Raw genomic sequence first — 56,546 nt, 5'->3', positions numbered from 1 at the left:
TCTCCTTGTAGGCGTCGAAGGAGTACGCGCCGAGCAGCGCGCCCTCGGCGATCGCACCGGTGTCCTCGGCGTCCTCGGCGGGCAGCGCGAACCCGGCCTTCTTCGAGCCGGACAGGGCGCGCGCGGCGGTACCGGCGGCGCGGCGCAGGGCGTCGGTGCCGTACGTCTCGTCCTTCTCCGGCACCGTGCCGAGGCCGACCGCGAGGACGACCGGCGCCTTGAAGCCGGACGGCGCGGGCAGCTTGGTCACCTCGCCCTCGGCGCCCGAGGCACCGAGGGTCTCCAGGACGGACGCGAGCTTGCCGTCGTACGCCTTGTCCACGGCTTCGGCGCCGGGGGCGACGACCGGGCCCTTGGCGCCCTTCGCCACGCCGATGACGATCGCGTCGGCACGGAGGCCGGACGCGGCGGCGGTGCTGAGAGTCAGAGCAGTCACGGTGGTGAATTCTCGCTTCCGTTGAGTTCCTTGGCCGATGGGGTGGGTCGGCCCGCCCGGCGCCAGCCTAGAACGGGCCGGAAAGGCACCGGACATGAGCCTACGCGCGTCGCGCCCATTCGATCGTGTCGGCGCAGATTCATCCGTTCGTGTCGGCACTTTTATGTTTCAGCCGAAGCGTCCGCGAATCAGCCGAAGGCGAGGACGACCAGGGCCGTCGTGGCCGCGGTCTCGGCCAGGGCGCCGAAGACGTCGCCGGTGATGCCGCCGAAGCGGCGGACGCAGTGCCGCAGGAGCAGCTCGGCGGCGCACAGAGCGAGGATGACGGAAGCCGCGTACTGCACGCTCTCGTACGCCCCGAAAGGCACGGCGGCGAGCGCGGCCAGCGCGGTGATCAGCCCCGCGGTGAGCAGGGCCGCGCCGTGCGGAACCGTTCCTGCCACCGCCGCTCCGAGCCCCTCCGGGCGGGCCGCGGGGACACCGCGGCGGGCGGCCAGGGTGAGGGCGAGGCGGGCCGCGGTCGCCGAGACGGCCGCGGCGAGTGCGCCCCGGGTCCACGAGGCCTCGTACAGTTGGAAGAGGACGGCCACTTGGGCGAGCAGGGCGAAGAGCAGCGTGATCACGCCGAAGGGGCCGACGTCGGACTGCTTCATGATGCGCAGCGCGTCCTCGGCGGGCCTGGCGCTGCCGAGGCCGTCGGCGGTGTCGGCGAGGCCATCGAGGTGGAGGCCGCGGGTCAGCGCCGCGGGGACGGCGGCGGTCGCCACGGCCGCCAGGAGGGGGCCCGCGCCCAGGGCCATGAGCGCACCGCCGAGCGCGGCCGAGCAGAGCCCGACGACGAGACCGGCCGCCGGGGCGCAGAGCATCCCGGCGCGGGCCGCCTCACGGTCCCACTTGGTGACGCGGACCGGGAGCGCGGTGAGGGTGCCGAAGGCGAAGCGCAGGCCGTCGGCGGGGGAGGTTCGGGGCACCGCGGAAGGTTACCCCGCTGCCTTTTCTCCACCTGCGGAACGCGGCACCGCCCCGCAGGATGGCCCCATGGCCGACTGGTGGTACCGGAACATCGTGGAGCCGGGAAAGCTCCCACTGCTCCTCGCCCTGCTCTCCTTCGTGGGCTCGTTCCTCATCACCCGCACCATCACGCGCCTCATCCGCGCGGGCAGGGGCCCCTTCCGGAACATCAGCTCGGGGGACGTCCACATCCACCACGTCGTACCGGGCATCTTCCTCATGCTCGTCGGCGGATTCTGGGCGGTCGCCGCGGGCCGGCACAGCCTCGCCTCGATGTTCGCGGCGGTCATCTTCGGCATCGGCGCCGGCCTCGTGCTCGACGAGTTCGCGCTGATCCTCTACCTCGACGACGTCTACTGGAGCGAACAGGGCCGCAAGAGCGTCGAGGTCGTGATGCTGACCGCGGCCCTGGTGGTGCTCGTGCTCACCGGCTTCACCCCGTTCGGCGTGAACGACCTGACCCCGGAGGAGCGCAGCAACCGCGCCGGCCTCGCCCTGAACGTCGCCGTCAACTGCTGCTTCGCCCTGGTCGCGCTGGCCAAGGGCAAGCTGCAGACGGCCGTGATCGGCATGGTGGTCCCGCTGGTCGCGATGGTGGGCGCCATCCGCCTCGCCCGCCCGGGATCGGCCTGGGCCAGGCGCTTCTACCGCAAACGGCACCGTGCCCGTGCCCGTTCGGCCCTGCGTGCCTTCCACCACGACCGCCGCTGGGCGGGGCCGCGCCGCAAGTTTCAGGACCTGATCGGCGGCAAACCCGACCCGGAACTGACCCGCCCGCCACGCCGCTGAAGCATCTCCGAGCAGGCGCACAGCACCAGCACCGCCGCGATCGCCGCCAGATGCTCCTTGCCCGCGAGGTTGTTCTTGATCAGCACCTCCACGACCATCACGGCGATCACGAGCCCCGCCGTGAACCAGGCCCGGTAGCGCCAGCACACATAGACCGCGAGGCCGACCACCGCCGCGGAGGGACCGGTGTCGACGACCTGCGCGTCGGACGCGGGGAGCCCCAGCGGGCTGCCGGGGCCCCACTCGATGCCCACGCGCGCGTAGAGCGTTCCCGCGAGGGTGGCCACGTAGCCGACGACGAGCGTGCGCCACCAGCCGACGCAGATCTCCGCGATGCCGAACACCAGGAGGATCTGCGCCAGCGCACCCCAGACCGGCAGGTCGAGCGCGGGCACGAAGAGCGAGAGCGGGGTGCGGAGCAGGGAGAGCCAGAGCGGCTCCTCGGCCCGTACGGAGCCGATGTTCTGCACGAACTGATAGCCCCAGGACTGGTTCTGCGTGAACTGGAAGAGGGCGGTCAGGCAGACGGCGGCCAGCGTCATGGGCGCCGCCCGCCACCGCCGCTCGGCGATGCCCTCGCGCACGGTGGCGTACAGCGGGCCCCACTCGCGGCGGGTCAGCCGGGCGATGCGGGTCTGGACGGCCGGGCGGGCCGGGGCCGGGGTGCTCATCGTCGGGACTCCAGATGCTTGCGGTGCGGCCGCCCCCAAGTTCTCGGCTTCGCTCGAACAGGGAGGGACCCCCTTGGCAGGCTCGGCGCTTCCAGGAAGCCCTCCGCGCGGGCCGACGCGATGCCGATGCGCGGCAGGTCCCCGCTCTTCTCGAAGAGAAGGAAGCGGGGCTCCCAGATCGGGCGGTACTTCGCGTTGGCGCGGTACAGCGACTCGATCTGCCACCACCGCGAGAAGAAGGTGAGCAGGGAGCGCCACAGCCGCAGGACCGGGCCCGCGCCGAGCCGCGAGCCACGTTCGAAGACCGACCTGAACATCGCGAAGTTGAGGGAGACCTGAGTGATGTTGATCTCGGCGGAGCGTTGCAGCAGCTCGATGACCATGAACTCCATCAGGCCGTTCTCGGAGTCGCGGTCGCGCCGCATCAGGTCGAGCGAGAGCCCGTTCGGACCCCACGGCACGAAGGAGAGCACCGCTCTCAACTCCCCTTCCCCATCGGTGCATTCGAGCATCACGCACCGCCCGTCCGTCGGGTCCCCGAGCCGTCCGAGCGCCATCGAGAAGCCGCGCTCGGTGGCCCCGTCCCGCCAGTCGTCGGCCCGCTTGATGAGGTACGCCATCTCGTCGGCCGGAATGTCCTCGTGGCGCCGGATCCGCACCTCGTAACCGGCCCTCTTGACCCGGTTGTACGCCTGACGGACCGTCCGCATGGCCCGCCCCTCCAGGGTGAACTCGTCCGTCTCGACGATGGCTTCGTCGCCCAGTTCGAGGGCGTCCAGGCCGTGCCGGGCGTAGATCGTGCCGGCCTCCTCGCTCGCGCCCATCACGGCGGGGATCCAGCCGTGTTCGCGGGCGTCGGCGAGCCAGGGTTCGATGGCGCCGGGCCAGGCCTCCGGATCGCCGATGGGGTCGCCGGAGGCCAGTGAGACGCCTCCGACCACCCGGTAGACGACCGCCGCCTTGCCGCTCTGCGACCACACGGCGCTCTTCTCGCGGCGCAGCGCGAAGTAGCCGAGCGAGTCGCGTTCGCCGTACCGGTCGAGCAGTTCGTGCAGCTTGCGCTCGTCGTCCTCGGTGAGCGGGTCGACCGCCCGGCGTGAGCGGAACGCGGCGTACAGGACGGCCAGGAGGAGCAGCGTGCTGAGCACGTTGATGCTGACGTTGACCCAGCCGGGCGTGGTGATGCCCTCGAACCGCCGGTCGTCGGCGGCCAGCGAGACCAGGCGCATCGTGCCGTAGCGCCAGCGGTCGAGGAAGGTCGAACGGTAGTCGTCGTGCGCGCGGTTGGTGACGGTGACCAGGAGCGCGGCGATCAGCGAGGTCACGAGCAACCCGCCGACGGCGACGGCCGCGGCCAGCTTCGGGTTGGAGCGGTCGCCCTTGGCGTAGAACTCCCGCCGCCCGACGACCAGCGAGGCGACGAAGGCGGCGGTCAGGGCGAGGGAGATCCAGTTCTGCGCGTACCCGCGGATCTCCGGGAAGATCATGGCGAACGCGAAGAGAAGCAGGAAGAGCCCGCTGAGTACGAGATTGAGAATCCAGGCGGCGCGTTTGCGGCGGCGCATCGTGATCGCCAGGAACATCGTGAACGCACCGGACGCGAAGCCCGCGGTGAGCAGGTAGGGCGTGAAGTAGTTCTCGGTGTTGTGCCGCCGCAGATCCTGCCCCAGGGAGACCCAGACCGCGCTCAGGAAGTTGATGAAGGTGACGGCGCGGAGGTACCAGACGCTGAAGGCCGCGGCGAGACGCCGACGGCGCCCGGCAGCAGATTGTTCATCTCCCATGAAAAGGGATCATATGGGCCATGCCGGGCCGTCCTCGGCTGCGCGCGGACGCGCCGCCTACTCCGCTTCGGGATCCCCGGCCCTGGCCGGGACCCCGGCCCTTGTCTTGGTCTCCTTGGGCTCGGTCCTGGGCTCGGGGTCCGTCTCCGCCTCGGGCTCGGGCTCCGGCTCCCGCTCGGGCAGCTCCGCCGAGAGCGCCGCGGCCGCCCGCACCAGCGGCAGCGCGAGCAGCGCCCCCACGCCCTCCCCGACCTGCACGCCCTGTTCGAGCACGGGGTCGAGCGCCATCCGGTCCAGGGCCTTGGCCTGCGCGGGCTCCCCGCTGCTGTGCCCCGCCAGCCACCAGTCCGGCGCCCGGAAGGCGACCCGCTGGGCCACCAGCGCCGCGGCCGACGCCACCACACCGTCCAGGACGACCGGCGTACGCCGCACCGCGCACTGCAGAAGGAACCCGGTCATGGCGGCGATGTCCGCACCGCCCACCGTCGCGAGCAGCTCCAGCTGATCGCCGAGGACGGGCCGCGCCCGCCGCAGCGAGTCCCGGACCGCCGCGCACTTGCGCATCCACGCGAGGTCGTCGATCGGCGCGCCGCCCCGCCCGGTCACCACGGACGCGTCGGTCCCGCACAGCGCGGCGACCAGCGTCGCCGCGGGAGTCGTGCCACCCACGCTCACATCGCCGAGCACGACCAGATCGGTCCCGGAGTCCGCCTCCTCGTCGGCGACGGCCATCCCCGCCCGCACCGCGGCCTCGGCCTCCTCGGCCGTCAGCGCGTCCTCGATGTCGACGCGTCCCGATCCGCGCCGCACCCGGTGCCCCGCCACCTCCGCGGGCAGCTCGGCCGGGTCGCAGTCCAGGGCCATGTCGACGACCCGGACGGGTACGTCGAGGCGGCGCGCGAGGACGGACACGGGGCTCGCGCCGGAGAGCACGGCACGGACGAGCTCGGCCGCACTGCCCGCGGGCCGCGCGGAGACGTCGAGGCGGGCCACACCGTGGTCACCGGCGAAGAGGATCACGCGCGGCCGCTCGATCGGCTTGACCGGCACCGACGACTGGGCCGCGGACAGCCACTCGCCCAGTTCGTCCAGGCGGCCGAGGGCCCCGGGCGGCACGCTCTGCCGCTCCCTGCGCTCCTCGGCGTCGCGGCGGATCCCGCCGTCGGGCCGCTCGATCAGGTCGGTGAAGTCGTCGAGATTCAGCGAGCTCATTCGCCGAACAGTACCGGCAGGGCGCGGGCGCGGCTCGAACGGCCCGGCAGCGGGCATCCCCGCGCGGTCGGGGCCACGGAACGCGGCGCCCGCACGGTGTCGTTGCGCCGATGCCGATGATCCCTTACGTACCGTTTGGTGTGGTTTGTCGTGCTACTCGCATGCGCACCGTTCGCACCGCTCGACAGAGGAGCCCGCCACGCCCATGGACGCCGCACAGGCCACCGCCGCACAGGCCGAGAAGATCTTCGCCGTCACCGGATCCGCCCGCCGCCACCAGGCACGGGCCCGCGCGATGGGCCGCTTCATCGAGCCCGAGAGCTGGCTGGACATCGACACCGGGCACGGGCACTTCCCCGCCGTCGCACGGGAGGTGCACCCCTACACCGCCTTCGACGGCCTGGACCCGACCACGCGCGTGGAGGACGGCCGCAGGGCCGGCCGCGTGGAGGAGGCCCACCGCGGGCTGCTCGCCGACCTGGCGCCGAAGCTCGCGGGGCGCTACGACGCGCTGAGCATGTTCCACTACCTGGAGCGCAGCGCCGACCCGCGCATCGAACTCATCGCCGCCCGCACGGTGCTGCGGCCCGGCGGCCATCTGATGATCGAGGTCCCCGTCCCGCAGAGCCGGTACGCCAGGGTCCTCGACCTGGGGTGGATCAGGCCCGGGCCCTACCACCGCATCCCGCTCGCCGACCTCCGGCGCGAGCTGGAGGGCCTCGGCTACACCGTCGTGGCCACCGACCGGCGCGAGCCGCACATCCCGTTCGTCCTCACCGCGCGGCTCGCCGTCGTCCTCGGCCGCATCCGCGCCGCGGCCCGCCTCGCGGTCCCGCTCCTGGCCGCCGCCGCCCTGGCCGACCGGGCGCTGGCGCCGCTGGTCAGCCGCACCCGCTTCTCCAACGCCTACCGGGTCATCGCCCGCCGGAACCCGGACTCCTGACCGGCCGGGCCGGCGGCGCAGGGAGCCGCGCCGGTCAGCCGCGCAGGGTGAGGGCCTGGCCCGCCACGACCATCAGGACGTGCTCGCACTCCGCCGCGAACGCCGCGTTCAGACGGCCCAGTTCATCGCGGTAGCGGCGGCCCGACGCGGTCGCCGGGACGATGCCGGAGCCCACCTCGTTCGACACGGCGACGACCGTGCGCCGGGTCGCGCGCACCGCGTCCGTGAGCTCCGCGACCCGCTTGCGCAGCGCCCGCTCGCCACCGCCCGCCCATTCGTCGTCGTCCCACGCGTTCACCTCGTCCATGGCGTACGTCAGCCACAGCGAGAGGCAGTCGATGAGCAGGGGAGGGCCGCCCGCGGCGAGCAGCGGCACGAGGTCGCAGGTCTCGGCGGTGCTCCACGAACCGGGCCGCCGCTCGCGGTGGGCGCTCACCCGGTCCGCCCACTCCGAGTCGCCGTTCCTGGTCCCGCCCGTGGCCACGTACAGCACCTCGGGGAACGCCTCCAGGCGGCGCTCCGCCTCCACCGACTTCCCGGACCGGGCGCCGCCCACGACGAGGGTGCGGCGCGGCACGTCCGGTACGTCCTCATAGGCGCCGACCACCAGCGTCGTCCCGTCCGGCACGGCCCGCGCGCCGGCGGCGGCCAGCCTGCGGACCAGCTCCGCGCCCGGCGGCACCTCATGCCCCAGATGGACGGCGACGACGTCCGTGGTCGGGCCGATCGCCCCCGTGGCCCGCAGCCGCGCGAGCGAGTCGGGGCGCCCGACGACATCGGCGAGGACCATCTCGTACGCGGCCTGCTCGTCCGGCAGCCCGGCGGGCGCACCCCCCGGAGGCAGATACAGCAGCCGCTCCCCGTCAGGGCCCGCCACCTCGTACCCCGTGCCGGGGTGGTCCATCGCCACCGCCCGCACCCGGTGCCCGGTGAGCAGCGCGAGCTCCCGCCCGTCGGGCACCCGGCCCGGCTGCGGCAGCCCGGCCGGTACCTCCACCGAGGGGCCGTCGTGCGGATGGGAGAGCAGCACCTGGCGCACACCGCCGAGCGAGTGCCCCGAGCGGGCGGCCGCGAAGGCGGCACCAGGAGTGAGGTCGAGCAGCAGGACGCCGTCCACCAGAAGGGCGGTGGCGGCCCGCGCGGCGCCGCCGAGCGCGGTCGCGCAGGCCGCGCAGGGGCAGCCGGGGCGGGGCAGGCCTTCGGGGGCGCCGGTGCCGAGCAGAGTCAGTTCCACAGGAAGATCCTCCCGCGTCACCGCGAGCGCCGCTCGCCCGGCTAGGCTTCCAAGGGCTTCACACAGCTGTCGGACCATCGGGAGGCTGGCATGGCGGCATGGACGTGGCGGTTCGAGAAGGCGGACGGGACGGAGGTCCAGCCCGCTCTGACGCCCGAGGAGTTCACGACTCAGGGGGACGCGGAGTCGTGGGTCGGCGAGTTCTGGAAAGAGCTCGCGGAAGGCGGCGCCGACCAGGTGTCGCTCTTCGAGGACGCGAACAAGATCTATGGGCCGATGAGCCTGCACGCGGAGGAAGCGGCGCAGGCTGAGTGACGGCTGAACGCGAGGGGCGCGCCGCTTCAAGCGGCGCGCCCCTCGCGCGTTCCCGCCTCTCTGGTTTCTCGCGCTACATCTCGCCCAGCGTGACGTCGGCGGTCTTGTCGGAGCCGTCCCTGGTGTACGTCACCTGCGCCTTCCCGCCCGGCTTCTCCCCGGCGAGCGCCTCGGAGAGCGAGGTGATCGTGGTGATCGGGGTGTCTCCCAGCTTGGTGATGATGTCGCCGGCCTCGATGCCCGCCTTCGCCGCTGCACCGTCCTTCTGCGCGTCGGCGACGGCGACGCCCGCGGGCTTGTAGTCGTCGCCCAGGACCGTGCGTCCCGTGATGCCGAGGGCGGCCCGGCCCGAGTCGGTGACCTTGCCGTCCTTGATGATCTGGTCGGCGACGGTCTTCACCATCGAGGACGGGATCGCGAACCCGATGCCGGGCGCCGCGCTGTCGCCCATCTGCGGGTCGGTGGCGGCGAGCGTCGGGATGCCGATGACCTCGCTGTCGAGATTGACCAGGGCGCCGCCGCTGTTGCCCGGGTTGATCGCGGCGGACGTCTGGACCATGTTCGCGATGGTGGCTCCGGCCGCGCCCTCCGTGCGGGGCTCGCTGACGGTCCTGCCGGTGGCGGAGACGATGCCCTGCGTGACGCTGGACGACAGGCCGAGCGGCGAACCCATGGCGAGCACGATCTGCCCGACCTTCGCCTTCGTGGAGTCCCCGAACTTCGCGGGCTTGAGCTTGTCCGGCGGGTTGTCGAGCTTGATGACGGCGAGGTCCTGCTCGGGGTAGGAGGTGACGAGCTTCGCGGTGAGCGCCTGCTCGCCGGTGGCCGTCGTGACCTTGAAGGTCCGTTCCTTGCCCACGACATGGGCGTTGGTGACGATGTGGCCCTCGTCGTCGTAGACGACGCCGGAGCCGAGGCTGTCGGAGGCGTCGATCTGGACGACCGACGGCAGGACGTTCTCGATCACCTGCTGGTAGTCGTCCTGCAGATCGCCCTCGGCCATGGGCGCGGCCTGGGTGGTGGACTCACCGGAGTCCCCGGACCCGGAGCTGGAACAGCCCGCGACGACGAGTACGGCGGCAAGGGAGACGGTCACGGTGACGGCGGCACGGGTACGCAAGGCATTCATGCCCCGAGTGTCGCTTTGCCCCTGGTATGCCGCCCTGAATTAGGGGGCCGATCAGGGGTGGTTCGCCCCTGCCCACCCAATCCGCTGCGTGTGATCGGGTGGGTGGGCGGGAAACCTCCGCCGCGAAGCGGCGGTTCGATCAGTCCCGCACGCCGCAGGCACGATTCAGTCCCGCACGCCGCAGACATGCAGCAACGCGGCGACCCGCCGATAGGGATCCGTCCGCCCCGCCCGCTCCTCGGCGGCAAGCAGCGCCCCCAGCTCCGCCTCGTCCGGCACGGCCGCACCGTCCGGCGCCCCGTCGGTGAAGACCCGCACCCCGTACCAGGCGTGCAACGGAGCGGCGATCCCGGCGAGCGAAGCGGTCACCGCTTCGAGCCGGTCCGCCCGCGCCTCAAGACCCAGCCGGTTGCGGTACGAGGTGGTGTCGAAGGCAGCCATCGCCCCCGCCCAGTCCCCGGCGAGCCCCGGCCGCATGGCCAGCGCGTCCGCGTTCCGCACGAGGAGGGAGAGCAGCCCGCCGTGGGCCAGCATCCGGGCGAGGCCCGCCAGCAGGGCGTCCGGCTCCTCGACGTACATCAGGACGCCGTGGCACAGCACGACGTCGAAGCTCCCCGGCAGGAAATGCACCCCGGTCTCGCGCCCGTCGCCCTCGACGATGCGGACCCGGCCCTGGATCCCCTCGGGCTCGGCGGCGAGCGCGGACCGCGCCGCGGCCACCATCGCCGCGTCCTGCTCGACGCCCGTCACCTTGTGCCCGGCGCGGGCCAGCCGCAGCGCCTGCGTGCCCTGGCCCATGCCCACGTCGAGCACCCGAAGGCGCTGCCCCACGGGGAAGCGCCCGGCTATCTGCTCGTCGAGCTGCCGGGTCACCAGCTCCTGGCGTACGGCGTTACGAAGACCGCCCAGCTTCTCCAGCCAGGCCGCGGCCCCGCCGGCGAATCCGCTCAGGGCCGTTCCCCACGCTTGACCTGCGGCTTCGGCAGTCGCAGACGGCGCATCTGGAGCGTACGCATCAGGGCGTAGGCGACAGCGCCCTTCTTGCTCTCGCTCGGGAAGCGCTCGTTCAGGCGCTTCTTCAGGCGGACCGCCGTCGTCACCGAGTCCACGATGATCAGGACGATCACGAAGAGCCAGAGCAGCAGCGCGATGTTCTGCAGCTGCGGGATCCGGACCATGCTCAGCACGAGGATGATCACGGCCAGCGGCAGGAAGAACTCGGCGATGCAGAACCGCGAGTCGACGAAGTCACGCGCGAACTTGCGCACGGGACCCTTGTCGCGGGCGGGCAGATAGCGCTCGTCACCGCTGGCGAGAGCCTGGCGCTGCTTGTCCATCTGGACGCGGCGTTCGTTGCGCTGCCGCTTCGCCGCCTCCTTGCGCGTCACAGGCGTGTTGGCCACGCTGCGGCGCTGGGTCTGGGCCTCACTGCGCTTGGGCGTGGGGCGGCCCTTCGGGGCCTGCGGGTCACGGGGCTGCTGGGAGTCGGTCACCGGGGCGTTGCTCGCCGGGGCCTTCTCGTCCTTGGATCGGCTACGGAACACAAAACCCAAGGGTACGGGGTGCGGACGTGTGGGCCCCAGCCCGACGGGGAACGATCCGGCAACACCGGGCGTCTTGATTGTGTGGCTAAGGGGACGTTCCGTGTGGTTTACAAGCGGTTTTCGGGCGGTTCCCGGGGGTGCACCTACTCCCTACGCCTGAGCCCGGCCGGACACAGTCGTCCTTGGGGATGAGCGCATCCGCACGCGAACAGTGCGGTAATGGATGCAGGGCCCGTACTGTGGGTTCTGTTGCAGTACCTGGAGCTGGAAGTCCGTCAGAAGGGGGCGCGCGAAGCCCATGAGCGGTGTCATGAAGCGTATGGGGATGATCTTCCGCGCGAAGGCGAACAAGGCCCTTGACCGGGCCGAGGACCCGCGCGAAACCCTCGATTATTCGTACCAGAAGCAGCTGGAGCTGCTGCAGAAGGTGCGCCGCGGTGTCGCCGATGTGGCGACCTCCCGCAAGCGCCTGGAGCTGCAGCTGAGCCAGCTCCAGAAGCAGTCCTCGACGCTGGAGGACCAGGGCCGCAAGGCCCTCGCCCTCGGCCGCGAGGACCTGGCCCGCGAGGCGCTCTCGCGCCGTGCGGCCCTGCAGCAGCAGGTGACCGACCTGGAGACGCAGCACCAGACGCTCCAGGGCGAGGAGGAGAAGCTCACCCTCGCGGCGCAGCGCCTGCAGGCCAAGGTCGACGCCTTCCGCACGAAGAAGGAGACGATCAAGGCCACGTACACCGCCGCCCAGGCGCAGACCCGGATCGGCGAGGCCTTCTCGGGCATCTCCGAGGAGATGGGCGACGTCGGCATGGCCATCCAGCGCGCCGAGGACAAGACCGCGCAGCTCCAGGCGCGGGCGGGTGCGATCGACGAGCTCCTTGCCTCCGGAGCCCTCGACGACTCCTCCGGGCTCGCCAAGGACGACATCCAGTCCGAGCTGGATCGCCTCTCCGGTGGTACTGATGTAGAGCTGGAACTGCAGCGGATGAAGGCCGAGCTGGCAGGAGGCTCGACGTCCAAGCAGGCCATCGAGCCGGGTCAGGGGCAGCCCCAGGCCAAGCAGCCGCAGGACACCCCGCGCTTCGACAAGCAGTAACTGAGCAGGAGCTCCGAGGAGGGCGACATGATCGTACGGATCATGGGGGAGGGGCAGGTGAAGCTGGCCGACGGCCACTTCGCCGAACTGAACAAGCTGGACGACGAGTTGCTCGAAGAGATGGAGAGCGGCGACGAGTCCGGCTTCCGCCGCACGCTGAACGCGTTGCTGGACAAGGTCCGGGAGCTCGGCGCGCCCCTCCCGGACGACGCCCTGGAGCCCTCGGAGCTGATCCTCCCGGCCCCGGACGCGACGCTGGACGAGGTCCGGGACATGCTGAGCGACGACGGCCTGATCCCGGGTTGAACGCGGGGCAATCGGGTGGGCGGGCGGGACAGGACAACCGGAGACGAGGCTCGGCCCGGACAGGGGCATTGCCCCGCAAGGCCGAGCTGTCAGAGCGGTCCCAGGCGCCCGCAGGGCCCCGTACGGTTTAAGGCGTGACCACTCTCGTGCGAGGCCGTTGCTGGGCCAAGGCGCACCCCCTGGCTGTGGACGCCGCCCTCGCGGCAGCCGTCCTCGTATGCATGGTCATCGGCTCTTTCGCCGAGCCGTACGGCCACAACGGCGGCCCCGCCTGGGGCACCCGCACCCCGAGCGCCCTCAGTCTCGTCCTGATGGTGCTCGGCTCCACCGCCCTGGTCTTCCGCCGCCGCGCCCCCTGGATCGTGCTCGCGGCGACCTGCGCCTTTACCGTCGTCGACCTGGCCACCGGCGCGGTCCGCGGCAGCGTCGTGATGAGCGCGGTCATCGCGCTCTACACCGTCGCCGCGACCACCAACCGTCCCACCACCTGGCGCGTCGGCCTGGTCACCATGACCGGGCTCACGGCGGTCGCGATGCTGGCGGGCCCCCTGCCCTGGTACGCCCAGGAGAACCTCGGCATCTTCGCCTGGACCGGCATGGCCGCCGCCGCGGGCGACGCGGTCCGCAGCCGCCGCGCCTTCGTGGACGCCATACGGGAGCGTGCCGAACGCGCGGAGCGCACCCGCGAGGAGGAGGCAAGGCGCCGCGTCGCCGAGGAGCGGCTGCGCATCGCCCGCGATCTGCACGACGTGGTCGCCCACCACATCGCCCTCGTCAACGTCCAGGCGGGAGTGGCCGCCCACGTCATGGACAAACGGCCCGACCAGGCCAAGGAAGCCCTCTCCCACGTACGCGACGCCAGCCGCTCCGCGCTCAACGAACTGCGCGCCACCGTCGGCCTGTTGCGGCAGACCGGCGACCCCGAGGCGCCTACCGAGCCCGCCCCGGGCCTGGCCCGCCTCGACGACCTCGTCGAGACGTTCCGCCACGCGGGCCTCCCCGTGGCCGTGGCCGTCGGCGACACGGTGACGGACCTGCCCGCCGGAGTGGACCTGGCCGCCTACCGCATCATCCAGGAGGCCCTCACGAACGTGCAGAAGCACGCGGGGGCGGGCGCCAAGGCCGAGGTCAGCGTCATCCGCGTAGGGCCGAACGCCGAGGTCACGATCCTGGACGACGGAGGCGGCGAGAAGAAGGAGCAGGGCGGGGCGAGCGACGGCGGCGGGCACGGACTCCTCGGCATGCGCGAGCGCGTCAGTGCCGTGAGCGGCCGCTGCACCGCCGGACCCCGCTACGGCGGCGGCTTCCGCGTCCATGCGATCCTGCCCGTCACGGCAACGCCGGTCACCCCGGCAGAGGGAGGGACCGCGTGACGATCCGGGTGCTGCTCGCCGACGATCAGGCCTTGCTGCGCAGCGCGTTCAAGGTGCTCGTCGACTCCGAGCCCGACATGGAGGTCGTCGCCGAAGCGTCGGACGGCGCGGAAGCCGTCGAGCTGGCCGGGACCAGCGGTGCCGACGTCGTCCTGATGGACATCCGCATGCCCGGCACGGACGGTCTGGCCGCCACCCGTCTGATCAGCGCCGACCCCGCGCTGGCCCACGTACGCGTGGTCATGCTGACCACCTTCGAGGTCGACGAGTACGTGGTGCAGTCGCTGCGTGCCGGCGCCTCCGGCTTCCTCGGCAAGGGCGCGGAGCCGGACGAGCTGCTCGGCGCGATCCGGATCGCGGCCGCCGGCGACGCCCTGCTCTCCCCGGTGGCGACGAAGGGCCTGATCGCCAAGTTCCTCGCGCAGGGCGACGGTTCGGACGGTGCCGGCGGAGCGCGCGGCGAGCGGCTCGACGCGCTCACCGGGCGCGAGCGCGAGGTCCTCGTCCAGGTCGCGGGCGGGCACTCGAACGACGAGATCGCCGAGCGCCTCGAGGTCAGCCCGCTCACGGTGAAGACCCATGTGAACCGTGCGATGGCGAAGCTGGGCGCACGCGACCGGGCGCAACTCGTCGTCATTGCCTACGAATCGGGCCTGGTACGTCCAAGGGTGGAGTGAGCGCGGGGCGGTCCGTACTGCACCCGCAGTATGCGGCGCATAAGAACGGGTCCTCGGAGTGACGTTTCCTGCCCTGGACATGGCAGATCGTGTAGGGGGCATCGGCCTGCCGGTGCCCCGTTCCTGCGCAGTACGCCACAGAGAGAGACCACCATGTCCTGGCTGTCCCGCTTCAGCCTCGCCCAACGGGCCCTTGTCGGGCTGATATCGATCATCGCCCTCGTCTTCGGCGCGATCGCGATCCCTCAGCTCAAGCAGCAGCTGCTGCCCTCCATCGAACTGCCGATGGTGTCCGTCCTGGCCCCGTATCAGGGCGCGTCCCCCGATGTGGTCGAAAAGCAGGTCGTCGAACCCCTCGAGTCCTCCATCGACGCGGTCGACGGCATCACCGGCATCACCTCCACGGCGAGCGAGGGCAACGCCGTGATCATGGCCCAGTTCGACTACGGCAGCGGCTCCAAGCAGCTCGTCGCCGATGTCCAGCAGGCCGTGAACCGCGCCGGGGCCCAGCTCCCCGACGACGTCGACCCGCAGGTCATCGCCGGCTCCACGGACGACATCCCGACCGTGGTCCTCTCCGTCACCTCCGACAAGGACCAGCAGGCGCTCTCCGACCGCCTCGACACCACCGTCGTCCCCGCCCTGGAGGACATCGACGGCGTCGCCCAGGTCACCGTCGACGGCGTACGCGACCTCCAGGTCGATGTCACTCCCGACAACAAGAAGCTGGCGAAGGCGGGCCTGACCCCGGCCGCCCTCGGCCAGGCGCTCCAGGCCGGCGGCGCCACGCTGCCCGCGGGCTCCTTCGACGAGGACGGCAAGAACCGGACCGTCCAGGTCGGTGGCGGCTACACCTCGCTGAAGCAGATCCAGTACCTGATGGTCACCCCCGAGGCCAAGCCGGGGGAGCGCCCGGGCAAGCCGGTGCGTCTCGACGAGGTAGCCACCGTCAAGCAGCAGCCCTCGGACGCCACCTCCATCACGCGCACGAACGGCAGGCCCAGCCTCGCCGTCGCGATCACGATGGACCAGGACGGCAGCGCCGTCGCCATCTCCGACGCGGTCAAGGACAAGCTCCCCGACCTGCGCAAGGACCTGGGCGCGGGCTCGGACCTGACGGTCGCGAGCGACCAGGGGCCGGCCGTCTCCAAGTCCATCGACGGCCTCACCACCGAGGGTGCCCTCGGTCTGGTCTTCGCGGTCCTGGTCATCCTGGTCTTCCTGGCGTCGATCCGCTCGACGCTGGTCACCGCGGTCTCCATCCCGCTCTCGGTCGTGCTCGCCCTGATCGTGCTGTGGACGCGGGACCTGTCCCTCAACATGCTCACGCTCGGCGCGCTGACCATCGCCATCGGCCGCGTCGTCGACGACTCGATCGTGGTCCTGGAGAACATCAAGCGTCACCTCGGATACGGCGAGGAGCGCGAGGCCGCGATCATCACGGCGGTCAAGGAGGTCGCGGGCGCCGTGACGTCCTCGACCCTGACGACCGTCGCGGTCTTCCTCCCCATCGGCCTGGTCGGTGGCATGGTGGGCGAGCTCTTCGGCTCCTTCTCGCTGACGGTCACGGCGGCGCTCCTGGCGTCCCTGCTCGTCTCGCTGACGGTCGTGCCGGTCCTCTCGTACTGGTTCCTGCGTCCCCCGAAGGACGTCCGTGGCGCCGACCCGGAGGAGGCCCGCCGCAAGGCCGAGGAGAAGGAGGAGCGCAGCAGGCTCCAGCGCTTCTACGTGCCCGTGCTCCGCTTCGCGACCCGGCGCCGCTTCACCAGCCTCGTCATCGCGATCGTGGTCCTCGTGGGCACCTTCGGCATGGCGCCGCTCCTGAAGACCAACTTCTTCGACCAGGGCGAGCAGGAAGTCCTGACCGTCAAGCAGGAGTTGAAGCCGGGCACCAGCCTGGCGGCGTCCGACGCCTCGGCGAAGAAGATCGAGAAGATGCTGGACGGCCTCGACGAGATCAAGGACTACCAGGTCACGGTCGGCTCCTCCGGTTTCATGGCGGCCTTCGGCGGCTCCACGGACACCAACCAGGCCTCGTACACCCTGACGCTCAAGGACAAGTCGTCGTACGACACGACGCAGGACAAGGTCGAGGAGGAGCTCGGCAAGCTCTCCGGCATCGGCCAGACGTCCATCGCGGCCGGTGACGGCTTCGGCAGCCAGGACCTGAGCGTGGTCGTCAAGGCCGCCGACGGGGACGTGCTGCGCAAGGCGTCCGACGAGGTGCGCGACGAGGTCGCGAAGATCGACGACGTCACGGACGTGCAGAGCGACCTGTCGCAGAGCATCCCGCGGCTCTCGGTCAAGGCCAACGCCAAGGCCGCGGCGGCCGGGTACAACGACACCACCCTCGGTCGGGCCGTCGCCCAGGCGGTCCGCGGCACCGAGAGCGGCAAGGCGATCCTGGACGACACCGAGCGCGACATCGTGGTGAAGTCGGAGCAGCCGGCGAAGACCCTTACCCAGCTGCGGGCGCTGAACCTCGGCTCCGTGAAGCTCGGTGACATCGCCTCGGTCAAGCTCGTCGACGGACCGGTCTCCATGACCCGCATCGACGGCGCCCGCGCCGCGACGATCACCGCGAAGCCCACCGGCGAGAACACCGGCGCCGTCAGCGCCGACCTCACCAAGAAGCTCGACGCGCTGAAGCTGCCGGACGGCGCCACGGCGTCCATCGGCGGTGTCTCGCAGGACCAGGACGACGCGTTCGCGTCGCTCGGCCTGGCCATGCTCGCGGCCATCGCGATCGTCTTCATGCTGCTCGTGGCGACGTTCCGCTCCCTGGTCCAGCCGCTGATCCTGCTGGTCTCGATCCCGTTCGCGGCCACGGGCGCGATCGGTCTGCTGATCGCCACGGACACCCCGATGGGCGTGCCGGCGATGATCGGCATGCTGATGCTGATCGGCATCGTGGTGACGAACGCGATCGTCCTGATCGACCTGATCAACCAGTACCGCAGGCAGGGCCACGGCGTGGTCGAGGCGGTCATCGAGGGTGGCCGCCACCGTCTCCGCCCGATCCTGATGACGGCCCTGGCGACGATCTTCGCCCTGCTCCCGATGGCCCTCGGCATCACGGGCGAGGGCGGCTTCATCGCCCAGCCGCTCGCGGTGGTGGTCATCGGCGGCCTGATCACGTCGACGCTCCTCACCCTCCTGCTCGTCCCGACGCTCTACGCGATGGTGGAGCTCCGCAAGGAGCGCCGCCGCACGAAGCGCGAGGCGAAGCGGGCGAAGAAGGCGGGCGTCCCGGCACAGGAGTACGCCGACTCGGCCGTCTAGCGGCGCAGAGCATGCGTAAGGGGCGCCCGCTGTTGCGGGCGCCCCTTACGCATGGGAAAAGGCGGGACTACGGAAGCGCCAGCATCCGCTCGAGCGCCAGCTTCGCGAACTGCTCGGTCTCGCGGTCGACCTCGATCTGGTTGACCAGCTTGCCCTCGGCGAGGGACTCCAGGGCCCAAACCAGGTGCGGCAGGTCGATCCGGTTCATGGTCGAGCAGAAGCAGACCGTCTTGTCGAGGAAGACGATCTCCTTGTCCTCGGCGGCGAAACGGTTCGCCAGGCGGCGTACGAGATTCAGCTCGGTCCCGATCGCCCACTTGGAACCGGCGGGGGCCGCCTCCAGGGTCTGGATGATGTGCTCCGTGGAGCCCACGTAGTCCGCCGCGGCCACGACCTCGTGCTTGCACTCGGGGTGCACCAGGACGTTCACGCCGGGAATCCGCGCGCGCACGTCCTCCACGGACTCCAGCGAGAAGCGCCCGTGCACCGAGCAGTGCCCGCGCCACAGGATCATCTTCGCGTCACGCAGCTGCTCGGGCGTCAGGCCGCCGTTGGGCTTGTGCGGGTTGTAGAGGACGCAGTCCTCCAGCGTGAGGCCCATGTCCCGGACCGCGGTGTTGCGACCGAGGTGCTGGTCGGGCAGGAACAGGACCTTTGTTGAATTGGGCTCCCCCTGCTCGAAGGCCCACTCCAGGGCCCGCTTGGCGTTGGACGAGGTGCAGATCGTCCCGCCGTGCTTCCCGGTGAAGGCCTTGATGTCGGCCGAGGAGTTCATGTACGAGACAGGCACGACCTGCTCGGCTATCCCGGCCTCGGTCAGCACGTCCCAGCACTCGGCGACCTGCTCGGCGGTGGCCATGTCGGCCATCGAGCAGCCGGCGGCCAGGTCGGGCAGGACGACCTTCTGGTCGTCGGAGGTCAGGATGTCCGCGGACTCGGCCATGAAGTGCACGCCGCAGAAGACGATGTACTCCGCCTCCGGCCTGGCGGCCGCGTCCTTGGCCAGCTTGAAGGAGTCGCCGGTGACATCGGCGAACTGGATGACCTCGTCGCGCTGGTAGTGGTGGCCGAGCACGAAGACCTTGTCGCCGAGCTTCTCCTTGGCGGCGCGTGCGCGCTCCACGAGGTCGGGGTCGGAGGGCGACGGCAGATCGCCGGGGCACTCCACGCCGCGCTCGCTCCTGGGGTCGGCCTCACGGCCGAGCAGCAGCAGGGCGAGCGGCGTCGGCTGGACGTCGAGGTCCACGGGGGACTGGGCGGTGGTCACGAGACACGCACCCTTTCTTCGAAATTGATGAGCGCGGCGCTAGCCGCTCCAGTGGAGCCGGTGCTTGCACCGGGGAGCCTTTTCGTCTAATTGACGTTATCTATCATAACCGCTTCACGTCAGTTTGACGATGGCCATTGTGTCGATGTGACGCATTCGCCTTCGACGGGCCGCTGCCCCGCGCGGCGGCATGTGCGAGCATGAAGGGAAAGACAGCAAAGACAGAGCACTCGGCCCGGAATGAATCCGCGGCCCCGCCGGTTGCAACCGTCGGCAAGCAGTCTCCGTACAACCCGGGAGAGAAGCAGATGTCCGTATCGGACGAGACCACCACCGTGAGCGACGGCATCCTCCTGTCCGACGCCGCCGCGGCCAAGGTCAAGGGCCTTCTTGAGCAGGAGGGCCGGGACGATCTCGCGCTGCGCGTCGCCGTGCAGCCCGGCGGCTGCTCGGGCCTTCGCTACCAGCTGTTCTTCGACGAGCGCTCGCTCGACGGCGACGTGGTCAAGGACTTCGACGGCGTGAAGGTCGTCACCGACCGGATGAGCGCTCCCTACCTGGGCGGCGCCTCCATCGACTTCGTCGACACCATCGAGAAGCAGGGCTTCACGATCGACAACCCGAACGCCACGGGCTCCTGCGCCTGCGGCGACTCGTTCAGCTAAATCCGTACGTGATGCGCTGAACCAGCTACGTATGAAGGCGGCCCCCGAAGAACTTCGGGGGCCGCCTTCATACGTACCGGGTGGTGCCGCTACTTGCGTTTCACCGTCTCGCCGCCCGTCGCGTCCACGACCTTGCGGTCGCCGAGCGGCTTGTCGAGGCTGACGGTCTTCGTGAACTCCTTGGCCATCATCACGCAGACCTCGCCCTTCTTGTGGGTCTCGGTCACCTTCACCCGCACGCTGTCCTTGCTCTCGTCCGCCGACGCCGCGTAGTCGCTGCAGACGCCGCCCCAGAAGTGCAGCGTCAGGGACGTGCCGTCCGCGCGGTAGGACTCGACGCGTGCGGTCCGGTCCTGCTCGCCCTTGCCCGCGCCCGGCTTCTCGGTCGGCTCCGGGGTGCCGGACGGCGTGCTCGGCGAGGTGAGGAACTTCGGCTCCACGGCCGGGTGCGTCACCGTGAAGGTGTCCTGCGCGCCCTGCGGCCGCACGTCGAACAGCCAGGACGGCACGAGCGTCTGGCGCCCCTCCACGAAGTGTGTCGCGAGCCCGAAGGTGGCGCCCTTCACCGTGACCGGCTGCGGCTTCGGAGGCGCGGAGGAGGGCTCCTCGCAGGGCGCCGTCGTCTTCTCGTCGGCCGCGGGGTTGTCCTTCGCGCCGTCCGTGCTCTCGGTGCCGTCCGCCGTGTCGCCCTTGGCGTTCGGTACCGCCGACGCGCAGCCGCCGATGCCGACGCGGCCGTCGCCGCCGCCCGACTTGTTGAGCTGGTCCAGGGTCTCCTGGGCGCTCATGACGGGGTACGTGGCGCCCTTCTCCGGGGCCTTCAACTGGCCGCTGCCGCCGACCACTTCACCGTCCGAGCCGACCTGGATGCCGGTCGACCAGCCGTACGTCGGGAGGCCGCCCACCTTCGGGTCGGCGTTCACCACTCGTACGCCGCCCATGAGTTGGCCCGCGTCCAGCTTCGCGTCGTCCTGGCCCACGGCCTTCAGGACCGGCGCCGCCGCCTTCTTCGCCGCGCTCTCGCCGACCGGGTCGCCCTTGCCGTTGGGTGCGGTGGACGTCTCCGAACACCGCTTGCCCTTCGGGCAGTTGTCGGTGCCGCCGGTGGCGTACCGCGTGAACGTCCAGGTGCCCGGAGCCTGCTTGCCCACCTGGAGCGAGGGCCCGGAACCGTCCTTGGTCGGGCCGATCTTCCAGGCGCCGTCCTCGGAGACCGGCTTCCCCGTGACGCCCAGGGCCTTGGCCAGCTCGGTGACCTGGTCCTGGCTGACGGTGCCCCGCGCGTGGTACACGGCCGCCGAATCGGGGCCGCCGGGCAGCTTGCCCTCGGCGCGGTAGGTGGCGCCGCTCGGGTCGGGCTCTCCCGGGGCGATGCCGCTGGTGCCGCCGGTGCTCCCGGTGCCCGAGGTGCCGCCTTCCTGCCGGTCGCCGTCCGTGTGCCCGTCCAGGGCGAGCGGGGGAGGCGCGCCACCGTCGCCGGCCGGAGAACTGCCGTTGCCGCTGCTGCCGCCCGACGCGGTCGCGGCGAAGTAGGCGCCGCCGCCACCGACGAGCAGCACCGTGGCCGCCACCGACGCGACGGCGAGGCGGGAACGCCGCCGGTGCTGGTCGGCCGCGTCATGAACGGATCGGTCGGTGCTCACCGCATCGCTCCTTTGACTGCACTGCTGTCCCTGGAGGCCCATGGGCGGGCCTCGTTCGTATTCCGCGTCCCCTTTACGGGGGACAGCGGTGGGACGCGGCGGGGGAGCGCGCGGTTCCCTCGGCGTGCGCCGAGGGGCCTCGCCGAGGGCCCTCGTCTCAGAGCTCGCCGAGGGCCCTCGTCTCGGGCCCTCGCCTCAGAGCTCGCCTCAGTCGCCGTACTCGGACATGCCGTCGATCAGCCGGGCGGAGGCGGGCGGAACGCTGACGCCATGGATCTGCGCGGGCGACACCGGGGTGGCCGCCGCGGCGGCGGGGGTCACCCAGTGCGGGGCCATGCGTGCGCAGTCGCCGCGCAAGGTCTCCAGGGACTCGGAAGGCAGTTCGACGGGACGCGCGGTGACGGCATGCTTCGAGATAACGGCCATAACCGCACCGTACGCATCGCACACCTCGCGAAAAAAGACCTACTAACGGGTAGTTTGCGCTCTTCAGCAGGGGTGTACCGACCCGGTAGCGTGAAGTGTCAACCCCTCGCCTCTCCTCCACAGGAGCATGCCGTCGTGCGTATCGCAGTCACCGGCTCCATCGCCACCGACCACCTGATGACCTTCCCCGGCCGCTTCGCCGACCAACTGGTCGCGGATCAGCTGCACACGGTTTCTCTCTCTTTCCTGGTCGACGCCCTAGACGTACGCAGGGGAGGCGTCGCCGCCAACATCTGTTTCGGCATGGGCCAGCTCGGCACCGGACCGATCCTGGTCGGCGCCGCCGGCTCGGACTTCGACGAGTACCGCGCCTGGCTCGACCGGCACGGCGTGGACACGGCGTCGGTCCGTATCTCCGAGACGCTGCACACGGCCCGCTTCGTGTGCACCACGGACGCCGACCACAACCAGATCGGCTCGTTCTACACGGGTGCGATGAGCGAGGCCCGTCTCATCGAACTGAAGACCGTGGCCGACCGCGTGGGCGGTCTCGACCTGGTCCTCATCGGCGCGGACGACCCCGAGGCGATGATGCGCCACACGGAGGAGTGCCGGACGCGCGGGATCCCCTTCGCCGCCGACTTCTCCCAGCAGATCGCGCGCATGGAGGGCGAGGAGATCCGGACCCTCCTCGACGGCTCCACGTACCTCTTCTCGAACGAGTACGAGAAGGGGCTCATCGAGTCCAAGACCGGCTGGACCGACGCCGAGATCCTCTCGAAGGTCGGCCACCGCGTGACGACCCTCGGCTCGCGCGGCGTGCGCATCGAGTCCACGGGCCAGGACCCGATCGAGGTCGGCGTCCCCGAGGAGAAGGCGAAGGTCGAGCCGACCGGCGTCGGCGACGCGTTCCGCGCGGGCTTCCTCTCGGGGCTGTCCTGGGGTGTCTCCCTGGAGCGCTCGGCGCAGCTCGGCTGCATGCTCGCCACGCTCGTCATCGAGAACGTCGGCACCCAGGAGTACGAGCTCCACCGCAGCGACTTCATGGACCGCTTCACCAAGGCGTACGGCGACGCGGCGGCGTCCGAGGTCCAGGCCCGCCTGGCCTAGTCAGGAGCTCCGGCGGACCACATAGGCAGAGCCGTGGTCCGCCGGCTCCTCACCCACGTACTCCTGCCCCCGCATCTCGCACCACGCGGGGATGTCGAGCCGCGCGGCCTCGTCGTCGGCGAGGACCGTGACCGTGCCCCCCACCGGTACGTCCCCGATGACCTTCGCGAGCTCGATGACGGGGAGCGGGCAGCGTTTGCCGAGCGCGTCCACGACGAGCGAGGGCGACTCCGCACGCGTTTCCGTCGCCACCGGCGCGCCCAGTTGTTCGCGTACGCCTGCCACCACGCCCGGCAGAACCTCCAGAAAACGCTCGACGTCAGCTTCCGGGGTCCCCCGTGGGAGTGACACCCGGACGTTGCCCTCGCTGAGTACGCCCATCGCCTTCAGGACGTGGCTCGGGGTCAGCGTCGAGCTGGTGCAGGACGAGCCGGAGGACACCGAGAAGCCCGCCCGGTCCAGCTCGTGCAGGACTGTCTCCCCGTCGACATAGAGACAGGAGAAGGTGACGAGGTGGGGCAGCCGCCGCTCCGGATCGCCCACCACCTCCACGTCCGGCACCAGGCCAGGCACCCGCGCCCTGATCCGCTCCGTCAACTCCCGCAGCCGTGCGCCCTCCTCGGCGGCCTCGGCCTGCACGGCACGCAGCGAGGCGGCGGCGGCGACCACCGCCGGGATGTTCTCGAAGCCCGGGGCGCGCCCCGACTCCCGCTCGTCGGCGGGGCCTTGCGCGGCGAACCGCGTTCCCTTGCGCACGACGAGCAGCCCGGCGCCCGCGGGCCCGCCCCACTTGTGGGCACTGGCGGCCAGCAGCGACCACTCCCCGCCCACCGGGCCCCACGGCAGCGACTGTGCCGCGTCCACCAGGAGCGGCACTCCGGCGGCGCGACACGCCGAAGCGACATCGGCCACCGGCTGCTCGGTGCCCACCTCGTGGTTGGCGGACTGCAGGCAGGCGAGCGCCGTGCCGGGGCGCAGCGCGGCGGCGTACGCGGCCGGCGACACCGCGCCGGACCGGTCCACCGGGATCTCCGTCACCGCCCCGCCGTCGGCTTCGAGGGCAGCCGCCGCATGGAGTACCGAGGAGTGCTCGACCGCCGACACCACCAGATGCCGCCCGACACGCCGACGCCCGGCGAGTGCCCCGGCGATCCCGGAGTGCACCGCCCGGGTCCCCGAAGGGGTGAAGGAGAGCTCGTCGGGGCGGCACCCGACCGCGTCCGCGGCGGCCTCCCGCGCGGCATCGAGCAGCAGCCTGGCCCGCCGCCCCTCGCGATAGAGCCGCGCCGGATCGGCCCACCCCTCGTCCAGCGAGGCCTGCAGGGCCTGGCGGGCCACGGGGTGGAGGGGAGCGGAGGAGGCGACATCGAAGTAGGACACGCCGCAACGCTAAAGCGTGCCCCCGAGGAAGCGCCCCGAAGGGGCGCGGGGAACGGCGCGACAAGCCACGGCGGACCCGCGGCCGCGCACCGGGAGACCGCCCCCGCGCCATGGGGCGCCCAGACCCCCCGTCAGAAAGCCGTCGGCGGCAGGGCGCCCACCCTTCGGAGTGACCCGCGGCGCGTTAGGCACCCTCCCCGCGCGACCCCAAATAGCGTCCAGTAAGGTTTGGCCCGCATAAACATCCAAACCCCTGCCCGCCGCAGGGCGGCGACCGACCACCGAGAAGGCCGCACCCGACCGCGCGGGCCGAGACTCTCGGGAAGGCGCTACGTGAGTCCCAACGGCTCCGACCGCTCGTCGCGGCGCCCGATGCGGCGGAAGCTGCCGCAGGTGCTGACTGCGGGCCTGATCCTGGCGACCGCTACAGGTTGCACATACAAGGATTTCCCCCGCCTTGGAATGCCTACCCCGGTAACGGAGGAGGCTCCGCGGATCCTCTCCCTCTGGCAGGGCTCGTGGGCGGCAGCGCTCGTCACGGGCGTGCTGGTGTGGGGACTGATCATCTGGAGCGTCATCTTCCACCGGCGCAGCCGCACCAAGGTGGAGGTACCTCCGCAGACCCGGTACAACATGCCCATCGAGGCGCTGTACACCGTGGTCCCCCTCATCATCGTTTCGGTGCTCTTCTACTTCACGGCACGTGATGAGTCGAAGCTTCTCCACCTCGACGAAAAGCCCGCCCACACGGTCAACGTGGTCGGCTATCAGTGGAGCTGGGGCTTCAACTACATCGAGGACGTGCCGGGTTCCGACAAGGGCGAGGCGAAGACGTCCAAGGAGCTGGAGGCCATCCCGGACAAGTTCCGTGATGCGTTCCCGTCCAACGCCGGTGGCGTCTACGACGTCGGCACGCCCGGCCAGCGGAACCCGCAGAACGGCAACCCGGGTCCGACCCTCTGGCTCCCCAAGGGCGAGAAGGTCCGCTTCGTACTGACTTCGCGTGACGTCATCCACTCCTTCTGGGTGGTGCCGTTCCTCATGAAGCAGGACGTCATCCCGGGCCACACCAACGCCTTCGAGGTGACTCCCAACAAGGAGGGCACCTTCATGGGCAAGTGCGCCGAGCTCTGCGGTGTCGACCACTCCCGGATGCTCTTCAACGTCAAGGTCGTTTCCCCCGAGCGCTACCAGAAGCACCTCGAGGACCTGGCGAAGAAGAACCAGACCGGTTACATCCCGGCCGGCATCGAGCAGACGAAGCACGAGAAGAACCGGGAGACGAACAACCTGTGAGCATCCTCAACGAACCTCAGGGTGCCGCGGCAGCAGAAGACTCGTTCGAGAACGAGCTGCCGGTACGGCGCGCACAGCCGGGCGCTGTGGTCATCAAGTGGCTCACCACCACCGACCACAAGACGATCGGCACGCTCTACCTGGTCACGTCGTTCGCGTTCTTCTGCATCGGCGGCGTCATGGCGCTCTTCATGCGCGCCGAACTCGCTCGTCCCGGCTCGCAGCTCATGTCGAACGAGCAGTTCAACCAGGCGTTCACGATGCACGGCACGATCATGCTGCTGATGTTCGCGACGCCGCTGTTCGCCGGATTCGCGAACTGGATCATGCCGCTGCAGATCGGCGCGCCCGACGTGGCGTTCCCGCGGCTGAACATGTTCGCGTACTGGCTGTACCTCTTCGGCTCGCTCATCGCGGTGGCCGGCTTCCTCACCCCGCAGGGTGCGGCCGACTTCGGCTGGTTCGCTTACTCCCCGCTGTCGGACGCCGTCCGCTCGCCGGGCATCGGCGCCGACATGTGGATCATGGGTCTGGCCTTCTCCGGCTTCGGCACGATCCTCGGTTCGGTCAACTTCATCACCACGATCATCTGCATGCGCGCACCCGGCATGACGATGTTCCGGATGCCGATCTTCGTGTGGAACGTCCTGCTGACCGCCGTACTGGTCCTGCTGGCCTTCCCGGTCCTGGCCGCCGCGCTGTTCGCCCTGGAGGCGGACCGTAAGTTCGGTGCCCATGTGTTCGACGCGTCCAACGGCGGCGCGCTGCTATGGCAACACCTCTTCTGGTTCTTCGGCCATCCAGAGGTGTACATCATCGCGCTGCCATTCTTCGGAATCATTTCCGAGGTCATCCCGGTCTTCTCCCGGAAGCCGATGTTCGGCTACATGGGTCTGATCGGCGCGACGATCGCCATCGCGGGTCTCTCCGTGACCGTGTGGGCGCACCACATGTACGTCACCGGTGGAGTGCTCCTGCCGTTCTTCTCCTTCATGACGTTCTTGATCGCCGTGCCAACGGGCGTGAAGTTCTTCAACTGGATCGGAACGATGTGGAAGGGCTCACTGAGTTTCGAGACACCGATGCTCTGGGCCGTCGGCTTCCTGATCACCTTCACCTTCGGTGGTCTGACCGGCGTGATCCTGGCCTCGCCGCCGATGGACTTCCACGTCTCCGACTCGTACTTCGTGGTCGCGCACTTCCACTACGTCGTCTTCGGCACCGTGGTCTTCGCGATGTTCTCCGGCTTCCACTTCTGGTGGCCGAAGATGACCGGCAAGATGCTGGACGAGCGGCTCGGCAAGATCACCTTCTGGACGCTGTTCGTGGGCTTCCACGGCACGTTCCTGGTGCAGCACTGGCTGGGCGCCGAGGGCATGCCGCGTCGTTACGCGGACTACCTCGCGGCCGACGGTTTCACCGCGCTGAACACGATCTCGACGATCTGTTCGTTCCTCCTCGGCCTGTCGATCCTGCCGTTCTTCTACAACATCTGGAAGACCGCCAAGTACGGCAAGAAGGTCGAGGTCGACGACCCGTGGGGCTACGGCCGTTCGCTCGAGTGGGCGACGTCCTGCCCGCCGCCGCGGCACAACTTCCTCACCCTGCCGCGGATCCGTTCCGAATCCCCGGCGTTCGACCTGCATCACCCTGAGATCGCGGCTCTCGACCAGCTCGAGAACGCCGGCCACGGTGACAAGGCGCTCGCGGGCGGCAAGGAGGCCGGCAAGTGAAGGTCCAAGGCAAGATGTTCATCTGGCTGAGCGTCTTCGTGCTCGCCATGGCGATCGTCTACGGCTGGTGGTCCAAGGAGCCGGCGGGTACGACCGCGCTGTTCCTGGCCTTCGGTCTGTGCATCATGATCGGCTATTACCTGGCCTTCACGGCCCGGCGTGTCGACGCGGCCGCACAGGACAACAAGGAAGCCGACGTGGCGGACGAGGCCGGCGAGGTGGGCTTCTTCAGCCCGCACAGCTGGCAGCCGCTCTCGCTGGCCATCGGTGGCGCGCTCGCCTTCATGGGCGTCGTCTTCGGCTGGTGGCTGCTGTACTTCTCGGCCCCCATCCTGATGCTCGGCCTCTTCGGCTGGGTCTTCGAGTACTACCGGGGCGAGAACCAGACCCAGTGAGTCACTGAGTCGCTGCTTCACCGAGGGGCCCGGACACTCCGTCAGGAGAGTCCGGGCCCCTCGGCGTGTCGCGGCCGACCCTCGTACGGGTCACTCGGCGCGCCGGAGCCGATGAACGTCCATACCGTGTGTTCATGAGCCACTCACCGCGAATCCGCACGGTACTGAGCTGCACCTTGCTGGTGGCCGCCCTCGGGGTGGGAACCACGGCGTGCGGCAGCTCCGACGGCCATCCGCTCTCGGCGAAGCCGTACGACGCGGCGGGCCAGATCGCCTTCAACGGCCCTGTGGGCAGCCAGAAGGCGGATCCCGACAAGCCCCTCGAGGTCACCTCCCAGGGCGAGGACGGGCGCATCACCGATGTGACGGCCACCGACGCCCTCGGGCGGTACGTGAAGGGCGAACTCGCCGCCGACGGCGCCCGTTGGCACAGCACGGAGCCCCTGGCGGCGGGCACGCACTACACCGTGCGGGTGAGCACGGAGGACGAGGACGGCGCGCCGGGCCGCAAGGTCCTGGCGTTCGACACCGACGCGCCGGCCAAGAAGAAGCGCCTCGACGTCACCTTCGGCCCCGATTCGGGCAAGTACGGCGTGGGCCAGCCGATCACGGCCAAGCTCAGCGCCAAGGTGAAGGACGAGAAGGCCCGGGCCATCGTGGAGCGCTCGCTGAAGGTCGAGACACAGCCCGCCACGGAAGGCGTGTGGCACTGGGTGGACAGCAAGACGCTGCACTACCGCCCTAAGGAGTACTGGCCCACGGGCGCGACCATCCACGTACGGAGCAACCTCGAGGGCATCAAGGTCCGCGACAAGCTCTGGGGCGGCGACGCGAAGCCGGTGAAGATCACCATCGGCGACCGCATCGAGGCCGTGACGGACGCCGGTTCGCACTACATGACGGTCTACCGCAACGGCGAGGAGATCAACTCCATGCCGGTCACGACGGGCAAGCCCGGCTACTCCACGCGCAACGGCGTCAAGGTGGTGCTGGGCAAGGAGTACTCCGTACGGATGACCAGTGCCAGCATCGGCGCATCGGACTTCTACGACAAGATGGTCTACTACGCGACGCGGGTCACCGACTCCGGTGAGTACGTGCACGCCGCCCCCTGGTCGGTCGGCTCGCAGGGGTACGCCAACACCAGCCACGGCTGCACGGGCATGAGCACCGATGACGCCGCCTGGTTCTACGAGACCGTGCGGCAGGGCGACATCGTGAAGGTCGTCAACAGCGCGGGCGAGGATATGGATCCGTTCGGCAACGGCTTCGGCGACTGGAACGTCGGCTGGAAGAGCTGGCGCAGCGGCAGCGCCCTGGTGGGCGGGGCCAAGGAAGGCCCCACGGCGGTCGACGCGGCCCGACTGCGCCCGCAGGTCTGACAGGGCCGCAGAACAGCACAGAAGGCCCCGTGCCGGAGCGCGGGGCCTTCCGGGTGCCTCAGGCCTGGACGGCCAGCCGCCGGCGCAGCAGAGAGGCCAGGGAGCCCGCGAACTCGACCGGGTCGACCGGAAGGGTCACCGCGGCCTCCGCACGGCTCCAGGTGGCCAGCCAGGCGTCCTGCGGGCGTCCCATGAGCAGGAGCACGGGCGGGCAGTTGAAGATCTCGTCCTTGAGCTGACGGCAGACCCCCATGCCGCCGATGGGCGTGGCCTCGCCGTCCAGGACGCAGACGTCGATGCCGCCCCGGTCGAGTTCCTTCAGCACGGCGGGCAGCGTCGCGCACTCGATGAACTCGACCGCGGGAACGTCCGCCGCCGGCCTGCGTCCGGTGGCCAACCGGACCTGCTCGCGGGTGCTCGCGTTGTCGCTGTAGACCAGCACCGTGGCGGTCGGCTGCATTGTTCCTCCGCTTCGTTGAGGGCATTCGGCCGGGGACCGATGCGCGGATGCTACTCCTCCGGACACCCCGTCAACAGCGGTTCGGACAGCCCTTCGATGGGCCATACGGGCAGGACACACCCCGCAGACACTCCGAACGGCACCCCCCGGGGTGAGGGCGGGATAAGCGACCGACATAATGTCGGTCGTGGCGACAGCAACGACAGTAGATACCGGGCACGCGCACCCGCCGGTCAATCGACCGAACCTCACCAGCGTCGGAACCATCATTTGGCTGAGTTCCGAGCTGATGTTCTTCGCGGCCCTCTTCGCGATGTACTTCACCCTGCGATCGGTGACAGGACCTGAGCACTGGAAGGAAATGGCGTCCGCGCTGAACTTCCCGTTCTCGGCGACGAACACCACGATCCTGGTGCTCTCCTCTCTCACGTGTCAGCTAGGCGTGTTCGCCGCTGAGCGTGGTGACGTGAAGAAGCTCCGGATGTGGTTCATCGTCACCTTCATCATGGGTGCGGTCTTTATCGGTGGTCAGGTGTACGAGTACACCGAGCTGGTCAAGCACGAGGGCCTCTCGCTCTCGTCCGACCCGTACGGCTCGGTCTTCTACCTGACCACTGGCTTCCATGGCATGCACGTGACAGGCGGCCTCATCGCCTTCCTGCTGGTCCTCGGCAGGACGTACGCGGCCAAGAGGTTCACCCATGAGCAGGCGACCGCAGCCATCGTCGTGTCCTACTACTGGCACTTCGTCGATGTTGTCTGGATCGGTCTCTTTGCCACGATCTACATGATCAAGTAAACGGGGTCGGGCCCGGACGGGCCCGACGTTCCGACTCATTCCAGAAGCATCGACGCAGAAGATCCTGACACCGGGGTAATCCGTGAAAAAGCTCTCCGCACGACGACGCCACCCGCTGGCGGCGGTCGTCGTCCTACTCCTCGCGCTGGCGGCCACCGGGGGGCTGTACGCCGCGTTCGCACCCGCGGACAAGGCGCAGGCCGACGACACCGCCCAGTCCCTCGCCATCGACGAGGGCAAGAAGTTGTACTCCGTGGGCTGCTCCAGCTGCCACGGAACCGGCGGTCAGGGGTCCTCCGACGGTCCTAGCCTGGTGGGCGTCGGCGCAGCCGCCGTCGACTTCCAGGTCAGCACCGGCCGTATGCCGCTCCAGCAGCCGGGCGCCCAGGCGCCGAAGAAGAAGGCCATCTACAACCAGGCCCAGATCGACCAGCTCGCGGCGTACATCGCCTCGCTGGGCGCGGGCCCGACCATCCCCACCGAGAAGCAGTACAGCCCGGAGGGGGCGGACATCGCCAAGGGTGGCGAGCTGTTCCGCACCAACTGCGCGCAGTGCCACAACTTCACCGGTGAGGGCGGCGCGTTGACGAAGGGCAAGTTCGCTCCTTCGTTGGAGGATGTCTCCCCGAAGCACATCTACGAGGCCATGCAGACCGGCCCGCAGAACATGCCGTCCTTCCCCGACACGACGATGCCGGAGAAGAACAAGAAGGACATCATCGCGTACCTCGACGCGGTCAACGGCGAACAGACCGAGAGCCCTGGCGGTCTCAAGCTGGGTGGTCTGGGTCCGGTCAGTGAAGGCCTGTTCGGCTGGATCTTCGGTCTCGGCTCGCTGATCGCGGTCGCCGTGTGGGTCGCCGCTCGGACCGCAAAGGCCAAGAAGTCATGAGTAGCCAAGAGAAATCAGAAGAGAACCTGCCCAGCGTGCAGGAGACCGAGCACGGCTCGGTAGCGGTGAAGGACGAGAACCCGTTCGCCGACCCGGGCCTTCCGCCCCATGAGCACCGTGTCCAGGACATCGACGAGCGGGCCGCCAAGCGGTCCGAGCGTGCGATCGCCTTCCTGTTCACGCTGTCGATGCTGGCGACGATCGGCTTCATCGCCTCGTACGTGGCGTTCCCGGTCGACAAGCGCATCTACATCTTCCCGATCGGCCACATCAGTGCGCTGAACTTCTCCCTGGGCATGACCCTGGGCGTGGCGCTCTTCTGCATCGGCGCGGGCGCGGTCCACTGGGCCCGCACCCTGATGTCCGACGTGGAGGTCGCCGACGACCGGCACCCCATCGAGGCCGAGCCCGAGGTCAAGGCCAAGGTCATGGCCGACTTCAAGGCCGGTGCCGCGGAGTCGCAGTTCGGCCGGCGCAAGCTGATCCGGAACACGATGTTCGGTGCGCTGGCCATGGTGCCGCTCTCCGGCGTCGTCCTGCTGCGCGACCTCGGTCCGCTGCCCGAGGACAAGCTGCGGCACACGCTGTGGTCCAAGGGCAAGCTGCTCGTGAACATGAACACGAACGAGCCGCTGCGCCCGTCGGACGTCCAGGTCGGCTCGCTGACCTTCGCCAAGCCCGAGGGCCTGGAAGAGGACGCCCACGACTTCCAGAAGGAGATCGCCAAGGCGGCCCTGATGATCGTCCGTATCCAGCCGGACAACATCAAGGACAAGCAGGAGCTCGAGTGGTCGCACGACGGTGTCGTCGCGTACTCCAAGATCTGCACCCACGTCGGCTGCCCGATCTCCCTGTACGAGCAGCAGACGCACCACGTCCTCTGCCCGTGCCACCAGTCCACCTTCGACCTCTCCGACGGTGCCCGAGTGATCTTCGGCCCGGCCGGTCACGCGCTGCCGCAGCTGCGCATCGGCGTGAACGAAGAGGGCTACCTCGAGGCGCTCGGCGACTTCGCTGAGCCCGTCGGTCCTGCTTTCTGGGAGCGCGGATGAGCACTACGACGACTGATACGCGTAAGAAGGAGGCGCCCGCAGGTGAGCGGGTCGCCGACTGGGCCGACGGACGTCTGGGGATCTACTCCCTGGCCAAGGCCAACATGCGCAAGATCTTCCCGGACCACTGGTCCTTCATGCTCGGTGAGATCTGCCTCTACAGCTTCATCATCATCATCCTCACGGGTGTGTACCTGACCCTGTTCTTCCACCCCTCGATGAACGAGGTGGAGTACCACGGCAGTTACATCCCGCTGCAGGGCCAGCTGATGTCCGAGGCGTTCAACTCGACCATGCACATCAGCTTCGATGTGCGCGGTGGTCTGCTGATCCGGCAGATCCACCACTGGGCGGCGCTGATCTTCCTCGCGGCGATGTTCGTGCACATGATGCGCGTCTTCTTCACGGGTGCCTTCCGCAAGCCCCGTGAGGTCAACTGGGTCTTCGGGTTCCTGCTGTTCGTCCTGGGCATGTTCACCGGCTTCACCGGTTACTCGCTCCCGGACGACCTGCTCTCCGGTACCGGTGTGCGCTTCATGCAGGGCGCCGTCCTGTCCGTGCCGATCGTGGGCACGTACTTGGCGATGTTCCTGTTCGGCGGGGAGTTCCCCGGCGGCGACTTCGTGGCCCGGTTCTACTCGGTGCACATCCTGCTGCTGCCGGGCATCATGCTCGGGCTAGTGGTGGCCCACCTGATCCTGGTCTTCTACCACAAGCACACCCAGTTCGCGGGTCCCGGCAAGACGAACAAGAACGTCGTCGGCATGCCGCTGCTGCCCGTCTACATGGCGAAGGCCGGAGGCTTCTTCTTCCTGGTCTTCGGTGTGATCGCGGCCATCTCGGCGATCGCCACGATCAACCCGATCTGGGCGCTCGGTCCCTACCGTCCGGACCAGGTGTCCACCGGAGCGCAGCCCGACTGGTACATGGGCTTCTCCGAGGGCCTGATCCGTGTCATGCCGGGCTGGGAGATCAACGCCTGGGGTCACACGCTCGTCCTGGGCGTGTTCATCCCGCTGGTCATCTTCCCGCTGGTCCTGGTCGCGATCGCGGTCTACCCGTTCATCGAGTCCTGGGTCACCGGGGACAAGCGCGAGCACCACATCCTGGACCGCCCGCGCAACGTCCCGACCCGTACGGGCTTCGGCGTCGCGTGGATCACCTGGTACATGGTGCTGCTGATCGGTGGTGGAAACGACCTCTGGGCCACGCACTTCCACCTGTCGATCAACTCGATCACCTGGTTCGTGCGCATCGCGTTCTTCGTGGCACCGGTCCTCGCCTTCATCATCACCAAGCGGATCTGCCTGGGTCTGCAGCGGCGCGACAAGGACAAGGTGCTGCACGGACGCGAGTCCGGCATCATCAAGCGCCTGCCGCACGGTGAGTTCATCGAGGTCCACGAGCCGCTCAACCAGGAGCAGCTGCACACGCTCACCGCGCACGAGCAGTACGCGCCGCTCGAGATCGGCCCCGCGGTCGACGAGAACGGCGTCGAGCGCAAGGTGTCCGGTTCGCAGAAGCTCCGGGCCAAGCTCAGCAAGGGCTACTACGGGGAGGACAACCAGATCCCCAAGCCCACCACCGAGGAGTACAAGGAGATCACCAGCGGCCACGGCCACCACTGATCCCTGAACGCTCCGACGTTCTGACCGCAAGGTCTGACCACAAGGTCGCCACGGTGAGAGCCCCGTCCCTGCATCCAGTGCATGGACGGGGCTCTTTGCCGTCCCCCGGGCTGGATAAGGTGTTCCTGACCCATGCCTAGACGAACCCAGGAGCGGCAGATGAGCGCTGTGACCCCCGCAGGAGGCAACACCGCGGCGGCCCGTTCCTGGCCCGGTGTGCTGAACGGGCTGCTGGAAGGGCGCGACCAGAGCGCCGAGGACGCCGCGTGGGCGATGGACCGCATCATGCGCGGCGAGGCGACCGACGCGCAGATCGCCGGCTTCGTGGTCGCGCTGCGGGCCAAGGGCGAGACCGTGGAGGAGATCTCCGGCCTCGTCCGCACGATGTACGAGCACGCCAACGTGATCGAGGTGCCGGGGCGGACCGTCGACATCGTCGGCACCGGCGGCGACGGCGCGAAGACCGTCAACATCTCCACGATGTCCGCGATCGTGGCCGCGGGAGCGGGTGCGAAGGTCGTCAAGCACGGCAACCGCGCGGCCTCCAGCGCCTCGGGCGCCTCCGACGTCCTGGAGAAGCTCGGGGTCAACCTGGAGCTGCCGCTGAACCGGGTCGTCGAGGTGGCCGAGGAAGCCGGGATCACCTTCTGCTTCGCCGTGAAGTTCCACCCGGCGCTGCGGCACGCCGGCGGGGCCCGCAGCCAGCTGGGCATCCGGACCGTCTTCAACGCCCTCGGCCCGCTCACCAACCCGGCCAAGGTGCGTGCCCAGGCGGTCGGCGTCGCCGACCCGCGGATGGCGCCGATCGTGGCCGGGGTCTTCGCCGAGCGCGGGAACTCCTCCCTCGTCTTCCGCGGCGACGACGGGCTCGACGAGCTGACGACCACGGCCACATCGCGGGTCTGGGTCGTACGGGACGGAGCCGTGCGCGAGGAGGCCTTCGACCCACGGGACGTCGGCATCGATCTCGTCCCCGTGGAGGCGCTGCGGGGCGCTGACGCCTCGTACAACGCCGAGGTGGCGCTGCGCCTCCTGGACGGCGAGAAGGGCCCTGTGCGGGACGCCGTGCTGCTCAACACGGCGGCGGCCCTGGTGGCCCTCTCGCCGGGCGAGGGGACCCTCGTGGAGCAGATCGGCGCCGGGATCGCGAAGGCGGCCCAGGCCATCGACTCCGGTTCCGCGAAGACGGCACTGGAGCGGTGGGTGGCGGCCAGCAACAGGTGAGTGTGGCGCACACCGCAGTCCGGATGCCGGACTGCGGTGTGCACCGGGAAGATCGTGTGGCAAGATGCTGCGCAGGTCATGAGTGACAGCGATTAGGCCCCGGCTCGCTGTCCGGCAACCCTCCGTCCGTGGCGGGGTGCCCCGGGTGAAGACCAGGCCGTACGCAGCAAGGCGTATGGCAAGCGCGGACCCCTGCGCACTCGATGAGTGTCGTACCCCTGGGGTCCTGGTCCTCAAGGGAGCAGTCTCGTGAGCAAGCGAATGCGATAGGGCTTCCCGGCCCCTTTTCCGCACCCCCTTTTCTCTTCATCACTGCAGCGCCCTATGTGCGCCCTCGCAGTGAACTCGCCTGCCTTCCCACGGGAGTTCGCCATGTCCGCACGCTCTGTCGCCACCGTCACCGACGCCTCCTCCACCGAGTCCGCCGACCCCTGCTGCGCCGCGCCGCTGCCGGTGCTCGGCCGTGACGTCACCGTGCCGCTCGTCACCGGCGGCGAGGTGACCTACGCGGCGCTCGACTACGCCGCGAGCGCCCCGGCGCTGCAGCGGGTGTGGGACGACGTGGCCGCGTACGCGCCGTACTACGGCAGCGTGCACCGCGGTGCCGGGTACCTCTCGCAGCTCTCCACCGACCTCTTCGAGAACAGCCGCGTCACCGTCGCGGAGTTCCTGGGCTGCCGCGAGGACGACCAGGTCGTCTTCACGCGTTCGACCACCGACTCGCTCAACCTCCTTGCCGCCGCCCTCCCCGCCGACTGCCAGGTCTTCGTCTTCGAGACCGAGCACCACGCCTCGCTGCTGCCCTGGCGCGACGCCCGCGTGACGTACCTGAACGCGCCGCGCACCCCCGACCAGGCCGTGGCCACCCTGGAGCGCGCCCTCGCCGACCGCGACCCCTACGGGCCCGCCCTGGTGTGCGTGACCGGCGCCTCGAACGTCACCGGTGAGCTGTGGCCGGTCAAGGAGCTCGCCGCCGCCGCCCACGCGCACGGCGCCCGCATCGTCCTGGACGCCGCGCAGCTCGCGCCCCACCACCCCGTCTCGATCAGCGAGCTCGACGTCGACTGGGTCGCCTTCTCCGGCCACAAGCTGTACGCGCCCTTCGGCTCGGGTGTCCTCGCGGGACGCTCCGACTGGCTGCGGGCAGCCGAGCCGTACCTCGCGGGCGGCGGTGCCTCGCGCAAGGTCGCGCGGCGTACGGACGGCGGCGTGGACGTCGAGTGGCACGACACCGCGGCGCGGCACGAGGCCGGCTCGCCGAACGTCATCGGCGTGTACTCGATCGCCGCCGCCTGCAAGGCGCTCACCGAGGCGGGCTTCGACGAGCTCGTCGCCCGGGAGCGCCACCTCATCGCCAAGGTCCGCGAGGGCCTCGCTGACGTGCCCGCCGTGAAGGTGCTGTCGCTCTTCGGTGACGACGCGCCGCGCGTCGGTGTCATCTCCTTCGTCGTCGACGGCTGGAACAGCTCGCACTTCGCCGCCGCGCTCTCCGCCGAGTACGGCATCGGCGTACGCGACGGTCTCTTCTGCGCCCACCCGCTGGTGCGCACCCTGCTCGGCAGCGACCCGCAGAGCCAGGGCGAGTGCGGTGCCCCCGAGGCCGCGCCCGGCGAGAAGTCCCTGAACGCGATTCGTGTCAGCTTCGGCGCGGGCACCCCGGACGAGCACGTGGAGCGCTTCGTGCGCGCCTGCAAGGAGCTCGTGGCCGACGGCGCGCGCTGGAACTACCGTACGGAGGACGGGCGTTGCGTCCCGGACACCACCGCAGCCTGAGCCCTGGGCCGCCCCCTCAGGCGTGAGCCCAGAACGATCATCCGCAGGGCCCGCTCGGTCGCGTCGGTGAGGAACACCGAGCGCCTGGAGTGCCCCGGCGCCCCGAAGGCCCCGGAGACGCCCAGGACGCCTAGGAGTCGAGGCCGATCGCGAACGCCGCTTCGAGGTCGTGCTGCGAGTACGTACGGAACGCGACATGCGTGTCCGTCCCCTCCACGCCCGGGATCTTGCTGATCTTGCCGGGGATGACGTCGGCCAGGTCGTCGTGGCGGGTGACGCGCACCATGGCGATCAGGTCGTACGTACCGGTCACGGAGAAGACCTCGCTGACACAGTCCAGGGCGGCGATCGACTCGGCGATCTCCGGGATCCGGTCCACGCTGGTCTTGATGAGCACGATCGCGGTGATCACGGCTGACTGTCTCCCTCGGTAACCGGTGCTGGCTTCTTCACTCTAGCTGTCCTCCTGTAGCGCCCCCATGCGTACAGAAAGCCGAGGGAGAACCCGACCAGATGGGCCAAGTACGCCACTCCCGGCCCCTGCGCGCCCTGCCAGGCCGCGAGCCACTGCAGCACCACCCAGAACGGCAGCACCACCCAGGCCGGAAACCGCAGCGGCAGGAAGAAGAGGAACGGGAAGAGGCTGGTGACCCGCGCCTTGGGGAAGAGACGGAGAAAGGCACCGAGCACCGCGGAGATCGCCCCCGACGCGCCCACCAGGGTCTGATGCGAGCCCGCGTGCGCGACCGCGTACGCGAACAGGGCGAGATAGCCGCAGCCGAGATAGAAGAACGCGAACTGGAGGTGTCCCATCCGCTCCTCGGTCATCGCCCCGAAGACGAAGAGGAACAGCATGTTGCCCAGCAGATGCAGCCAGCTCCCGTGCACGAAGAGCGCGGTGGCCGGGGCGAGCACGGGCCGCAGCGCCCCGCTGAACAGCTCGGAGGGGACCACGCCCCAGCGCTCGAAGTAGTCCTGCTGGGCGGCGAGCAGCTCATCGCCGGTCCCGTACGCGGGATTGAGCCCCGACACGGGCGAGATCACGAAGACCAGACAGCAGACGGCGATCAGTCCGTACGTGACCGGGGCGGACTGCCCCCTGAGCATTCGGCCCGCCGTCGAACCCCATGTCCTGATCATGAACAGAGCATGACGTAAGGGCAGCAAACCGTACAGACCGCCCCGCCGCGTGGGAGGCCGCCGCATGGAGACCCTTACAGGCCTTAGGGTTACGGACACCACGCACCATGGAATTCCGAAGGAAAGCGAACAGCCACGATGACGGTTCCTCTGCCGACCGACACCACCCGGTGGCGCTGCGCGCTCTGCGGCAACCTCACGCGTTTCGACGTGACCCGCACGTCGAAGGTCGTCGAATATGTGCACCTCGACCTGGCCGGTGAGTCGAACGTCGAGGAACGTGAGGTGGTCAGTGAGACCATCGAGTCGGTGCGCTGCCGCTGGTGCAACGCGGTGGACCAGGTGGAACTCGTGGACAGGCCGGGCGCCGGCTCCTGAGGGAGCGGGCCCCGCACAGCTAGTGGGGTGACGGATGGTGGAGAGCGCAAGCGGGGAGCCGGACGACGGCACCGCTGAGGTGCTCGACCGCCCGCTGCCCGACGGAGTACGACGGCGGGTCGTCCAGATCGTCTCGGACGGCTTCGGCGGGCTCACGGTCAGCGAACTGCCCGCACAGCTGCGGCAGTATGCCCGCTTCACGCCGACCCGGCGCACGAAGTTCGCGGGCAACGCGATGGCGGCGGCCCTGGAGGGCGACGCGCTCTTCCGGCAGCGCATCGGCGAACGTCTCAGAGAGGCGCAGCCCGAGCTCACCGGCGCCCTGGACGCGGGCTCACCGCCCCCGGCCGCGGACCCCCTCGATGTGGCGGCCGCGGCCTATGTGCTGCGTCCCACCGGCTGGGTGAAGCTGGTGACCGCCGCGGGTGAGGAAGCCCTGCGGGCGGACGCCGAGCGCGTCGAGGACGAGACCCGCGCCGAACTCGAACGGCTGCGCGAGGAACTCTCCGCGGCCCGCGGCCAGACGAAGGCCGAGACCGAACGGCTGCGCATGGAGCTGGAGTCGGCGAAGAAGGAAGCCGAATCGATGCATCGCAAGCTGCGCGGTGCCCTCAGTGACGTCAAGCGCGGTGAGGCCGCCCTGCGCAAGGCCGCCGCCGAGTACGACGCCGCACGCGCCGAGGGCCAGGCGCAGCTGTCCGCCGCCGAGAGCGAGTCCCGGCGGCTCAAGGCACGGCTGAGCGAGACCGAGGCCGCCCTGGAAGCCAGCCGCAGGGCGGCGCGCGAGGGCCGCAGCGTCGAGGACATGCGGGTACGGCTGCTGCTCGACACGGTCCTGGAGTCCGCCCAGGGGCTGCGCCGCGAACTGGCCCTGCCGCCCGTCTCCGTGCGGCCCGCGGAGACCGTGGACGCCGTCGAGCCCGGCCGGATGACGCCCAAGGACATCGCCGCCCGCGCGCTCTCCGAGAACGACCCGGCGATCCTCGACCAGCTGCTCGCGCTGCCGCAGGCGCACATGGTCGTGGACGGCTACAACGTCACCAAGACGGGCTATCCGACGATGCCCCTGGAGAAGCAGCGGCTGCGGCTTCTCGGCTCGCTCTCGCAGCTCGCCGCGCAGACCGGCGCCGAGATGACCTGCGTCTTCGACGGGGCCGAACTCGCCGCGCCCGTACTGCTCGCGCCGCCGCGCGGGGTGCGGGTGCTGTTCTCCAAGCCGGGCGTCACCGCGGACGAACTGATCCGCCAGCTGGTGCGCGCCGAGCCTCCCGGGCGCCCCGTGGTCGTCGTCTCGACCGACCGCGAAGTGGCCGACGGGATCGCGAAGGCGGGGGCGCGGCCGGTCGCTTCGGCCGTCCTCCTGAAGCGGCTTTCGCGCGGCTGACGCGCGCCGCTTTCGCGGGGCTGCCGCACGTCGCTTTCGCGGGGCTAAGGGGCGCAAGTAACTCCTGTTCCCTATGCCCGAATTGGGGAGCCGGCTTCGCGACGCAGCGTCAAGTCATACTCACCGCCTGTACGTTATCGGTAAAATATGCGCCCGGCACCCCACTTTTTGCCCTTCAGGATTTGAACTGATCACAAGGAGGTCACTAAGGTCACGGCTCGAACCTCCGCTCGGTTGATCACCCATCCGGGGTGACAGCGGCGGTACCCGCCCACCGGATCTCGGTAGGCGGCTGGAGGAAGAAGGAGCCGCCTTCGTGGCGTCCCATCGTCGACCCAAGCAGCCGAGCCGCGCACGCGTGACCGTGCTCACCGCGACCGCCGCCGCTGCCGTGGCACTCACCTCCCAGGCCGCCAATGCGGCGCCCAGCGAGAAGCCGAGCAAGGACGAGGTCAAGTCCAAGGTCGACAAGCTCTACGAGGACGCCGGCCGGGCCACCGACCGGTACAACGGCGCCAAGGAGAAGCAGGAGAAGCTCGAGAAGGAGATCGGCGAGCTTCAGGACAAGGTCGCCCGCGGCCAGGAGGACCTCAACGACCTCCGCGGCGGGCTCGGTTCGATGGCCAGCGCGCAGTACCGCACCGGCGGCATCGACCCCTCCGTCCAGCTCTTCCTCTCCGCCGACCCGGACGACTACCTCGACAAGGCGTCCACCATGGACCAGTTGAGCGGTCAGCAGGTCGAGGCGCTCAAGAAGGTCCAGGAGAAGCAGCGGACCCTCGCGCAGGAGCGCAAGGAGGCTTCCGACAAGCTCAAGGACCTCGCCGACACGCGCAAGGAACTGGGCAAGAAGAAGAAGGAAGTCCAGAGCAAGCTGGGCGCCGCCCAGAAGCTGCTCAACACCCTCAGCGCCAAGGAGAAGGCGGACCTCGCCGCCAAGGAGCAGCGCGCGAGCCGCAGCGCCGGCGACCGCGTGGACCTCGGCAAGGAGGTCCCGGCATCGCAGCGCGGCCAGGCCGCCCTGAGCGCCGCCGCCACGCAGCTCGGCAAGCCCTACGTCTCCGGCGGCAGCGGCCCCAACTCCTACGACTGCTCCGGCCTCACGCAGTGGGCGTACAACCAGGCTGGTGTGCAGATCACCCGGACCACGTACACCCAGCAGAACGACGGCACGAAGATCGGTCGCGGCGAGCTGAAGCCCGGCGACCTGGTGTTCTTCAACAGCCTCGCGCACGTCGGCTTCTACGCGGGCAACGGCCAGATCCTGCACGCCCCCAAGCCGGGCGCCGTGGTGCGCTACGAGTCGATGTCCACCGTCGGCTCCTTCCAGTTCGGCGTCCGCATCTGAAACGACCGGCGTGCCGCCCAAACGGGCGAATTCCGGTAACTCGAGCTGACCCCACGCCCCGTCGGTGACCTGCGTCTCCGGCGGGGCGTCACTTTGCGTACACGGCGGGGTCTTTGGCCGTGACGTGATCCCACGGCTACTGTCGCGCCCATTCCCCCGACGGATCGGGGGGACTTCCCCCGGTTCGTCCATTGTCCGGGGGTTCGTCAGCGGAGGGAGAGCGGCTTCCCGTGGGGTCCCATCGTCGTCCCGCGCTGTCCGGCCTTGACCGGAGCACGCGCGTAACCGTCCTGTCAGCCGCCGCGGCCACCGCCGCGGCCGCCCTCGCCGCCACACCGGCCGGCGCCGCACCTCAGGACACCCCGGCGACCACCAAGGCCAAGGTGGACCGCCTCTTCGAGGAGGCCGAGCAGGCCACCGAGGCGTACAACAAGGCCGACGAGCGCGCGGACACGCTGCGCGAGCAGGTCGAGCGGGCCAAGGACAGCGTCGCCCGCGGCCAGGAGCGCATCAACACGATGCGCGGCGCGCTCGGTTCGCTCGCCGGGGCGCAGTACCGCTCGGGCGGCATCGACCCCTCCGTCGCCCTGATGCTCTCCTCCGACCCGGACGGCTATCTGGAGAAGGCGGCGGCGCTCGACCGCATCAGCGCCCGGCAGGCAGGCGAACTGACCGACCTGCAGAAGGCCCAGCGCAGCCTCGCGCAGGAGCGCACCGAAGCCGGCCGCAAGCTCCTTGAGCTGGAGAAGAGCCGCACCGCCGTGGCCCGCCACAAGCGGAGCGTCGAACACAAGCTCGCCAAGGCGCGCAAGCTGCTCAACTCCCTGTCCGCGCGGGACCGCGAGGAGTACGACAGGACGTCGCGCTCGGGACGCGACGAGATGCCGGACCCCGGGAGCGCCGGGCCCACCTCGGGGCGGGCCGCCGCCGCCCTCGCCGCGGCCCGGTCGGCGATCGGCCGCCCCTACGTGTGGGGCGCCAACGGCCCGTCCGGATTCGACTGTTCGGGCCTCACCCAGTGGTCGTACGCGCAGGCGGGCGTCGGCCTGCCGCGCACCTCGCAGGCCCAGCGGTACGCGGGACGCCAGGTGCCCCTGTCCCAGGCGAAGCCCGGCGACCTGGTCGCCTACCGCGACGACGCCAGCCACATCGGGATGTACGTGGGCAACGGCCAGGTCGTGCACGCGCCCTACCCCGGCGCCCCCGTCCGATACGACCCGGTCGGCATGATGCCGGTGTCGTCGGTGACGCGGATCTGACCGGCGGTCCGCCGCCCGCTGCCCTTACGATCTGAAACGTGGCTGGTCGCGGGCGTGGGTCGTGGGTGCTGGGGATCTGTGTCGCCCTGCTCGTCGGGTGCGGCGGTCCCTCGGCGCCCGATGCCGCGCCCGGCGACGTGCGCAGGCTGCTCGACCGGCGTGCGGAAGCGGTGCTCGACCGGGACGCGGACGCGTTCCGCGCGACGGGCCGCGCTGCCGGGGGTACCGGGGCCAGCGAGGCCGGCGAGGCCTACGACAACCTCCGCGAGGTGCCGCTCCAGTCCTGGCAGTACCGCCTGACCGCCTTCCGGCGGAACGGGGCGCGCGCCACGGCCACCGCCGACCTGCGGTACCGCATCAAGGGCTACGACAGCGAACCGCTCGTCACCTCGCGCTCGCTCACGCTGGAGGAGCGCGACGGACGGTGGTACGTCGCCTCTGAGCGGCCCGCGAAGAAGGCCACGCAGCAACTCTGGGACCAGGGGCCCGTGACGTCCGTACGGGGCGCTCACAGCCTCGTGCTGGGCATCAGGCGCGGTGATCGGGACGAGACGACGCTGCGCGAGTACGCGGAGCTCGCCGACCGGGCGGTGCCGCTGGTGCGGGACGCCTGGCGGGGGAAGTGGCCGGAGCGGGTCGTCGTCATGGTGCCGGGGTCCCTGGACGGCATGGCGGGGCTGCTCGGGGCGCCCGCCTCCGGATATCGGGGGATCGCGGCGGTGACCACGGGGGAGACCGGCGGCTCCGGGGAGGCGCCCGCCGACCGGATCATCGTCAACCCCGAGGCGTACGGCGTGCTCGGTGACTTCGGCAAGCAGGTCGTGCTCACCCACGAGGCGACCCATGTCGCGACCCGCGCGCGCACCTCACCGGCGACCCCCCTGTGGCTCTCCGAGGGCTTCGCCGACTGGGTGGGCTACCGCGGCACGGGCCGCACCGCCACGCAGGCCGCCCCCGAACTGCGCAGAGCCGCCCAGCGGGAGCAACTGCCCGGCACGCTCCCCGATGACGACGCCTTCGGCTTCAGCGGGGACGCGGGGAAGCTGGCCCAGGCGTACGAAGGGTCGTGGCTGGCCTGCCGGATGATCGCGGACCAGTGGGGCGAGAAGGAGCTGACGGAGTTCTACGAAGCGGTCGGCGCGCACAAGAAGAGGCCGGGCGCCCTGGAGGACGCGCTGCGAGAGGTCCTGGACACCACTCCGGAGGAGTTCACGGCGCGCTGGCGTACGTATCTGCGCGCGGAGCTCGGCTGACCTCTTCGGGCGCAGGCGCGCGCTCACGGGCCCGGGGCTCGGACACCGTCTGCCGCCACAGGTTCCGGCAGGCCAGCAGCGCCGCGGCGACGAGCAGGCCGTTGCGCACGAGGAGCAGGGCGATGCCCAGCGGGTCGCTCGCCACCACGTGCGAGAACCAGACGGGGAACTCCAGGAACGTGACGAACGTGGCCGCGAGCACCAGGCGCACGGGCAGCTCCATACGGCTCGCGCGAAACGCCGTGCACACGGCCGCGACCCCGACCAGCCACAGGAGGTACTGCGGGCTGATCACCCGGCTCGTCGCCGTGAACAGCAGCACGGCGACGAAGGCCGCGTCCGCGACCGTGCTCGCGGACCAGACGCGTGCGCGCAGCCGCCACACCAGGAGCCAGCAGAAGGCGGCCACGGAGAGCCCCTGCGCCACCGTGCTGACCAGCGGGACGTAGGGGCCCAGGAACTCCACCGAGCCGTAGTTGAGCTGCACCTCGCCCCGCCAGCCGAAGTGGCGCGCGACATGGAAGACGAGCGCGCCCAGCGACTCGACCTCGGTGCCGCGGTCGCGCTGGAAGGTCAGGAAGGCGAGCGCGCCGGGCATCGTCAGGAAGGCGAGGGACAGGCCGACGGCCGTGGCGGCCGCCGCGCCCCAGGAACTGCGGGTGGCACGCGCGCGTGGCGTGCCGACGAGCAGCAGGGCGGGCCACACCTTGAGCAGCGCGCCGAACCCCGCGAGCGCGCCCATCGTGCGGGGATGGCGTGCCCCCGCGAGCAGCGCGGTGACCCCCACGGCCGTCACCATCACGTCGTAACGGGCGTACACGGTCGGCCCGAGCAGCGCCACGCCCACGACCCACACCCAGGCCCCGCGGAGGGACTTGCCGGGCCGCCTGCCCGCGTACAGGAGCAGTCCGCAGACGAGCGTGTCGGCGAGGAGGGCGAGCACGAAGAACGCCGACGTGTAGTCCATGAAGGGCAGCAGGGCGGGGGAGAGGACCGCGAGCGCGGCGGCGGGCGGGTACTGCCAGGTGACGTCGTCCAGGGGGAAGGTGCCGGTGCGCAGGACCTCGTACCAGCCCTGGTAGATGACGGCGACGTCGCTGGTCACGTCGGGGCCGGGGGCGGTGAGCACCTTGAGGACGCAGAGCAGCAGCACGGTCCTGGTCAGGACCCAGACGGTCAGGATCCGTGCCATGCGCACCACGCCCCTTTTCGGATACTTCATTGCGGTTCGGGAGCCATGATGCCGGGCGCGGCCGGGAATGGGCCAAGAGGCACGCTCTGCCGGGCTTTCGGTACTGTCGGCGACGATGCACAAGACCCTGATCGTCACGAACGACTTCCCGCCCAGGCCCGGTGGCATCCAGGCGTTCCTGCACAACATGGCGCTGCGCCTGGACCCCGAACAGCTCGTCGTCTACGCCTCCACGTGGAAGCGGGGCCGCGAGGGCGCCGAGGCGACGGCCGCCTTCGACGCGGAACAGCCCTTCCAGGTCGTACGCGACCCCACGACGATGCTGCTGCCGACCCCGCGCGTCACGCGGCGCGCGGTCTCGCTCCTGCGGGAACACGGCTGCGAATCGGTGTGGTTCGGGGCCGCGGCACCGCTGGGGCTCATGTCGCCCGCGCTGCGGAAGGCGGGCGCGCGGCGTCTCGTCGCCACGACGCACGGACACGAGGCGGGGTGGGCGCAGCTGCCCGCGTCACGCCAACTGCTCCGCCGCATCGGTGAGTCGACGGACACGATCACCTATCTGGGCGAGTACACGCGTTCGCGCATCGCCGCGGCGCTGACGCCCGCGGCGGCGGGACGGATGGTCCAACTGCCGCCCGGCGTCGACGAGAAGACCTTCCATCCCGGATCGGGCGGGGACGCCGTGCGGGCCCGGCTCGGTCTGACGGACCGGCCGGTCGTGGTGTGCGTCTCGCGGCTCGTGCCGCGCAAGGGGCAGGACACGCTGATCCTGGCCATGCCCCGGATCCTTGCCCAGGAGCCCGAGGCGGTGCTGCTGATCGTCGGGGGCGGCCCCTACGAGAAGGAGCTGCGCAAGCTGGCGGCCGAGACCCGGGTCTCGGACTCCGTGCGGTTCACGGGGTCGGTGCCCTGGGAGGAACTCCCCGCGCACTACGGGGCCGGTGACGTCTTCGCGATGCCGTGCAGGACCCGGCGGGGCGGGCTCGATGTCGAGGGCCTCGGCATCGTCTACCTGGAGGCTTCGGCGACCGGCCTGCCCGTCGTCGCCGGCGACTCCGGCGGGGCGCCGGACGCGGTGCTCGACGGTGAGACGGGCTGGGTCGTCCGGGGCGGCTCCCCGGAGGCCGCGGCGGACCGCATCGTCACCCTGCTCGGCGACGGCGAGTTGCGGCGGCGCATGGGGGAGCGCGGCCGGGAGTGGGTCGAGGAGAAGTGGCGCTGGGATCTCCTGGCGGAGAAGCTGCGGGAGTTGCTGTAACGGAACGCGCAGTTCCCCGCGCCCTTTAAGGGGCGCTCAGCTGGGCCCCGTCAGGGGCGCGGGGAACTGCGCGAGCAACCACGAGTGACCGTGAGTCGCCAAGGAACGGGTCCCCCCACGGCGAGTGGGCGGAACCGCCAACGCTACCCGCGGTAAATCGCCTCGATCTCGTCCGCGTAATCCTTCGCGACAACGTTCCGCTTCAGCTTCAGGGACGGCGTCAGATGTCCCGACTCCTCCGTGAACTGCGAAGCGAGGATACGGAACTTGCGCACGGACTCCGCCTTGGAGACCGCCGCGTTGCCGTCGTCCACCGCGCTCTGGATCTCCGCGAGGAGGTCCGGGTCGTCCCGGAGCGACGCCGCCGTGGAGCCCGCGGGCTTCCCGTGGTCCAGGGCCCAGCGGCCCACGAACTCGTCGTCCACCGTGACGAGCGCGCCCACGAAGGGCCTGCCGTCGCCCACGACCATGCATTCCGCGACCAGCGCGTGCGCGCGGATCCGGTCCTCGATCACCGCGGGAGCGACGTTCTTGCCGCCCGCCGTCACGATGATCTCCTTCTTGCGGCCGGTGATCCGGAGGTAGCCGTCCTCGTCGAGCGTGCCGATGTCACCGGTGTGGAACCAGCCGTCGGCGAGCGCCTCTTCGGTCGCGCCCGTGTTGTTCCAGTACTCCGTGAACAGGTGCTCGCCGTGCAGCAGCACCTCGCCGTCGTCGGCGATCCGCACGACCGAGCCGGGCAGCGGCTGGCCGACCGTGCCGATCTTCTGGCGGTCCCAGGGGTTGAAGGCGGTGGCCGCGCACGACTCCGTCAGGCCGTAGCCCTCCAGGACCGTGAAGCCGATGCCGCGGAAGAAGTGCCCCAGGCGCTCGCCGAGCGGCGCGCCGCCCGAGATCGCGTACTCGCCGCGCCCGCCCAGGACGGCCCGCAGCTTGCTGTAGACCAGCTTGTCGAACGTCTTGTACTTGATCTTCAGGCCGAGCGAAGGACCGCTCGGGGTGTCGAGCGCGCGGCTGTACGCGATCGCCGTGTCCGCGGCCTTGTCGAAGATCTTGCCCTTGCCGTCGGCCTGCGCCTTGGCGCGCGCCGAGTTGTAGACCTTCTCGAAGACGCGCGGGACGCCCAGGATCATGGTCGGCCGGAACGAGGCCAGCTCGTCCGTGAGGTTCTTGACGTCGGGCGCGTGGCCCAGCTTGATCGGCGCCATCAGGGCGGCGACCTCGACCAGACGCCCGAAGACGTGCGCGACGGGAAGGAAGAGGAGCACCGAGCACTCGCCGGTGCGGAAGAGCGGTTTGAGGCGCTCCACCACGTTGCCGCACTCCGCGAAGAAGCTGCGGTGGGTGAGCACACAGCCCTTGGGGCGGCCCGTGGTGCCCGAGGTGTAGACGATGGTGGCCGGGTCGTCCGCGCCCGCGACCGCGCCGCGCTCGTCGACGGTCTCCTCCGGGACGTCGGCGCCCGCGCGGTTCAGGTCGTCGACGCCGCCGCGGTCGATCTGCCAGATGTTGACCAGGTCGGGGAGCCGGTCGCGCACGGAGTCGACGGCGGCGCTGTGCGCGTCCAGCTCGACGATGATGCCGACGGCGCCGGAGTCGCCCAGGATCCACTGGATCTGCTCGGCCGAGCTCGTCTCGTAGACCGGCACGGTGACCGCGCCCGCGCTCCAGATCGCGAAGTCGAGGAGCGTCCACTCGTACCGCGTGCGGGACATCAGGGCGACACGGTCGCCGGGGCGCACTCCGGAGGCGATGAGCCCCTTGGCGGCGGCGCGCACCTCGACGAGGAAGGTCTTGGCGTTGACGTCCTGCCAGGCGCCGTCGACCTTGCGGCCGATGACGGCGACATCCGGGTGCTGCGCGGCATTTCTGCGGACGATGTCGGTCAGATTGCCGTCCGCAGGGACCTCGTACAGGGCCGGAAGGCTGAACTCGCGCAAGACTGCTGCTCCTACATAGGGCGCCGGCGCCACGACGTTGTGCGATGCGACGGTGCGGTCCAAGATCGGGCAGGTGCTCCGTGACTGGGGGGAAAGAGGACTGGAGCACTACTGGACTGCCCGGACGTTACCCATGGGTATGGCTTGTTCGGTAGGGGGTCCGGGCCAGATGTTCGGTGCGTCACACGACGTTTGTGGTCTGAACCGCACAGTACGCCACGCCATTCCCGACTCGGAAGTAACCGCAGGTCCGCCCCCTTCTCCATGCTTCTCGGGACCTCTACCCACGTTTGCCCGCTCGTTCTAGGGTGATCGGCATGCCAGCTTTCCGGGTCAATGTGGTCAGTGACGTGCACGGCAACACAAAGGATCTCGCCCGCGCGGGCGAGGGAGCCGACGCGCTCGTCTGTCTCGGCGACCTGGTCCTGTTCCTCGACTACGCCGACCACACGCGCGGCATCTTCCCCGACCTCTTCGGCAAGGAGAACGCGGACCGCCTCGTCGAGCTGCGCACCGCCCGCCGTTTCGACGAGGCCAGGGAGTTCGGCGCCCGGCTGTGGGCCGGGATAGACCGCGGTCCGGCCATCGAGAGAGCGGTGCGAAAGCAGTACGCCGAGATGTTCGCCGCCTTCCCCGTCCCGACGTACGCCACCTACGGCAATGTCGACATACCGACCCTCTGGTCCGAGTACGCGGGCCCGGGTACCACCGTCCTCGACGGCGCCCGTGCCGAGATCGGCGGCCGTGTCTTCGGGTTCGTCGGCGGCGGCCTGCGCACGCCCATGCGGACGCCCTACGAGATCAGCGACGAGGAGTACGCGGCCAAGATCGAGGCCGTCGGCGAGGTCGACGTGCTCTGCACGCACATCCCGCCGGACGTTCCCGAGCTCGTGTACGACACCGTGGCGCGCCGTTTCGAGCGGGGCAGCCGCGCCCTCCTCGCCGCCATTCACAAGACCCGCCCGCGGTACGCGCTTTTCGGCCACGTTCACCAGCCGTTGACGCGGCGGATGCGGATCGGGGCGACGGAGTGTGTGAACGTGGGGCACTTCGCGAGCTCGGGCAGGCCGTGGGCCCTGGAGTGGTGACCGTGGGCCACTTCGTGCGCGGTAGCCTTCACGCGTCACACATGTACACACCACCCCCCGTACCGGACCGCATCTGGAGGAGCCACAGAGATGGCGGAACACACCAGCTCGAGCATCACGATCGAGGCGGCACCGGCCGAGGTGATGGGGGTGATCGCCGACTTCGCGCGCTACCCGGACTGGACGGGTGAGGTGAAGGAGGCCCAGGTGCTCGACACCGACGACCAGGGCCGCGCCAAGCAGGTCCGCCTCGTCATGGACGCGGGCGCGATCAAGGACGACCAGACGCTCGGGTACACGTGGACCGGCGCGAACGAGGTCAGCTGGACCCTCGTCAAGTCGCAGATGCTGCGCTCGCTCGACGGCTCGTACCTCCTGAAGCCCGCGGGGACCGGCACGGAGGTCACCTACAAGCTGACCGTCGACGTCAAGATCCCCATGCTCGGGATGATCAAGCGCAAGGCGGAGAAGGTCATCATCGACCGGGCGCTGGCGGGCTTGAAGAAGCGAGTGGAAGCGGGCCCGAAGGCCTGACGCTGCCGGGTGACGGGTGGGCGGAAGAGCCAACGGTCCACGGGCCCGCGGCAGAAGCCGCCCCCGCCAGCTCACGTACGGTTCACCCTTATGCGCACCCTTCTGCTCACCGGCCCCGGCGGCTCAGGCCGAACCACTGTCGCCGCGGCCACCGCGCTGTCCGCCGCCCGCGGGGGGCACCGGACCCTGCTGATCTCCGCCGACCGCGCCGGCACCCTCGGCGCGGTCGGCGCGGACCAGGCGAACCTCACCGTCCGGGGGCTGGCCCCCGGCGACGAGTTCCGCGACGATCTCCTGGCCCTGCAGAACCGCGCCTCCTCCGCGCTCGACCTGCTCGGCGCCGGACGCCTGGAGGGCGAGGAGCTCACCCCCCTGCCCGGCAGCGACGAGCTGGCCCTGCTGCGGGCCCTGCGCGACGCCGGGCAGAGCGCGTACGACACCGTGGTGGTGGACCTGCCCCCGGCGCCCCGCGCCCTCGCGGTCCTCGCCCTCCCCGAGCAGCTGCGCCGCTACCTCCGCAGGCTCCTGCCGCCCGAGCGGCAGGCGGCCCGCGCCCTGCGCCCCATGCTCGGCCGCATCGCGGGCGTCCCGATGCCCTCGGCCTGGCTGTACGAGACCGCGGCCCGCTGGGACACCGAACTCGCCGCCGCGCAGGCCGTGATCGAGGCCCCGGGCACCACGGTCCGCCTGGTCGCCGAGCCCGGGCCCGCGGGCGCCGACGCCGTGCGCGCCACCGCCACCGGCCTCGCCCTGCAGGGCCTGCGCACCGACGCCCTGCACGCCAACCGCGTCCTGCCCGCCGACACCGCCGACACCTGGTTCGCCGGGCTCATCGCCCAGCAGCGCAAGACGCTGGACGCGTGGCAGGAGACGTACGGCGAATGCCTTCTCCCGCTTCCGCACCTGGGGCGCGATCCCCGCGGCGCCGACGACCTGGCCGCCCTCGCGGTGCCCGTTCCCGCCGGGGCGCCGGAGCCCGTGCGGTGGCCCGTCGTCGACGCCCTCGCCGACGACGGCGTACTGGTCTGGCACATCCCGCTCCCCGGCGCCGTACGCGAAGAACTCGGACTGATCCGGCGCGGGGACGAACTCGTCGTCACCGCGGGTCCCTTCCGGCGCATGGTGACCCTGCCGTCCGTCCTGCGCCGCTGCACCGTCGCGGGCGCCGGGCTGCGCGAGGGCGAGCTGAGGGTGCGGTTCGCGCCCGACCCCGATCTGTGGCCGCGGACAGGGGGAACGGGCAACCGCCGTTCGGGTAACGTCGAGGGTACGAATCCATAGCCGCCCTCCGCAGGAGTCTGTCCGTCATGAGCGATGCCACCGAGCGCGAAGTGCCCGAACCCGAAGCGGCCGACACCGACGCCGACGCGTGGGCGAAGGCGTGCGCCGAGGACCTCGCGGCGGAGAAGGCCCGGCGCCGTGCCCAGTACGGGCCGCCGCCCGGATCGGCCGGCGAGGAGCTGCGCAAGCTCGTCGACGCCGTGTCGGAGAAGCTGTCCGGACTCCAGACGCCGCTGCTCGGCGCGGTCGCCCAGGGCGCCGTCGAGCAGACCGTGCGGCAGGTCGTCCAGCAGGCGAGGGCCGCCGTCGAACCGGTCATCGAGCGCAACCCCGACGTCTTCGACCACCTCGCCGCGGCCGGCGGTGAACTGCTCGCCGCCTACCGCTCCGCGGTCGAGGGCCAGGAGGGCCGCTGGACCCGCGGGAGCGACGCGGCGAAGGGCCCTGACCGGCGCGACGAGGGCCCCGGTCCCGCGGAACACATCGACTTGGACTGAGCCCCCCTCGGGTACGGTTGGCCATAGCGGGGCTCGACCGAAACTGAGGGACACATGGGACTCACCATCGGCGTCGATATCGGCGGCACGAAGATCGCGGCCGGAGTGGTCGACGAAGAGGGCACCATTCTCGACACGCACACGGTGCCCACTCCGCCGACCGCCGAAGGCATCGTGGACGCGATCTGTGCCGCCGTCTCCGGGGCCGGCAAGGGGAACGACGTGGAAGCCGTCGGCATCGGTGCCGCCGGTTACGTCGACGACAAGCGCGCCACCGTTCTCTTCGCACCGAACATCGACTGGCGCCACGAGCCGCTCAAGGACAAGGTCGAGCAGCGGGTCGGCATGCCGGTCGTCGTGGAGAACGACGCGAACGCCGCGGCCTGGGGCGAGTACCGCTTCGGCGCGGGCCAGGGCCACGAGGACGTCATCGTCATCACCCTTGGCACCGGCCTCGGCGGCGGCATCATCATCGGCAACAAGCTGCGGCGCGGACGCTTCGGCGTGGCCGCCGAGTTCGGCCACATCCGGGTCGTCCCGGACGGGCTGCTGTGCGGCTGCGGCAGCCAGGGCTGCTGGGAGCAGTACGCCTCAGGACGCGCCCTCCTGCGCTACGGCAAGCAGCGCGCCAACGCGACGCCCGAGTCCGCCGAGATCCTCCTCGGCCTGGGCGACGGCTCGGTGGACGGCATCGAGGGCAAGCACATCAGCGAGGCGGCGCGCCAGGGCGACCCGGTCGCCGTGGACTCCTACCGCGAGCTGGCCCGCTGGGTCGGCGCGGGCCTGGCCGACCTGGCCTCGCTCTTCGACCCCTCCGCGTTCATCGTCGGCGGCGGCCTCTCGGACGAGGGCGAGCTGGTGCTCGACCCGATCCGCAAGTCGTTCCGCCGCTGGCTCATCGGCGGACAGTGGCGTCCGCACGCGCAGGTGCTCGCCGCCCAGCTCGGCAACAAGGCGGGGCTCGTGGGCGCCGCCGACCTGGCACGCCAGGGCTAGCCCCCGCTCGTACGCGGATGCTGTACGAGGCCCGCCGCCCCCTTCCGGGGCGGCGGGCCTCGTCGTTGCGGGGTCGCGCAGCGCGTATCTTGATCCCCATGGTGACGCTGCCCAACTCCCGGACCGAAGACGACGGTTCAGCCGTGATCCGGGTGCTCAGTTACAACATCCGGTCGATGCGGGACGACACCGACGCGCTGGCCCGGGTCATCGCCGCCTGCGCGCCCGACCTGGTGCTCGTCCAGGAGGCGCCCCGCTTCTTCCGGTGGCGCAAGAAGCTGGCGCGGCTCGCCCGCGCCGCCGACCTGGTGCTGCTCTCGGGCGGCGCCACCGCATCGGGGCCCGCGCTGCTCTGCTCGCTGCGGGCCACCGTCGAGCGGACCGAGGACGTGTTGCTTCCGCTGACACCAGGGCTGCACCGGCGCGGCTTCGCGACCGCCGTCGTGCGGTTCGGGGGCGCCCGGCTCGGCGTCCTGAGCTGCCATCTGAGCCTGCAGACCGACGAGCGGTACGAACAGGGCGGGATGCTGCTCGACCGGCTTGCCGGGATGGGCGTGGAGCACGCCGTCGCGGGCGGCGACCTCAACGACCGGCCCAAGGGACGTACGTTCCGCAGGCTCGCCTCGGAGCTGCGGGACTGCTGGGTGACCACGCCCTGGGGCGGCGAGAACACCTCGACGCCGTGGGACCCGCATCAGCGCATCGACGCGATCTTTACCACTCCGGGGGTCGAAGTCCTCGGCTGCGGTGTGCCGTTGGAGCTCGACGGGGTGAGCGAGGCGGACCTGCGGGCGGCCACCGACCACCTTCCGGTGCTCGCCGCCCTCCGGGTTCCGGCCACCACGAGCGCGTAGCTCCGTCAGACCACCGCGCCGCGGCCCGGGTCCTCGTTCTCCTCGTCGTCGTCGCCCTTCATCCGCGACACCAGGGTGGCGAAGCCGCCGAGGAAGCCGCCGATGCTGAGCGTCGCCAGCCACCACGTCATCGTCCAGCCGAGCAGCACGGTGAGCAGGAGCAGCAGCGGGCCGCCGAGCACCGCGAGCCAGGCGAACTTCGCCGTGACGTCCGCGGCGGGCAGCGGCGGCGGCTCCGGCGGCACGAAGTGGCCCTCGTCGTCCGCGCCCAGGTCGTCGTCCGACGCCTCGGGGGCGGCGTAATCACGCGGGCCGCCGACACCCGGGGCGAAGGAGACGGAGCCGCCGAGCGACTTCTTGGACCCGGAGTCGTCCGGGTCGTCGGGGGCCGTGGGGTTCTTGGCGCCCTTGCCGCCCGACCCCGGCGTCTCGTTCGTCTCGGGCTCGAGCAGCGCAAGATCCTCGATGGACTTGAACGGCTTGGCGCCCGGCGGGTCCGCCGGCTCCTGGCCGTACCCCGCGACGATCGCCTGCCAGGCCGCGTCCTCGTCGAGCGGCAAGCCCTCGGAGGGCTCCTCGCGCTTCTCGGGCTCGCGGCTCTCGTCGCCGTCGGGTTCGATCTTGTCCTGCTCAGCCACCGGTGGCCGTCCCTTCCTTACCGACACTGGGGGCGAGCCGGCCGATGAACGCGTAGCTCTCCTCGAAGATCCGGTCCGCATCATGGTCCAACGTCGCGACGTGGTAGCTCTGTTCCAGGATGATCTCGGTGACATCCGTGGACGACACCCGGCCGAGGATCCTGGCCGAGTCGGCGGGAGGCACGACGTGGTCCTGCGGGCTGTGCAGCAGCAGCAACGGCTGGGTCACCTGCGGCAGTTCACCGTCCACCCGCTGGAAGAACCGGCGCAGGGAGTGCGCCGCGTGCAGCGGGATCCGGTGGTAGCCGACCTCCTCGGAGCCCTCCAGCGCGATGTCGCTCACGATGCCCTTGGTGGAGGGCACCAGATGCCGGGCGACCGGCAGCGCGTGCGCCGCGAGGCCGTGCACCTTGTTCCCCGGGTTCACCACGGCGATTCCGCGCACCGCGTCGCCGTGCTTCGCCGCGAGCCGCAGCGCCAGGGCCCCGCCCATGGAGAGGCCGAAGACGAAGACCTCCGTGCACCGCTCCAGGAGCGCCCGCAGCTCCCGCTCCACCTCCGCGTACCAGTCCTGCCAGCCGGTGACCTGGAGGTCCTCCCAGCGTGTGCCGTGCCCGGGCAGCAGCGGGAGCGAGACGGTCAGGCCGCGGCCCGCCAGATACTCCGCCCAGGGGCGCAGGGACTGCGGGGATCCGGTGAAGCCGTGACAGAGGAGGACGCCGACCTCGCCGCCCTCGTGGCGGTACGGCTCGGCTCCGGGGAGGACCGGCACTTCGGTCTCCTTCGTGAGATGTGGCTGCGGGGTGGGAGTACTTCACCGTACGCGACCGGACTGACACCGACCAGGGTCGTCGGGCCCTTGGGGCTTACTGCGGGTTAAGGTCTGATCCACACACAACAGGAGGCACTCGGTTTGATCTACGGCGCAATGAAGGTCGCCATCGGAGGGCCGCTGAAGCTCGGCTTCAGGCCCTGGGTGGAGGGCCTTGAGAACGTACCCGCCGAGGGACCGGCCATCCTGGCGAGCAATCATCTCTCCTTCTCGGACTCCTTTTTCCTGCCCGCGGTCCTCGACCGCAAGGTCACCTTTATCGCGAAGGCGGAGTACTTCACGTCCCCGGGCGTGAAGGGCAAGCTCACGGCGGCCTTCTTCAAGGGCGTCGGCCAGCTCCCCGTGGACCGCTCCGGCGGACGCGGCGCGGGCGAGGCGGCCATCAAGAGCGGCATCGAGGTCCTGGAGCGCGGTGAGCTCTTCGGCATCTACCCGGAAGGCACGCGTTCGCCCGACGCGAGGCTCTACCGTGGCAAGCCGGGAGGCCTCGCGCGCGTGGCCCTCGCCACCGGGGCGCCCGTGCTCCCCGTGGCGATGATCGACACGGAGAAGATCCAGCCGCCGGGCAAGGTGATGCCGAAGCTGATGCGGCCCGGCATCAAGATCGGCAAGCCGCTCGACTTCAGCCGGTACCACGGCATGGAGCACGACCGGTTCGTCCTGCGGGCGGTGACCGACGAGGTCATGTACGAGATCATGAAGCTGTCCGGCCAGGAGTACGTCGACGAGTACGCGACGGCGGCCAAGCGCCGCCTCGCGGACGCGGCGAAGGCCGAGAAGGAAGCGGAGAAGAAGGCGGAGAAGAAGGCGGAGAAGGCGGCAGCGGCGGCCGAGAAGGAACGGTCCGGCGCGTAACCGCGTCGCCGCATGGGGGAGCTGGTGCGCACCCTGACGGGTGGCCAAGGGGTGGGGGACATGACCAAGCGCGTGCGCGTCATGAGGATGTCGGTCGAGCAGCCGCTGTGGCGTGCGCTGACCGGCTATCGCGTACTGACGATGCTGTACGCGATCGGCCTCTTCGTGGCCGCGTACGAGAACTTCGACCGCCCCTGGGTGGCCGTCGGGTACTACGCGGTGCTCGCCGGCTGGACCATCGGCACGCTGCCGAAGGTCGCGAACGCGGCGAGCTGCACCAAGCGGTTCCTGATCACCGACCTGACGATCGCGCTGGTCGGCATCCTGCTCACCCCGGTCGCCGACTCGCACCAGCGGATCGTCCACGATGGCCCGACGCTGCCGTCGATATGGACGGCGGGCGCGGTGCTCGCCTTCGCGATCAAGGGCGGCTGGCGGTGGGCGGCGTTCGCGTCGGCGCTCGTCGGCGTCGCCAACATCGCCCAGCGCGGCAGGCCCACCCAGGACACGCTCCACAACGTCCTGCTCGTCTGCATCGCGTCCATCGCGATCGGATACGTCGTCGAGGTGGCCCGCGCCTCCGAGCGCACCCTGGCCCGCGCCCTGGAGATCGAGGCCGCGACCCGGGAGCGGGAGCGGCTCGCCCGCGACATCCACGACAGCGTGCTCCAGGTCCTCGCGATGGTGCAGCGGCGCGGCAGCGCGCTCGGCGGCGAGGCGGCGGAGCTCGGCAGGATGGCGGGGGAGCAGGAGGTCGCGCTGCGCACACTGGTGGCGGGCGGCCTGGTCCGGACGTCGCACGAGTCGGAGGACGTCTCGCTGGGCGCCGTGGTCCGCGCGGTGGAGGAGCCGGACGACGATGACGACACCTCTGACGGTGAGCCCTGTGACCTGCGGT

At 70.4% G+C, this 56,546-nt stretch carries 54 protein-coding genes and 1 riboswitch (2 of these 55 cut by a window edge); of the genes, 34 read left to right on the top strand and 20 right to left on the bottom strand.

Annotated features, from left to right (window positions below; all coding sequences use genetic code 11):
* Both AB0E78_RS02300 and AB0E78_RS02295 read right to left on the bottom strand, forming a co-directional pair.
* Positions 1-436, bottom strand: partial view of a leucyl aminopeptidase gene (locus AB0E78_RS02300; RefSeq protein WP_361827086.1) — the start only. The gene continues 1,106 nt to the left of window position 1, outside the view; the window shows 436 of its 1,542 coding nt (coding positions 1-436); it begins with the start codon at positions 434-436; the stop codon falls past the left edge of the window.
* Positions 437-624: 188 nt separating this feature from the next.
* Positions 625-1,407 carry an adenosylcobinamide-GDP ribazoletransferase gene (locus AB0E78_RS02295; RefSeq protein WP_361827083.1) on the bottom strand — a complete coding sequence of 261 codons (783 nt, stop codon included), beginning with the start codon at positions 1,405-1,407 and terminating at the stop codon, positions 625-627.
* A 67-nt stretch (positions 1,408-1,474) separates the two neighbouring features.
* On the opposite strand from AB0E78_RS02295, the gene AB0E78_RS02290 reads away from it, so the two are divergent.
* Positions 1,475-2,236: a hypothetical protein gene (locus AB0E78_RS02290; protein WP_361827080.1), complete on the top strand. Its 762-nt coding sequence runs from the start codon at positions 1,475-1,477 to the stop codon at positions 2,234-2,236.
* Here the strand turns inward: AB0E78_RS02290 and AB0E78_RS02285 are convergent.
* Genes AB0E78_RS02285 through cobT form a run of 3 tightly spaced genes read right to left on the bottom strand, consistent with a single transcriptional unit; the run spans position 2,179 to position 5,903 of the window.
* A complete protein-coding gene (locus AB0E78_RS02285; RefSeq protein WP_361827077.1) occupies positions 2,179-2,907 on the bottom strand; it encodes a hypothetical protein in 729 nt (242 codons plus the stop codon). The genes AB0E78_RS02290 and AB0E78_RS02285 overlap by 58 nt on opposite strands.
* Positions 2,904-4,691 (bottom strand): phosphatidylglycerol lysyltransferase domain-containing protein, encoded by a 1,788-nt coding sequence (locus tag AB0E78_RS02280; RefSeq protein WP_361827075.1) that lies wholly within the window; start codon positions 4,689-4,691, stop codon positions 2,904-2,906. The genes AB0E78_RS02285 and AB0E78_RS02280 overlap by 4 nt, the downstream gene beginning before the upstream one ends.
* 57 nt (positions 4,692-4,748) lie before the next feature.
* Positions 4,749-5,903 carry a nicotinate-nucleotide--dimethylbenzimidazole phosphoribosyltransferase gene (gene cobT, locus AB0E78_RS02275; protein WP_361827072.1) on the bottom strand — a complete coding sequence of 385 codons (1,155 nt, stop codon included), beginning with the start codon at positions 5,901-5,903 and terminating at the stop codon, positions 4,749-4,751.
* A gap of 205 nt (positions 5,904-6,108) precedes the next feature.
* Between cobT and AB0E78_RS02270 the strand changes: the two genes are divergently transcribed.
* A complete protein-coding gene (locus AB0E78_RS02270; protein ID WP_361827069.1) occupies positions 6,109-6,846 on the top strand; it encodes a class I SAM-dependent methyltransferase in 738 nt (245 codons plus the stop codon).
* Positions 6,847-6,880: 34 nt separating this feature from the next.
* Here AB0E78_RS02270 and AB0E78_RS02265 read toward each other — a convergent pair whose 3' ends face one another.
* A complete protein-coding gene (locus AB0E78_RS02265; RefSeq protein ID WP_361827067.1) occupies positions 6,881-8,080 on the bottom strand; it encodes a bifunctional adenosylcobinamide kinase/adenosylcobinamide-phosphate guanylyltransferase in 1,200 nt (399 codons plus the stop codon).
* A gap of 90 nt (positions 8,081-8,170) precedes the next feature.
* Here AB0E78_RS02265 and AB0E78_RS02260 point away from each other — a divergent pair, with 90 nt between their 5' ends.
* Positions 8,171-8,395, top strand: a complete 225-nt coding sequence (locus tag AB0E78_RS02260; protein ID WP_361827065.1) for a hypothetical protein — start codon at positions 8,171-8,173, stop codon at positions 8,393-8,395.
* A gap of 73 nt (positions 8,396-8,468) precedes the next feature.
* On the opposite strand, the gene AB0E78_RS02255 is transcribed toward AB0E78_RS02260, so the two are convergent.
* The 3 genes from AB0E78_RS02255 to AB0E78_RS02245 all read right to left on the bottom strand — a co-directional run bounded on the left by AB0E78_RS02255 (position 8,469) and on the right by AB0E78_RS02245 (position 11,146).
* Entirely contained in the window at positions 8,469-9,524 is a 1,056-nt protein-coding gene (locus AB0E78_RS02255; protein ID WP_361827063.1) for a trypsin-like peptidase domain-containing protein, read from the bottom strand.
* Between the two features lie 165 nt (positions 9,525-9,689).
* Positions 9,690-10,397, bottom strand: a complete 708-nt coding sequence (locus AB0E78_RS02250) for a methyltransferase domain-containing protein (protein WP_361827061.1) — start codon at positions 10,395-10,397, stop codon at positions 9,690-9,692.
* A 74-nt stretch (positions 10,398-10,471) separates the two neighbouring features.
* Positions 10,472-11,146, bottom strand: coding sequence for a DUF3043 domain-containing protein (locus AB0E78_RS02245; RefSeq protein ID WP_361828473.1), 675 nt, complete (start codon positions 11,144-11,146; stop codon positions 10,472-10,474).
* A 220-nt stretch (positions 11,147-11,366) separates the two neighbouring features.
* Here AB0E78_RS02245 and AB0E78_RS02240 point away from each other — a divergent pair, with 220 nt between their 5' ends.
* The 5 genes from AB0E78_RS02240 (at position 11,367) to AB0E78_RS02220 (ending at position 17,796) form a co-directional block, all read left to right on the top strand.
* Entirely contained in the window at positions 11,367-12,158 is a 792-nt protein-coding gene (locus tag AB0E78_RS02240; protein WP_361827058.1) for a PspA/IM30 family protein, read from the top strand.
* A 27-nt stretch (positions 12,159-12,185) separates the two neighbouring features.
* Positions 12,186-12,464: a hypothetical protein gene (locus tag AB0E78_RS02235; protein ID WP_361827056.1), complete on the top strand. Its 279-nt coding sequence runs from the start codon at positions 12,186-12,188 to the stop codon at positions 12,462-12,464.
* 134 nt (positions 12,465-12,598) lie between these two features.
* Positions 12,599-13,837, top strand: coding sequence for a histidine kinase (locus tag AB0E78_RS02230; RefSeq protein WP_361827054.1), 1,239 nt, complete (start codon positions 12,599-12,601; stop codon positions 13,835-13,837).
* Complete coding sequence (locus AB0E78_RS02225) at positions 13,834-14,514, top strand: response regulator transcription factor (RefSeq protein WP_361827052.1); 681 nt, start codon at positions 13,834-13,836, stop codon at positions 14,512-14,514. Before AB0E78_RS02230 ends, AB0E78_RS02225 begins: the two co-directional genes overlap by 4 nt.
* Positions 14,515-14,667: 153 nt before the next feature.
* The gene (locus AB0E78_RS02220) at positions 14,668-17,796 is read left to right on the top strand and encodes an efflux RND transporter permease subunit (RefSeq protein WP_361827050.1); all 3,129 of its coding nucleotides are present in this window, start codon (positions 14,668-14,670) and stop codon (positions 17,794-17,796) included.
* A 67-nt stretch (positions 17,797-17,863) separates the two neighbouring features.
* Here AB0E78_RS02220 and nadA read toward each other — a convergent pair whose 3' ends face one another.
* Positions 17,864-19,063, bottom strand: coding sequence for a quinolinate synthase NadA (nadA, locus tag AB0E78_RS02215; protein ID WP_361827048.1), 1,200 nt, complete (start codon positions 19,061-19,063; stop codon positions 17,864-17,866).
* A 308-nt stretch (positions 19,064-19,371) separates the two neighbouring features.
* Here nadA and AB0E78_RS02210 point away from each other — a divergent pair, with 308 nt between their 5' ends.
* A complete protein-coding gene (locus AB0E78_RS02210) occupies positions 19,372-19,728 on the top strand; it encodes an iron-sulfur cluster assembly accessory protein (protein WP_030933606.1) in 357 nt (118 codons plus the stop codon).
* An 89-nt stretch (positions 19,729-19,817) separates the two neighbouring features.
* Here the strand turns inward: AB0E78_RS02210 and AB0E78_RS02205 are convergent, their stop codons facing one another.
* Entirely contained in the window at positions 19,818-21,371 is a 1,554-nt protein-coding gene (locus tag AB0E78_RS02205) for a hypothetical protein (RefSeq protein ID WP_361827046.1), read from the bottom strand.
* A 207-nt stretch (positions 21,372-21,578) separates the two neighbouring features.
* On the bottom strand, positions 21,579-21,797 hold the full coding sequence (locus tag AB0E78_RS02200; RefSeq protein WP_361827043.1) for a hypothetical protein: 219 nt from the start codon (positions 21,795-21,797) through the stop codon (positions 21,579-21,581).
* A 135-nt stretch (positions 21,798-21,932) separates the two neighbouring features.
* Here AB0E78_RS02200 and AB0E78_RS02195 point away from each other — a divergent pair, with 135 nt between their 5' ends.
* Entirely contained in the window at positions 21,933-22,907 is a 975-nt protein-coding gene (locus AB0E78_RS02195; protein WP_361827040.1) for a carbohydrate kinase family protein, read from the top strand.
* Here AB0E78_RS02195 and AB0E78_RS02190 read toward each other — a convergent pair whose 3' ends face one another.
* Positions 22,908-24,287: an aminotransferase class V-fold PLP-dependent enzyme gene (locus tag AB0E78_RS02190; protein ID WP_361827038.1), complete on the bottom strand. Its 1,380-nt coding sequence runs from the start codon at positions 24,285-24,287 to the stop codon at positions 22,908-22,910.
* Between the two features lie 333 nt (positions 24,288-24,620).
* Here AB0E78_RS02190 and coxB point away from each other — a divergent pair, with 333 nt between their 5' ends.
* From coxB to AB0E78_RS02170, 4 genes are all read left to right on the top strand, one after another.
* Entirely contained in the window at positions 24,621-25,583 is a 963-nt protein-coding gene (gene coxB / locus AB0E78_RS02185; RefSeq protein WP_361827036.1) for a cytochrome c oxidase subunit II, read from the top strand.
* On the top strand, positions 25,580-27,316 hold the full coding sequence (gene ctaD / locus AB0E78_RS02180; protein WP_361827034.1) for a cytochrome c oxidase subunit I: 1,737 nt from the start codon (positions 25,580-25,582) through the stop codon (positions 27,314-27,316). Before coxB ends, ctaD begins: the two co-directional genes overlap by 4 nt.
* On the top strand, positions 27,313-27,711 hold the full coding sequence (locus tag AB0E78_RS02175) for a cytochrome c oxidase subunit 4 (protein ID WP_361827032.1): 399 nt from the start codon (positions 27,313-27,315) through the stop codon (positions 27,709-27,711). Before ctaD ends, AB0E78_RS02175 begins: the two co-directional genes overlap by 4 nt.
* A gap of 134 nt (positions 27,712-27,845) precedes the next feature.
* Positions 27,846-29,093: an Ig-like domain-containing protein gene (locus AB0E78_RS02170; protein WP_361827029.1), complete on the top strand. Its 1,248-nt coding sequence runs from the start codon at positions 27,846-27,848 to the stop codon at positions 29,091-29,093.
* 58 nt (positions 29,094-29,151) lie between these two features.
* On the opposite strand, the gene AB0E78_RS02165 is transcribed toward AB0E78_RS02170, so the two are convergent.
* Entirely contained in the window at positions 29,152-29,553 is a 402-nt protein-coding gene (locus AB0E78_RS02165) for a hypothetical protein (protein WP_361827027.1), read from the bottom strand.
* Between the two features lie 178 nt (positions 29,554-29,731).
* Here AB0E78_RS02165 and AB0E78_RS02160 point away from each other — a divergent pair, with 178 nt between their 5' ends.
* The 6 genes from AB0E78_RS02160 to AB0E78_RS02135 all read left to right on the top strand — a co-directional run bounded on the left by AB0E78_RS02160 (position 29,732) and on the right by AB0E78_RS02135 (position 36,921).
* Positions 29,732-30,352 (top strand): heme-copper oxidase subunit III, encoded by a 621-nt coding sequence (locus AB0E78_RS02160; RefSeq protein WP_160504601.1) that lies wholly within the window; start codon positions 29,732-29,734, stop codon positions 30,350-30,352.
* Positions 30,353-30,434: 82 nt separating this feature from the next.
* Complete coding sequence (locus AB0E78_RS02155) at positions 30,435-31,244, top strand: c-type cytochrome (RefSeq protein ID WP_361827025.1); 810 nt, start codon at positions 30,435-30,437, stop codon at positions 31,242-31,244.
* On the top strand, positions 31,241-32,296 hold the full coding sequence (locus tag AB0E78_RS02150; protein WP_361827023.1) for a Rieske 2Fe-2S domain-containing protein: 1,056 nt from the start codon (positions 31,241-31,243) through the stop codon (positions 32,294-32,296). The genes AB0E78_RS02155 and AB0E78_RS02150 overlap by 4 nt, the downstream gene beginning before the upstream one ends.
* Positions 32,293-33,924, top strand: a complete 1,632-nt coding sequence (locus tag AB0E78_RS02145; RefSeq protein WP_361827020.1) for a cytochrome bc complex cytochrome b subunit — start codon at positions 32,293-32,295, stop codon at positions 33,922-33,924. The genes AB0E78_RS02150 and AB0E78_RS02145 overlap by 4 nt, the downstream gene beginning before the upstream one ends.
* A 159-nt stretch (positions 33,925-34,083) precedes the next feature.
* Positions 34,084-35,148: an anthranilate phosphoribosyltransferase gene (gene trpD / locus AB0E78_RS02140; protein ID WP_361827017.1), complete on the top strand. Its 1,065-nt coding sequence runs from the start codon at positions 34,084-34,086 to the stop codon at positions 35,146-35,148.
* 74 nt (positions 35,149-35,222) lie between these two features.
* A riboswitch (SAM riboswitch) is annotated at positions 35,223-35,339 on the top strand.
* Between the two features lie 181 nt (positions 35,340-35,520).
* A complete protein-coding gene (locus AB0E78_RS02135) occupies positions 35,521-36,921 on the top strand; it encodes an aminotransferase class V-fold PLP-dependent enzyme (protein WP_361827014.1) in 1,401 nt (466 codons plus the stop codon).
* Positions 36,922-37,051: 130 nt separating this feature from the next.
* On the opposite strand, the gene AB0E78_RS02130 is transcribed toward AB0E78_RS02135, so the two are convergent.
* Both AB0E78_RS02130 and AB0E78_RS02125 read right to left on the bottom strand, forming a co-directional pair.
* On the bottom strand, positions 37,052-37,333 hold the full coding sequence (locus AB0E78_RS02130) for an Lrp/AsnC ligand binding domain-containing protein (protein ID WP_058850481.1): 282 nt from the start codon (positions 37,331-37,333) through the stop codon (positions 37,052-37,054).
* Entirely contained in the window at positions 37,330-38,061 is a 732-nt protein-coding gene (locus AB0E78_RS02125) for a rhomboid family intramembrane serine protease (RefSeq protein ID WP_361827012.1), read from the bottom strand. The genes AB0E78_RS02130 and AB0E78_RS02125 overlap by 4 nt, the downstream gene beginning before the upstream one ends.
* Positions 38,062-38,199: 138 nt before the next feature.
* Here AB0E78_RS02125 and AB0E78_RS02120 point away from each other — a divergent pair, with 138 nt between their 5' ends.
* The 5 genes from AB0E78_RS02120 (at position 38,200) to AB0E78_RS02100 (ending at position 43,683) form a co-directional block, all read left to right on the top strand.
* Positions 38,200-38,439, top strand: coding sequence for a hypothetical protein (locus AB0E78_RS02120; RefSeq protein ID WP_361827010.1), 240 nt, complete (start codon positions 38,200-38,202; stop codon positions 38,437-38,439).
* A gap of 34 nt (positions 38,440-38,473) precedes the next feature.
* Complete coding sequence (locus AB0E78_RS02115; RefSeq protein ID WP_361827008.1) at positions 38,474-39,823, top strand: NYN domain-containing protein; 1,350 nt, start codon at positions 38,474-38,476, stop codon at positions 39,821-39,823.
* A 316-nt stretch (positions 39,824-40,139) separates the two neighbouring features.
* A complete protein-coding gene (locus AB0E78_RS02110; protein WP_361827006.1) occupies positions 40,140-41,171 on the top strand; it encodes an NlpC/P60 family protein in 1,032 nt (343 codons plus the stop codon).
* Positions 41,172-41,401: 230 nt separating this feature from the next.
* Positions 41,402-42,430 carry an NlpC/P60 family protein gene (locus AB0E78_RS02105; RefSeq protein ID WP_361827004.1) on the top strand — a complete coding sequence of 343 codons (1,029 nt, stop codon included), beginning with the start codon at positions 41,402-41,404 and terminating at the stop codon, positions 42,428-42,430.
* Positions 42,431-42,468: 38 nt separating this feature from the next.
* Positions 42,469-43,683 carry a hypothetical protein gene (locus AB0E78_RS02100; protein WP_361827003.1) on the top strand — a complete coding sequence of 405 codons (1,215 nt, stop codon included), beginning with the start codon at positions 42,469-42,471 and terminating at the stop codon, positions 43,681-43,683.
* Here AB0E78_RS02100 and AB0E78_RS02095 read toward each other — a convergent pair.
* The gene (locus AB0E78_RS02095) at positions 43,640-44,875 is read right to left on the bottom strand and encodes a glycosyltransferase family 87 protein (protein WP_361827000.1); all 1,236 of its coding nucleotides are present in this window, start codon (positions 44,873-44,875) and stop codon (positions 43,640-43,642) included. The genes AB0E78_RS02100 and AB0E78_RS02095 overlap by 44 nt on opposite strands.
* 115 nt (positions 44,876-44,990) lie before the next feature.
* Here AB0E78_RS02095 and AB0E78_RS02090 point away from each other — a divergent pair, with 115 nt between their 5' ends.
* Positions 44,991-46,133, top strand: coding sequence for a glycosyltransferase family 4 protein (locus tag AB0E78_RS02090; RefSeq protein WP_361826997.1), 1,143 nt, complete (start codon positions 44,991-44,993; stop codon positions 46,131-46,133).
* A gap of 143 nt (positions 46,134-46,276) precedes the next feature.
* On the opposite strand, the gene AB0E78_RS02085 is transcribed toward AB0E78_RS02090, so the two are convergent.
* Positions 46,277-48,073: an AMP-dependent synthetase/ligase gene (locus AB0E78_RS02085; RefSeq protein WP_361826995.1), complete on the bottom strand. Its 1,797-nt coding sequence runs from the start codon at positions 48,071-48,073 to the stop codon at positions 46,277-46,279.
* Between the two features lie 317 nt (positions 48,074-48,390).
* On the opposite strand from AB0E78_RS02085, the gene AB0E78_RS02080 reads away from it, so the two are divergent.
* From AB0E78_RS02080 to AB0E78_RS02055, 6 genes are all read left to right on the top strand, one after another.
* Positions 48,391-49,161, top strand: a complete 771-nt coding sequence (locus AB0E78_RS02080) for a metallophosphoesterase (protein WP_361826993.1) — start codon at positions 48,391-48,393, stop codon at positions 49,159-49,161.
* A gap of 90 nt (positions 49,162-49,251) precedes the next feature.
* Positions 49,252-49,695: an SRPBCC family protein gene (locus AB0E78_RS02075; RefSeq protein ID WP_361826991.1), complete on the top strand. Its 444-nt coding sequence runs from the start codon at positions 49,252-49,254 to the stop codon at positions 49,693-49,695.
* A 90-nt stretch (positions 49,696-49,785) separates the two neighbouring features.
* Entirely contained in the window at positions 49,786-50,976 is a 1,191-nt protein-coding gene (locus AB0E78_RS02070) for an ArsA-related P-loop ATPase (RefSeq protein ID WP_361826988.1), read from the top strand.
* Between the two features lie 26 nt (positions 50,977-51,002).
* Positions 51,003-51,473 carry a DUF5304 domain-containing protein gene (locus AB0E78_RS02065; RefSeq protein WP_361826985.1) on the top strand — a complete coding sequence of 157 codons (471 nt, stop codon included), beginning with the start codon at positions 51,003-51,005 and terminating at the stop codon, positions 51,471-51,473.
* 54 nt (positions 51,474-51,527) lie between these two features.
* The gene (locus AB0E78_RS02060) at positions 51,528-52,469 is read left to right on the top strand and encodes an ROK family glucokinase (RefSeq protein ID WP_361826983.1); all 942 of its coding nucleotides are present in this window, start codon (positions 51,528-51,530) and stop codon (positions 52,467-52,469) included.
* Positions 52,470-52,567: 98 nt separating this feature from the next.
* The gene (locus AB0E78_RS02055) at positions 52,568-53,323 is read left to right on the top strand and encodes an endonuclease/exonuclease/phosphatase family protein (RefSeq protein WP_361826980.1); all 756 of its coding nucleotides are present in this window, start codon (positions 52,568-52,570) and stop codon (positions 53,321-53,323) included.
* A gap of 5 nt (positions 53,324-53,328) precedes the next feature.
* Here AB0E78_RS02055 and AB0E78_RS02050 read toward each other — a convergent pair whose 3' ends face one another.
* Together AB0E78_RS02050 and AB0E78_RS02045 are read right to left on the bottom strand one after the other, a co-directional pair.
* On the bottom strand, positions 53,329-54,042 hold the full coding sequence (locus AB0E78_RS02050; protein WP_361828470.1) for a hypothetical protein: 714 nt from the start codon (positions 54,040-54,042) through the stop codon (positions 53,329-53,331).
* Positions 53,954-54,733, bottom strand: a complete 780-nt coding sequence (locus AB0E78_RS02045; protein ID WP_361826977.1) for an alpha/beta fold hydrolase — start codon at positions 54,731-54,733, stop codon at positions 53,954-53,956. Before AB0E78_RS02045 ends, AB0E78_RS02050 begins: the two co-directional genes overlap by 89 nt.
* Positions 54,734-54,889: 156 nt before the next feature.
* Here AB0E78_RS02045 and AB0E78_RS02040 point away from each other — a divergent pair, with 156 nt between their 5' ends.
* Together AB0E78_RS02040 and AB0E78_RS02035 are read left to right on the top strand one after the other, a co-directional pair.
* Positions 54,890-55,648 (top strand): lysophospholipid acyltransferase family protein, encoded by a 759-nt coding sequence (locus AB0E78_RS02040; RefSeq protein ID WP_361828467.1) that lies wholly within the window; start codon positions 54,890-54,892, stop codon positions 55,646-55,648.
* Between the two features lie 60 nt (positions 55,649-55,708).
* Positions 55,709-56,546, top strand: the 5' portion of a protein-coding gene (locus AB0E78_RS02035; protein WP_361826975.1) for a DUF5931 domain-containing protein. The gene runs 425 nt beyond the window's last position; only the first 838 of its 1,263 coding nucleotides appear in the window; the start codon lies at positions 55,709-55,711; its stop codon lies off the right edge, out of view.

The sequence above is a fragment of the Streptomyces sp. NPDC032198 genome (genome assembly GCF_040636975.1).
In the GTDB taxonomy this organism is placed as follows: domain Bacteria; phylum Actinomycetota; class Actinomycetes; order Streptomycetales; family Streptomycetaceae; genus Streptomyces.
Note: the sequence above shows the minus strand (reverse complement) of the source record. Positions and strands in the feature narration are given on the sequence as shown.

Coding starts and splice junctions, on each gene's coding strand:
- AB0E78_RS02290 (WP_361827080.1), top strand. CDS start 1,475: ATGGCCGACTGGTGGTACCGGAACATCGTGGAGCCGGGAAAGCTCCCA.
- AB0E78_RS02285 (WP_361827077.1), bottom strand. CDS start 2,907: ATGAGCACCCCGGCCCCGGCCCGCCCGGCCGTCCAGACCCGCATCGCC.
- AB0E78_RS02280 (WP_361827075.1), bottom strand. CDS start 4,691: ATGGGAGATGAACAATCTGCTGCCGGGCGCCGTCGGCGTCTCGCCGCG.
- cobT (WP_361827072.1), bottom strand. CDS start 5,903: ATGAGCTCGCTGAATCTCGACGACTTCACCGACCTGATCGAGCGGCCC.
- AB0E78_RS02270 (WP_361827069.1), top strand. CDS start 6,109: ATGGACGCCGCACAGGCCACCGCCGCACAGGCCGAGAAGATCTTCGCC.
- AB0E78_RS02260 (WP_361827065.1), top strand. CDS start 8,171: ATGGCGGCATGGACGTGGCGGTTCGAGAAGGCGGACGGGACGGAGGTC.
- AB0E78_RS02255 (WP_361827063.1), bottom strand. CDS start 9,524: ATGAATGCCTTGCGTACCCGTGCCGCCGTCACCGTGACCGTCTCCCTT.
- AB0E78_RS02240 (WP_361827058.1), top strand. CDS start 11,367: ATGAGCGGTGTCATGAAGCGTATGGGGATGATCTTCCGCGCGAAGGCG.
- AB0E78_RS02235 (WP_361827056.1), top strand. CDS start 12,186: ATGATCGTACGGATCATGGGGGAGGGGCAGGTGAAGCTGGCCGACGGC.
- AB0E78_RS02220 (WP_361827050.1), top strand. CDS start 14,668: ATGTCCTGGCTGTCCCGCTTCAGCCTCGCCCAACGGGCCCTTGTCGGG.
- AB0E78_RS02210 (WP_030933606.1), top strand. CDS start 19,372: ATGTCCGTATCGGACGAGACCACCACCGTGAGCGACGGCATCCTCCTG.
- AB0E78_RS02200 (WP_361827043.1), bottom strand. CDS start 21,797: ATGGCCGTTATCTCGAAGCATGCCGTCACCGCGCGTCCCGTCGAACTG.
- AB0E78_RS02170 (WP_361827029.1), top strand. CDS start 27,846: ATGAGCCACTCACCGCGAATCCGCACGGTACTGAGCTGCACCTTGCTG.
- AB0E78_RS02165 (WP_361827027.1), bottom strand. CDS start 29,553: ATGCAGCCGACCGCCACGGTGCTGGTCTACAGCGACAACGCGAGCACC.
- AB0E78_RS02160 (WP_160504601.1), top strand. CDS start 29,732: ATGTCGGTCGTGGCGACAGCAACGACAGTAGATACCGGGCACGCGCAC.
- AB0E78_RS02150 (WP_361827023.1), top strand. CDS start 31,241: ATGAGTAGCCAAGAGAAATCAGAAGAGAACCTGCCCAGCGTGCAGGAG.
- AB0E78_RS02145 (WP_361827020.1), top strand. CDS start 32,293: ATGAGCACTACGACGACTGATACGCGTAAGAAGGAGGCGCCCGCAGGT.
- trpD (WP_361827017.1), top strand. CDS start 34,084: ATGAGCGCTGTGACCCCCGCAGGAGGCAACACCGCGGCGGCCCGTTCC.
- AB0E78_RS02135 (WP_361827014.1), top strand. CDS start 35,521: ATGTCCGCACGCTCTGTCGCCACCGTCACCGACGCCTCCTCCACCGAG.
- AB0E78_RS02125 (WP_361827012.1), bottom strand. CDS start 38,061: ATGATCAGGACATGGGGTTCGACGGCGGGCCGAATGCTCAGGGGGCAG.
- AB0E78_RS02120 (WP_361827010.1), top strand. CDS start 38,200: ATGACGGTTCCTCTGCCGACCGACACCACCCGGTGGCGCTGCGCGCTC.
- AB0E78_RS02115 (WP_361827008.1), top strand. CDS start 38,474: ATGGTGGAGAGCGCAAGCGGGGAGCCGGACGACGGCACCGCTGAGGTG.
- AB0E78_RS02095 (WP_361827000.1), bottom strand. CDS start 44,875: ATGGCACGGATCCTGACCGTCTGGGTCCTGACCAGGACCGTGCTGCTG.
- AB0E78_RS02090 (WP_361826997.1), top strand. CDS start 44,991: ATGCACAAGACCCTGATCGTCACGAACGACTTCCCGCCCAGGCCCGGT.
- AB0E78_RS02080 (WP_361826993.1), top strand. CDS start 48,391: ATGCCAGCTTTCCGGGTCAATGTGGTCAGTGACGTGCACGGCAACACA.
- AB0E78_RS02075 (WP_361826991.1), top strand. CDS start 49,252: ATGGCGGAACACACCAGCTCGAGCATCACGATCGAGGCGGCACCGGCC.
- AB0E78_RS02070 (WP_361826988.1), top strand. CDS start 49,786: ATGCGCACCCTTCTGCTCACCGGCCCCGGCGGCTCAGGCCGAACCACT.
- AB0E78_RS02065 (WP_361826985.1), top strand. CDS start 51,003: ATGAGCGATGCCACCGAGCGCGAAGTGCCCGAACCCGAAGCGGCCGAC.
- AB0E78_RS02060 (WP_361826983.1), top strand. CDS start 51,528: ATGGGACTCACCATCGGCGTCGATATCGGCGGCACGAAGATCGCGGCC.
- AB0E78_RS02055 (WP_361826980.1), top strand. CDS start 52,568: ATGGTGACGCTGCCCAACTCCCGGACCGAAGACGACGGTTCAGCCGTG.
- AB0E78_RS02050 (WP_361828470.1), bottom strand. CDS start 54,042: ATGCGGACCGGATCTTCGAGGAGAGCTACGCGTTCATCGGCCGGCTCG.
- AB0E78_RS02040 (WP_361828467.1), top strand. CDS start 54,890: ATGAAGGTCGCCATCGGAGGGCCGCTGAAGCTCGGCTTCAGGCCCTGG.